Annotated in this window: 50 protein-coding genes (2 of these 50 only partly in view); 27 read left to right on the forward strand and 23 right to left on the reverse strand. The window is 67.5% G+C overall.

The window, feature by feature from the left end; translation table 11 throughout:
• A protein-coding gene (gene lpxB / locus ACO07Z_RS22460; RefSeq protein ID WP_421700719.1) for a lipid-A-disaccharide synthase crosses the window boundary here: on the forward strand, nt 1–110 show its 3' end. It extends 1069 nt beyond the left edge of the window; 110 of the gene's 1179 nt are visible here — the last part of the coding sequence; the start codon falls outside the window, past its left edge; it ends in the stop codon at nt 108–110.
• Between the two features lie 88 nt (nt 111–198).
• Here the strand turns inward: lpxB and gltA are convergent, their stop codons facing one another.
• Complete coding sequence (gene gltA, locus ACO07Z_RS22465) at nt 199–1506, reverse strand: citrate synthase (RefSeq protein WP_307018028.1); 1308 nt, start codon at nt 1504–1506, stop codon at nt 199–201.
• A 240-nt stretch (nt 1507–1746) separates the two neighbouring features.
• On the reverse strand, nt 1747–3183 hold the full coding sequence (gltX, locus tag ACO07Z_RS22470) for a glutamate--tRNA ligase (RefSeq protein WP_421700720.1): 1437 nt from the start codon (nt 3181–3183) through the stop codon (nt 1747–1749).
• A gap of 166 nt (nt 3184–3349) precedes the next feature.
• On the opposite strand from gltX, the gene ACO07Z_RS22475 reads away from it, so the two are divergent.
• Nucleotides 3350–5665, forward strand: coding sequence for a ComEC/Rec2 family competence protein (locus ACO07Z_RS22475; protein WP_421700721.1), 2316 nt, complete (start codon nt 3350–3352; stop codon nt 5663–5665).
• Here ACO07Z_RS22475 and lexA read toward each other — a convergent pair.
• The 10 genes from lexA to ACO07Z_RS22525 all read right to left on the reverse strand — a co-directional run bounded on the left by lexA (nt 5659) and on the right by ACO07Z_RS22525 (nt 15517).
• Nucleotides 5659–6354: a transcriptional repressor LexA gene (gene lexA / locus ACO07Z_RS22480; protein ID WP_244376422.1), complete on the reverse strand. Its 696-nt coding sequence runs from the start codon at nt 6352–6354 to the stop codon at nt 5659–5661. The two genes, ACO07Z_RS22475 and lexA, sit on opposite strands and share 7 nt — an antisense overlap.
• A gap of 148 nt (nt 6355–6502) precedes the next feature.
• On the reverse strand, nt 6503–7216 hold the full coding sequence (locus tag ACO07Z_RS22485) for a GntR family transcriptional regulator (protein WP_421700722.1): 714 nt from the start codon (nt 7214–7216) through the stop codon (nt 6503–6505).
• 83 nt (nt 7217–7299) lie between these two features.
• The gene (hpxZ, locus tag ACO07Z_RS22490) at nt 7300–7686 is read right to left on the reverse strand and encodes an oxalurate catabolism protein HpxZ (protein ID WP_421700723.1); all 387 of its coding nucleotides are present in this window, start codon (nt 7684–7686) and stop codon (nt 7300–7302) included.
• 56 nt (nt 7687–7742) lie between these two features.
• Nucleotides 7743–8963 (reverse strand): gephyrin-like molybdotransferase Glp, encoded by a 1221-nt coding sequence (gene glp / locus ACO07Z_RS22495; RefSeq protein ID WP_421700724.1) that lies wholly within the window; start codon nt 8961–8963, stop codon nt 7743–7745.
• A 10-nt stretch (nt 8964–8973) separates the two neighbouring features.
• Complete coding sequence (moaC, locus tag ACO07Z_RS22500; RefSeq protein WP_421700725.1) at nt 8974–9459, reverse strand: cyclic pyranopterin monophosphate synthase MoaC; 486 nt, start codon at nt 9457–9459, stop codon at nt 8974–8976.
• Nucleotides 9460–9462: 3 nt separating this feature from the next.
• Entirely contained in the window at nt 9463–10278 is an 816-nt protein-coding gene (gene trpC, locus ACO07Z_RS22505) for an indole-3-glycerol phosphate synthase TrpC (RefSeq protein ID WP_421700726.1), read from the reverse strand.
• 9 nt (nt 10279–10287) lie between these two features.
• Nucleotides 10288–11313, reverse strand: coding sequence for an anthranilate phosphoribosyltransferase (trpD, locus tag ACO07Z_RS22510; protein WP_421700866.1), 1026 nt, complete (start codon nt 11311–11313; stop codon nt 10288–10290).
• 32 nt (nt 11314–11345) lie between these two features.
• The gene (locus ACO07Z_RS22515) at nt 11346–11954 is read right to left on the reverse strand and encodes an anthranilate synthase component II (protein ID WP_421700727.1); all 609 of its coding nucleotides are present in this window, start codon (nt 11952–11954) and stop codon (nt 11346–11348) included.
• A gap of 140 nt (nt 11955–12094) precedes the next feature.
• On the reverse strand, nt 12095–13609 hold the full coding sequence (gene trpE / locus ACO07Z_RS22520) for an anthranilate synthase component I (RefSeq protein ID WP_421700728.1): 1515 nt from the start codon (nt 13607–13609) through the stop codon (nt 12095–12097).
• Nucleotides 13610–13624: 15 nt separating this feature from the next.
• Nucleotides 13625–15517: a SurA N-terminal domain-containing protein gene (locus tag ACO07Z_RS22525; protein ID WP_421700729.1), complete on the reverse strand. Its 1893-nt coding sequence runs from the start codon at nt 15515–15517 to the stop codon at nt 13625–13627.
• A gap of 187 nt (nt 15518–15704) precedes the next feature.
• On the opposite strand from ACO07Z_RS22525, the gene tpiA reads away from it, so the two are divergent.
• The 4 genes from tpiA (at nt 15705) to ACO07Z_RS22545 (ending at nt 19837) form a co-directional block, all read left to right on the forward strand.
• Complete coding sequence (gene tpiA / locus ACO07Z_RS22530; protein WP_421700730.1) at nt 15705–16454, forward strand: triose-phosphate isomerase; 750 nt, start codon at nt 15705–15707, stop codon at nt 16452–16454.
• A gap of 151 nt (nt 16455–16605) precedes the next feature.
• Complete coding sequence (gene secG, locus ACO07Z_RS22535; RefSeq protein WP_421700731.1) at nt 16606–16989, forward strand: preprotein translocase subunit SecG; 384 nt, start codon at nt 16606–16608, stop codon at nt 16987–16989.
• 116 nt (nt 16990–17105) lie between these two features.
• The gene (locus tag ACO07Z_RS22540; protein ID WP_244376433.1) at nt 17106–18734 is read left to right on the forward strand and encodes a CTP synthase; all 1629 of its coding nucleotides are present in this window, start codon (nt 17106–17108) and stop codon (nt 18732–18734) included.
• 230 nt (nt 18735–18964) lie between these two features.
• Nucleotides 18965–19837, forward strand: a complete 873-nt coding sequence (locus ACO07Z_RS22545) for a VOC family protein (RefSeq protein WP_421700732.1) — start codon at nt 18965–18967, stop codon at nt 19835–19837.
• A gap of 96 nt (nt 19838–19933) precedes the next feature.
• Here the strand turns inward: ACO07Z_RS22545 and ACO07Z_RS22550 are convergent, their stop codons facing one another.
• Nucleotides 19934–22453, reverse strand: a complete 2520-nt coding sequence (locus tag ACO07Z_RS22550; RefSeq protein ID WP_421700733.1) for a glycosyltransferase — start codon at nt 22451–22453, stop codon at nt 19934–19936.
• A 334-nt stretch (nt 22454–22787) separates the two neighbouring features.
• Complete coding sequence (locus ACO07Z_RS22555; RefSeq protein WP_421700734.1) at nt 22788–23264, reverse strand: hypothetical protein; 477 nt, start codon at nt 23262–23264, stop codon at nt 22788–22790.
• 260 nt (nt 23265–23524) lie between these two features.
• On the opposite strand from ACO07Z_RS22555, the gene ACO07Z_RS22560 reads away from it, so the two are divergent.
• Nucleotides 23525–25150: a beta-1,6-glucan synthase gene (locus ACO07Z_RS22560; RefSeq protein ID WP_421700735.1), complete on the forward strand. Its 1626-nt coding sequence runs from the start codon at nt 23525–23527 to the stop codon at nt 25148–25150.
• Here ACO07Z_RS22560 and ACO07Z_RS22565 read toward each other — a convergent pair.
• Both ACO07Z_RS22565 and ACO07Z_RS22570 read right to left on the reverse strand, forming a co-directional pair.
• Entirely contained in the window at nt 25110–25490 is a 381-nt protein-coding gene (locus tag ACO07Z_RS22565; protein ID WP_421700736.1) for a hypothetical protein, read from the reverse strand. The two genes, ACO07Z_RS22560 and ACO07Z_RS22565, sit on opposite strands and share 41 nt — an antisense overlap.
• A 66-nt stretch (nt 25491–25556) precedes the next feature.
• The gene (locus ACO07Z_RS22570; protein WP_421700737.1) at nt 25557–26519 is read right to left on the reverse strand and encodes a DMT family transporter; all 963 of its coding nucleotides are present in this window, start codon (nt 26517–26519) and stop codon (nt 25557–25559) included.
• A 159-nt stretch (nt 26520–26678) separates the two neighbouring features.
• Here ACO07Z_RS22570 and glmU point away from each other — a divergent pair, with 159 nt between their 5' ends.
• Nucleotides 26679–28028, forward strand: a complete 1350-nt coding sequence (gene glmU, locus ACO07Z_RS22575; RefSeq protein WP_421700738.1) for a bifunctional UDP-N-acetylglucosamine diphosphorylase/glucosamine-1-phosphate N-acetyltransferase GlmU — start codon at nt 26679–26681, stop codon at nt 28026–28028.
• Nucleotides 28029–28142: 114 nt separating this feature from the next.
• On the forward strand, nt 28143–29966 hold the full coding sequence (glmS, locus tag ACO07Z_RS22580) for a glutamine--fructose-6-phosphate transaminase (isomerizing) (RefSeq protein WP_421700739.1): 1824 nt from the start codon (nt 28143–28145) through the stop codon (nt 29964–29966).
• A gap of 60 nt (nt 29967–30026) precedes the next feature.
• Here the strand turns inward: glmS and queF are convergent, their stop codons facing one another.
• Complete coding sequence (gene queF / locus ACO07Z_RS22585) at nt 30027–30488, reverse strand: preQ(1) synthase (RefSeq protein ID WP_421700740.1); 462 nt, start codon at nt 30486–30488, stop codon at nt 30027–30029.
• A gap of 119 nt (nt 30489–30607) precedes the next feature.
• On the opposite strand from queF, the gene eno reads away from it, so the two are divergent.
• Nucleotides 30608–31891 (forward strand): phosphopyruvate hydratase, encoded by a 1284-nt coding sequence (eno, locus tag ACO07Z_RS22590; RefSeq protein WP_244376443.1) that lies wholly within the window; start codon nt 30608–30610, stop codon nt 31889–31891.
• A 92-nt stretch (nt 31892–31983) separates the two neighbouring features.
• Here eno and ACO07Z_RS22595 read toward each other — a convergent pair whose 3' ends face one another.
• Complete coding sequence (locus tag ACO07Z_RS22595; protein ID WP_421700741.1) at nt 31984–32193, reverse strand: hypothetical protein; 210 nt, start codon at nt 32191–32193, stop codon at nt 31984–31986.
• Between the two features lie 296 nt (nt 32194–32489).
• Here ACO07Z_RS22595 and ACO07Z_RS22600 point away from each other — a divergent pair, with 296 nt between their 5' ends.
• The 9 genes from ACO07Z_RS22600 to ACO07Z_RS22640 all read left to right on the forward strand — a co-directional run bounded on the left by ACO07Z_RS22600 (nt 32490) and on the right by ACO07Z_RS22640 (nt 40643).
• Entirely contained in the window at nt 32490–32822 is a 333-nt protein-coding gene (locus ACO07Z_RS22600; RefSeq protein WP_421700742.1) for an FtsB family cell division protein, read from the forward strand.
• 243 nt (nt 32823–33065) lie between these two features.
• On the forward strand, nt 33066–34139 hold the full coding sequence (pdhA, locus tag ACO07Z_RS22605; RefSeq protein ID WP_421700743.1) for a pyruvate dehydrogenase (acetyl-transferring) E1 component subunit alpha: 1074 nt from the start codon (nt 33066–33068) through the stop codon (nt 34137–34139).
• Nucleotides 34140–34149: 10 nt separating this feature from the next.
• Nucleotides 34150–34449, forward strand: coding sequence for a hypothetical protein (locus ACO07Z_RS22610; protein WP_307017976.1), 300 nt, complete (start codon nt 34150–34152; stop codon nt 34447–34449).
• A 40-nt stretch (nt 34450–34489) separates the two neighbouring features.
• A complete protein-coding gene (locus ACO07Z_RS22615) occupies nt 34490–35905 on the forward strand; it encodes a pyruvate dehydrogenase complex E1 component subunit beta (RefSeq protein WP_421700744.1) in 1416 nt (471 codons plus the stop codon).
• Between the two features lie 15 nt (nt 35906–35920).
• Nucleotides 35921–37312 carry a pyruvate dehydrogenase complex dihydrolipoamide acetyltransferase gene (locus ACO07Z_RS22620; RefSeq protein ID WP_421700745.1) on the forward strand — a complete coding sequence of 464 codons (1392 nt, stop codon included), beginning with the start codon at nt 35921–35923 and terminating at the stop codon, nt 37310–37312.
• A gap of 9 nt (nt 37313–37321) precedes the next feature.
• A complete protein-coding gene (lpdA, locus tag ACO07Z_RS22625; RefSeq protein WP_421700746.1) occupies nt 37322–38740 on the forward strand; it encodes a dihydrolipoyl dehydrogenase in 1419 nt (472 codons plus the stop codon).
• Nucleotides 38741–38827: 87 nt separating this feature from the next.
• Nucleotides 38828–39076: a GlsB/YeaQ/YmgE family stress response membrane protein gene (locus ACO07Z_RS22630; RefSeq protein ID WP_244376450.1), complete on the forward strand. Its 249-nt coding sequence runs from the start codon at nt 38828–38830 to the stop codon at nt 39074–39076.
• Between the two features lie 101 nt (nt 39077–39177).
• Nucleotides 39178–40173, forward strand: coding sequence for a lipoyl synthase (lipA, locus tag ACO07Z_RS22635; RefSeq protein WP_421700747.1), 996 nt, complete (start codon nt 39178–39180; stop codon nt 40171–40173).
• 2 nt (nt 40174–40175) lie between these two features.
• Nucleotides 40176–40643 (forward strand): type II toxin-antitoxin system RatA family toxin, encoded by a 468-nt coding sequence (locus ACO07Z_RS22640; RefSeq protein ID WP_421700748.1) that lies wholly within the window; start codon nt 40176–40178, stop codon nt 40641–40643.
• 38 nt (nt 40644–40681) lie between these two features.
• On the opposite strand, the gene ACO07Z_RS22645 is transcribed toward ACO07Z_RS22640, so the two are convergent.
• Nucleotides 40682–41758, reverse strand: coding sequence for a polysialyltransferase family glycosyltransferase (locus ACO07Z_RS22645; protein ID WP_421700749.1), 1077 nt, complete (start codon nt 41756–41758; stop codon nt 40682–40684).
• A 208-nt stretch (nt 41759–41966) separates the two neighbouring features.
• Nucleotides 41967–43307 (reverse strand): hypothetical protein, encoded by a 1341-nt coding sequence (locus tag ACO07Z_RS22650; protein ID WP_421700750.1) that lies wholly within the window; start codon nt 43305–43307, stop codon nt 41967–41969.
• 111 nt (nt 43308–43418) lie between these two features.
• Here ACO07Z_RS22650 and ACO07Z_RS22655 point away from each other — a divergent pair, with 111 nt between their 5' ends.
• A complete protein-coding gene (locus ACO07Z_RS22655) occupies nt 43419–44648 on the forward strand; it encodes a glycosyltransferase family 4 protein (protein ID WP_421700751.1) in 1230 nt (409 codons plus the stop codon).
• A gap of 22 nt (nt 44649–44670) precedes the next feature.
• Here ACO07Z_RS22655 and ACO07Z_RS22660 read toward each other — a convergent pair whose 3' ends face one another.
• The 3 genes from ACO07Z_RS22660 to ACO07Z_RS22670 all read right to left on the reverse strand — a co-directional run bounded on the left by ACO07Z_RS22660 (nt 44671) and on the right by ACO07Z_RS22670 (nt 47685).
• Entirely contained in the window at nt 44671–45909 is a 1239-nt protein-coding gene (locus ACO07Z_RS22660) for a glycosyltransferase (RefSeq protein ID WP_421700752.1), read from the reverse strand.
• A 76-nt stretch (nt 45910–45985) separates the two neighbouring features.
• Entirely contained in the window at nt 45986–46507 is a 522-nt protein-coding gene (locus ACO07Z_RS22665) for a CinA family protein (protein ID WP_421700753.1), read from the reverse strand.
• An 11-nt stretch (nt 46508–46518) separates the two neighbouring features.
• Nucleotides 46519–47685 carry a bifunctional 2-C-methyl-D-erythritol 4-phosphate cytidylyltransferase/2-C-methyl-D-erythritol 2,4-cyclodiphosphate synthase gene (locus ACO07Z_RS22670; protein WP_421700754.1) on the reverse strand — a complete coding sequence of 389 codons (1167 nt, stop codon included), beginning with the start codon at nt 47683–47685 and terminating at the stop codon, nt 46519–46521.
• 198 nt (nt 47686–47883) lie between these two features.
• Here ACO07Z_RS22670 and dusB point away from each other — a divergent pair, with 198 nt between their 5' ends.
• From dusB to ACO07Z_RS22705, 7 genes are all read left to right on the forward strand, one after another.
• Nucleotides 47884–48915 (forward strand): tRNA dihydrouridine synthase DusB, encoded by a 1032-nt coding sequence (gene dusB / locus ACO07Z_RS22675; RefSeq protein WP_421700755.1) that lies wholly within the window; start codon nt 47884–47886, stop codon nt 48913–48915.
• The gene (locus ACO07Z_RS22680) at nt 48912–50042 is read left to right on the forward strand and encodes a two-component system sensor histidine kinase NtrB (RefSeq protein WP_244376459.1); all 1131 of its coding nucleotides are present in this window, start codon (nt 48912–48914) and stop codon (nt 50040–50042) included. Before dusB ends, ACO07Z_RS22680 begins: the two co-directional genes overlap by 4 nt.
• An 8-nt stretch (nt 50043–50050) precedes the next feature.
• Nucleotides 50051–51496, forward strand: a complete 1446-nt coding sequence (gene ntrC, locus ACO07Z_RS22685) for a nitrogen regulation protein NR(I) (protein WP_244376460.1) — start codon at nt 50051–50053, stop codon at nt 51494–51496.
• 118 nt (nt 51497–51614) lie between these two features.
• On the forward strand, nt 51615–53882 hold the full coding sequence (locus ACO07Z_RS22690) for an ATP-binding protein (RefSeq protein WP_421700756.1): 2268 nt from the start codon (nt 51615–51617) through the stop codon (nt 53880–53882).
• A 14-nt stretch (nt 53883–53896) separates the two neighbouring features.
• Nucleotides 53897–55264, forward strand: a complete 1368-nt coding sequence (locus ACO07Z_RS22695; RefSeq protein WP_421700757.1) for a sigma-54-dependent transcriptional regulator — start codon at nt 53897–53899, stop codon at nt 55262–55264.
• Between the two features lie 166 nt (nt 55265–55430).
• Entirely contained in the window at nt 55431–56807 is a 1377-nt protein-coding gene (trkA, locus tag ACO07Z_RS22700) for a Trk system potassium transporter TrkA (protein ID WP_421700758.1), read from the forward strand.
• Between the two features lie 15 nt (nt 56808–56822).
• A protein-coding gene (locus tag ACO07Z_RS22705) for a TrkH family potassium uptake protein (protein WP_421700759.1) crosses the window boundary here: on the forward strand, nt 56823–57165 show its 5' end (the start). The gene runs 1106 nt beyond the window's last position; only the first 343 of its 1449 coding nucleotides appear in the window; its start codon is at nt 56823–56825; the stop codon falls past the right edge of the window.

Below are 57165 nucleotides of genomic sequence, written 5' to 3' on the forward strand. Positions count from 1 at the left end.
CCGCCTTTGCGCGGCTCGATGCGGTCTTGGGCGAGGGGGGCGAACCGCCGAGCCGGCGCGCGGCGCGGGCGGTGCTGGAGACGCTGGCGCAGCGACGTCGCGTGGCCTGATCAGGCATGAACTCGGCATTGAAAAACCCCGCCTTCCAGACCGGAAGGCGGGGTTTTCGTCGGTCGTCTCAGAGCCGAGGCGCTGCCGTCACTTGCGGCGGGCGATCGGCACGTAGTCGCGCTGCGTGGCGCCGGTGTAGAGCTGGCGCGGACGACCGATGCGCTGGCTCGGGTCCTCGATCATCTCCTTCCACTGGCCGATCCAGCCCACGGTGCGGGCGAGGGCGAACAGCACGGTGAACATGGACGTGGGGAAGCCGAGGGCGCGCAGGGTGATGCCCGAGTAGAAGTCGATATTCGGGTAGAGCTTGCGCTCGACGAAATACTCGTCCTGCAGCGCGATGCGCTCCAGTTCCACGGCGATGTCGAGCAGCGGGTCGTCCTTGATGCCGAGTTCGCCGAGCACCTCATGGCAGGTGCGCTGCATGATCTTGGCGCGCGGATCGTAGTTCTTGTACACGCGATGGCCGAAGCCCATCAGGCGGAACGGGTCGTTCTTGTCCTTGGCGCGGTTGATGAACTCGGGGATGCGGTCCACCGAGCCGATCTCGCCGAGCATCTTCAGCGCCGCCTCGTTGGCGCCGCCATGCGCCGGTCCCCAGAGGCAGGCAATGCCGGCGGCGATGCAGGCAAAGGGATTGGCACCCGACGAGCCGGCGAGGCGCACGGTCGAGGTCGAGGCGTTCTGCTCGTGGTCGGCGTGGAGGATGAAGATGCGGTCGATCGCGCGCGAAAGGATCGGATTGACCTTGTACTCCTCGCAGGGGACCGAAAAGCACATGCGCAGGAAGTTGGAGGCGTAGTCGAGGTCGTTCTTAGGGTACACGAAGGGCTGGCCAATCGAGTACTTGTAGGCCATGGCCGCCAGCGTCGGGATCTTCGCGATCATCCGGATCGAGGCGATCATGCGCTGCTGCGGATCGGAAATGTCGGTGCTGTCGTGGTAGAAGGCGGACAATGCGCCGACCGAGGCCACCAGCACAGACATGGGATGCGCGTCGCGACGGAAGCCGTGGAAGAACCGGCTCATCTGCTCATGCACCATGGTGTGGCGCGTGACGCGGTAATCGAAATCCGCCTTCTGGGCGGCGGTCGGCAGCTCCCCATAGAGCAGCAGGTAGCAGGTTTCGAGGAAGTCGCTTTCGGCCAGCTGTTCGATGGGGTAGCCGCGATAGAGCAGGATGCCCTCGTCGCCATCGATATAGGTGATCTGGCTTTCGCAGGAGGCGGTGGAGGTGAAGCCGGGATCGTAGGTGAATTTGCCGGTCTGCGCGTAGAGCTTGGCGATATCGATCACGTCAGGACCGATCGTCCCGTTCAGGATCGGCAGCTCCCAGCTTTCATCGCCAATGGTGAGCGTGGCGGATTTTGGCGCGTTGCTTTGGCTGGCGTCCATGCGGGTCTCCCTGAACCTAGGAACGAACGGATCTGAAACGGATCGCGTCTTGGCGAGGGGCCGCGCCTGCCGTTTGGCGCTGTGCGTAGGAGACGGAGGGTGTCTCGCTGCGGCCCATGGTCAAAGTCGTAGCGGTTTCGATCCGCCCTCGCAAGCGCAGCGAAAACGCTGCCGCAATGCGGCCGCCGGGCGGGCGCGAACCCTTGCGCCCGCGCTTCCGCCATGTGCTAGAACGGTTTCTTACGCCTGTGCGTCGGCGCCAGTCTGGTCGGCGATGCGGGCCAGCGACTCCTCCCGGCCGAGCACGGCGAGCACGTCGAAAATGCCGGGCGAGGTGGTCTTGCCGGTCACCGCCGCGCGCAGCGGCTGCGCCAGCATGCCGAGCTTGACGCCCTGCGCTTCCGCCACCGCCCGCACCGCCGCTTCCGTCTCCGCCGCATTCCACGTCCCCACCGCGGCGAGCTGAACGGACGCCGCCGCCAGCAGGCGGCGCGCCTCCTCGGTCAGCAGCGCCTGCGCCTTTTCTTCCAGCGGCAGCGGGCGGGCGCGCCAGATATAGGCGGCGCTTTCAATGAGTTCGATCAGCGTCTTGGCGCGCTCCTTCAGCCCCGGCATGGCGGCGAGCAACTGTGCGCGGCGCTCGGGCGTGAGCGCGGCGGCAATGGTGGCGCCCTCGGGAATATGCGGCAGCAGCGTGTCGATGGCCGCGATCAGCTCGGCATCGGGGGTGGAGCGGATATAGAGGCCATTGATGTTCTCCAGCTTGGCGAAGTCGAAACGCGCCGCCGAGCGGCCGACGCGGTCGAGATCGAACAGCTGTGCCATCTCCTCGGTGGAGAAGATCTCCTGGTCGCCATGGCTCCAGCCGAGGCGGACGAGATAGTTGCGCAGCGCGGCCGGCAGGTAGCCCATCGCGCGGTAGGCATCGACGCCGAGCGCGCCATGGCGCTTGGAGAGCTTGGCCCCGTCCGGCCCGTGGATCAGCGGGATGTGTGCCATCTTCGGCACCTCCCAGCCCAGCGCATGGTAGATCTGCGTCTGGCGCGCAGCATTGGTGAGGTGGTCGTCGCCGCGGATGATGTGGGTGACGTTCATATCGTGGTCGTCCACCACCACCGAGAGCATATAGGTCGGCGTACCATCGGAGCGCAGCAGCACCAGGTCGTCGAGGTCCTTGTTCGGAATCACCACCCGGCCCTGCACGAGATCGTCGATGACGGTCTCGCCCTCGGTCGGCGCCTTCAGGCGGAACACCGGCTTGCGATCGGCGGGCGCTTCGGCGGGGTCGCGGTCGCGCCAGCGGCCGTCATAGCGCGGCGGACGGCCTTCCCTCCGGGCGGTTTCGCGCATCTCCTCCAGTTCCGCCGCGCTGGCGTAGCAGGGATAGGCGCGGCCGGCGGCGATCATCTGCTCCACCGCCTCGCGGTGCCGCTCGGCGCGGGCGAACTGGTAGATCACCTCTCCCGCCCAATCGATGCCGAGCCATTTCAGCCCGTCGATAATGGCGTCGATCGCTTCCGGCGTGGAGCGCTGACGGTCCGTGTCTTCGATGCGCAGCAGCATGGTGCCGCCCTTGGCGCGGGCATAGAGCCAATTGAACAGCGCGGTGCGGGCGCCGCCAATATGCAGGAAGCCGGTGGGCGAGGGGGCGAAGCGGGTAACGACGGTCTCGGACATATTTCTTCCGTCTGCGCCGCAGGGCGGCGTCGAAGCATGGCGGGCGCGGAGCGTGCGTGTACCATAGGTCGGCGACACGGGAAAAGCGCGCAGGGGCCTTGGGGGGATGCAGCGGCCGCCGGAACGGGAACCGCGAGACGGGCCGCGCGCGCGAGCCCGGGCGGCGGTGCTCGGCGCGGCGGGTGCGCGCGGGCAGCCGGCGGCGGGCTGGCTTCCCGATCTCTCCCTCGCCGGGCTCTGGCAGGCGCTCGCCGCGGCGCTGGCGCGCGAACTCGACGACCGGCGCGGCTTTCTTTTCCTCCCCATCGGCTTTGCCGCCGGCGCGGCGCTGTATTTCGCCGCGCCGCATGAGCCACTCGCTTCCGCCGGCTGGGTGCCGGCCCTCGGCTTTCTCGGGCTTGCGGTGCTGGCACGCGCCCGACCCTTCGCCTTTCATCTCTTCGCCCTGCTCGCTGTGGTCGCCGCCGGCTTCGCGGTGGCGGCGTTGCAGGTGCAGCTCATGGCGCATCCGGTCCTTTCCACGACGGTCAACGCGGTGGAGGTCAGCGGCTATGTCGAAGCGGCGGAACTTCGCCCGCGCGGCAGCCGGATCACCCTCGCCGTCACCCGTCTGGAGCGCCCGCGCACCGATCCGCCGAGGCGGGTGCGGGTGACGCTAGCGGGGCGGGAGCCGCCGGCCGTGGGCAGCCATGTGACGCTGCGGGCGACGCTCGCCCCGCCGCCAGGCCCGTCCTATCCCGGCGGCTTCGATTTCGGCCGGGCGATCTGGCTCGATGGCATCGGCGCGACCGGCTACGTGCTCGGAAGGCCGCAGCTGACGCCGGCCCTCGGCCCGCCGCCGCCGCCGGGGCTGGCGCTCACCACCTGGCTCGACGGCACCCGCCGCGCCATCGCCGCCCGCATCCATGCGACGCTGCCGGGGGAGGAGGGGGGCGTGGCCGTCGCGCTGGTCACCGGGCTGCGCGACGCGGTGCCGGAGTCGATCGAGGAAAGCATGCGCATTTCCGGCCTGTCGCATGTGCTGTCGATCTCCGGCCTGCATATGGCGCTCGTGGCGAGCTCGGTGTTCTTCCTCGCCCGGGCGCTGCTGGCGCTGGTGCCGGAATTCGCGCTCTACCGGCCGATCAAGGCCTGGGCGGCGCTGCCGGCCATGGCCTCGGCGAGCTTCTACCTGCTGCTGTCCGGTGCCGAGGTGCCGACCCAGCGCGCCTATGTGATGACGCTGCTGGTGCTGGGCGGTATCGTGCTCGGGCGACCGGCACTGACCGTGCGGACATTGGCGCTGGCGGCATTGGCCCTGCTGGCGCTCTCGCCCCGGGCGGTGCTCGATCCCGGCGCGCAGATGTCGTTCGCCGCCACGCTAGGGCTGGTCGCCGCCTATGAGCGCTTCGGCTATCTCCTCACCACTGTTCCCGCGCGGACGGGCCGGTGGATGGGCGTGCCGGCACGCCATGTCGTGGGGCTGGTGCTGGCCTCGCTGGCGGCGGGGCTGGCGACGGCGCCTTATGCCGCCTATCGTTTTCAGCGACTGGCACCGCTCAGCCTGCTGGCCAATCTCGGTGCTGCGCCGGTCGTGTCGTTCATCGTCATGCCGGCGGGCCTCGCCGGGGCGGTTCTGATTCCGTTCGGCTGGGATGATCCGGCGTGGCGGCTGATGGGCTGGGGCCTTGCCCGCATGCGCGACATTTCCGACCTTGTCGCCGCGCTGCCCGGCGCGGATCGCGGTGTGCCGGCGATGCCGGTGGCGAGCCTGGTGCTGATCAGCCTCGGGCTGGCCGTGCTCTGCCTCGCCCGCACCCGTCTGGTGGTGCTGGCGCCGGCGCTGGCCGCCTCAGGTCTCGCCATCGCCGCGACGGCGCCGCGTCCCGACCTCTATGTCGATACGGAGGCGCGAACCGTCGCGGTGCGGGGGAGGGACGGCGCGCTCGCGGTGATGGGCGATCGTGACAGCGGCGTGGGCGGCCGCTTCGCGGTGGAGCAATGGCTGAGCGCGGATGGCGCGCGGTCACGCTTCGGCGCGAAGGGCCTCACGACCGCCGCCGCCTGCGATCCGCTCGGCTGTACCCTCGCTTTGCCGGATGGCCGATTGGTGGCCCTGTCGCGCGACCGGGAGTCGCTGGAGGATGATTGCCGCCTTGCGGCCGTGCTGGTGACGCCCTTCGCGCCGCCGCTGAACTGCGCGGCGACAGTGATCTACCGCGACCCGCGAACCTCTGTGGGCGGCGTCACGGGCACGCTGCGGCCGGATGGTGGCCTCACCCTCGCCTTTGCCCGCGCCGCACCGGGTACACGGCCCTGGGAGCCGAAAGCCACGTCGCCGCCAAAGCCGGCCCGCCAACCCGCTGCTGCCGCGGGCGCCTTGCGGCAAGGGTCTGCTTCCCGCTCACCCGCCGATCCCTCGATGGTCGGCGCCGACACCGCTGCTGCTGGTCCGCTCGCCGCAGACGACGACGGGCCACCGGCCGCCGACGCCGCTCAGTAACGCCGGAAAAGCCCCACCAGCTTGCCCTGGATGCGAACCCGGTCAGGGCCGAAAATCCGAGTCTCATAGGCGGGGTTGGCGGCTTCCAGCGCCACCGAGGCGCCCTTGCGGCGCAGGCGCTTGAGAGTCGCTTCCTCATCGTCGATCAGCGCGACGACGATCTCGCCGGTGCTGGCGGCGTCGCATTTGCGGATCAGCGCCAGGTCGCCGTCGAGAATGCCGGCCTCGATCATCGAATCACCGCGCACTTCCAGCGCGAAATGCTCCCCGCCCGACAGCATCTCCGGCGGCATGCTGATGGTGTGGTCGCGCGACTGGATGGCGGAGATCGGCGTGCCGGCGGCGATGCGGCCCATGACGGGGATCGGCACCACGCGCCGCTCCGAATCGTCGTCGGAGGGTGGGCGTACCTTGCCGAGATTTCCCTCGATCACATTGGGCGAGAAGGGGCGGGCGGGCTTGGGCGGCTGCGCGTCTTCCGGCAGGCGCACCACTTCCAGCGCCCGCGCCCGGTTTGGCAGGCGACGAATGAAGCCGCGCTCCTCCAGGGCCGTGATCAGCCGGTGGATGCCGGACTTCGACCGGAGGTCCAACGCCTCCTTCATCTCCTCGAAGGAGGGGGGCACGCCGTCCTTCTGGAGGCGTTCATTGATGAACAGAAGCAGCTCATGCTGTTTTCGGGTGAGCATCAAGACAACCCCGTCTGCCGGACGGCGCCGGAACGAAACAAATCACGAACAAAGACTAGCCGTTCTTATTGTGTTCCACAATGGGTAAAGAGAGGCTAAATACCTCCGGCACCGCCATTGGTGCGCATCGGCGCGTCTCCTCGCGTCGTCACAGTGTCTGGGCGTATTGCTCATAGGCATCGTGAACGATGGCGATATGGTCGCGCATGGCGCTCGCCGCGCCGTCGCGGTCGCCGCGCAGAACGGCGGTGGTCACCCGGTCGTGTTCGGCATGTGAGAGCGCGAGGCGGCCGAGCGCGCGGAACTGCGCGCGGCGGAACGGAGACAGGCGCCGGCGTGTGCCGAGCGTCAGTTCGATCAGATAATCGTTGTGGCTGCCGGCATAGACCGAGGTGTGGAACAGTTCATTGGCCTCGCGATAGGCGGCGAAATCGCCCAGCCGCATGAGTTCGCCCATTTCGGCGTGCAGCTGTTCCAGCTGGCGACGCTCGGGCGGCGCCATCTTGAGCGCGCACAGGCCGGCGCACAGCGCTTCCAACTCGGCCATTACCTCGAACATGTTCTGAAGCCGCGCGACGCTGGGGCGCGCCACCACGGCGCCGCGATGCGGGCGCGCCTCCACAAGGCCGGAGGCGACGAGTTCGCGCAGCGCCTCGCGCACCGGGGTGCGCGACACGCCGAAGCGGGCAGCGAGCGCGGTTTCATCGAGCGCCGAGCCGGGCGGCAGCGTGCCACGGGTGATCTCGTCGGCAAGCTGCATGCGCAGTTCCTCGGCGCGCGTCGTGCGCCCCGGCCGGCCCGGCGCCGGTCGGGAGGGGGAGGCGGGCCGATCGAGCGGCAGGCGGACAGGCAGCACCGACATGAGCGAACACACGACCGACAGGCTCGCCCGAATGCCGGGCGGCCATCGCATGTGTAGCCGCCGCGCCGGGCTTCACCAAGGGCTCAGAGAGGGTCGTCGATCACGCTGACATGGGCAGCCACCACTTTCCACCCCTCCGGCGTGCGCATCCAGGTCTGCATCTGCCGGCCGACCCGCCCCGGCGCGGTCTCCCGCCGGAACAGGGTAGAGGCCACCGCCATGTCGCGGCCATAGGTGGTGATCACCGTGCCGTCGAGCGTCCGTTCCAGCCCGGCCGGCGAGCGGGCGGCGCGGAAGGCGCGGATCGCCGCGATGCCGTAGAGATTCTCGCCGCCGCCATAGCGCAGGGTGCGGGCATTGTCCCAGAACAGCGCGTCGAGTTCGGCGACATCATTGGCCACGAGTGCCCGCTCATAGCGCTCGAAGACGGCGCGGACTTCGGCCATCACCTCGGGAAGATCGATGTCCATGCGCAGCCCCTATTTCGCCAGCCAAGCGTTGAGAACACAGGCGCGGCGGGGCGGCGTCAATCCTCCAGCCGCAGAATCTCGCACGGTTCTCCCGCCAGAGCCGCCGGCGCGTGTGGCCGGCGGACGAGCAGCACATCGGCGCGGGCGAGGTTGCGCAGCATGGAGCTGTCCTGCACCGGCAGGGGCCGCACCAGCGGCACGCCCTCGGCATGGCCGACGATCTCGGCCCGCTGGAAATCCATACGCTGCTCGTTCGCCTTCACGTCGCCAGCGAGGCGCGCGGGCTCCAGCGCGGGATGGGCCGGCACGGCCAGTCCCTGCAGCGCCTTGATCAGCGGCACGAGGAACAGCAGCGCGCAGACATGCGCTGAAACCGGGTTGCCCGGCAGCCCCAGAACCTGCGTGCTCGTCGCGCCGGAACGGCCGAACATCAGCGGCTTGCCCGGCCGCAGCGCGATCTTGTGCACAGTGAGGTCGACTCCCTGCGCGGTGAGCGCCGGAGCGATGAGGTCATGGTCGCCCACCGAGGCGCCGCCCGTCGTGACCAGCACGTCGAAGCCGCCATCGAGCGCCGCCCGCACGCCGTGCTGCGTCGCCGCCATCGTGTCGGGCAGAATGCCGAGATCGACCACCTCCGCTCCGGCGCCACGGGCCAGGGCCGCGACGGAGTAAATGTTGGAGACGATCACCTGATGCGCCCCCGCGCCTGCCCCCGGCCGCACCAGTTCGTCGCCAGTGGACAGCAGCGCGACACGCGGGCGGCGCACCACGGATACCGCGTCGACATCGCCGGCGGCGACAAGAGCGAGGTCACGGGCGCGCAGGCGATGGCCGGCGGGCAGCAGCGTCTCGCCCGCCGCGAAGTCGCCACCGGCGCGACGGATGTGGCGGCCGGGCGTCGCCGCTTCCGTGACCGTGACCACATCGCCCGCGCGGCGCGTGTCTTCCTGAATCACGATGGCATCGGCGCCCTCGGGCAGCACGGCGCCGGTGAAGATGCGCACCGTGGTGCCGGGTTGCACCGCGCCGGCAAAGGGGCGGCCGGCGGCGGATTCGCCGATGACGGCGAGCGTTGCCCCGGTGTGGGTGGCATCCTGTGCCCGCAGCGCGTAGCCATCCATGGCGGAAACATCGGCGCCCGGCGTGGTGCGGCGGGCGATCACCGACCCGGCCAGCACCCGGCCGGCGGCGGTCTCCAGCGGCACGGTCTCGGCGCCGAGCGGAGCGGCAGTGGAGAGAAGGAGGGACAGCGCCTCCTCGACCGGCATCAGCGCCATGCTTCTCTCCTCAGTCGGCCTGCCAGTGGCCTGATCTACCACCGCTTTTTTCGAGCAGGCGGACATTGTCGATGCGCATGAAGCGGTCGGCCGCCTTGGCCATGTCGTAGACCGTCAGGCAGGCGACGGTGACGGCGGTCAGCGCTTCCATCTCGACGCCAGTCTGGCCGCTGGTGCGGACAGTGGCGTGGACGATGAGGCCAGGGAGACCGGCATCCGGCTCGATCTCCACCGCGACCTTGGACAGCAGCAGCGCGTGGCAGAGCGGGATCAGCTCATGCGTGCGCTTGGCCGCCATGATGCCGGCGAGCCGCGCCGTGCCGATCACATCGCCCTTCTTGGCATTGCCGGAGAGGATGAGGTCGAGCGTCTCCGCCCGCATCGTCACCTGCCCCTCTGCCACCGCCACGCGGTCGGTCACCGCCTTGTCGGCGACATCGACCATGTGGGCGGCGCCGGCGGCGTCGAGATGGGTGAGGCGGGGCGCGTCGCTCATCGCTCAGCCGGCCGCGCGCGCGGGCAGGGCGGGAGCGAGCAGGGCACGCGTCGCCGCCGCCACATCCGCCTGCCGCATCAGGCTTTCGCCGACAAGGATGGTGGCGATGTTGACCCGCGCCAGCCGGGCGATGTCGTCGGGCGTGAAGATGCCGCTCTCGCCGACGATCACGCGGTCCGCCGGGATGCGCGGGGCGAGGCGCTCGGAGGTTTCCAGCGTCACGTCGAAGGTGCGCAGGTTGCGGTTGTTGATGCCGACCAGCTTCGCCGGCAGCTTCAAGGCGCGGTCGAGTTCGGCATCGTCATGCACCTCGACCAGCGCGTCCATGCCGAGGCCATGGGCGGTCTCGACCAGATCGAGCGCAAGCGCGTCATCGACCGATGCCATGATGACGAGGATGCAGTCCGCGCCCCAGCTGCGTGCCTCGAACACCTGATAGGTGTCGTAGAGGAAGTCCTTTCGCAGCGCCGGCAGCGCGCAGGCGGCGCGGGCGGCGACGAGGAATTCCGGCGCGCCCTGGAAAGATGGGCCGTCGGTCAGCACGGACAAACACGCCGCGCCGCCGGCCTCATAGGCCTTCGCCAGCGCGGGCGGGTCGAAATCGGCGCGGATCAGCCCCTTGGACGGGCTGGCCTTCTTGATCTCGGCGATCAGCGCGGTGGGGCCTTCGGCGATCTTGGCCTCGATCGCCCGCAGGAAGCCGCGCGCCGGCGGCTGCGCCTCGGCGCTCGCGCGCACCTGCACGAGCGGCCGCTCGCGCTTGGCGGTGGCGATCTCCTCGCGCTTATAGGCGCCGATCTTTTCCAGAATGTCGGCCATGGCGCCCTCCTACTCCGCCGCCGCCAGCGCCGAGGTGGCGATCAGCCGGTCGAGCGCCGCGGCGGCATGACCGCCATTAAGACTGGCGCGGGCCAGCTCCAGCCCGGCGCCGAGGTCGTCCGCCTTGCCGGCGACGACCAGCGCGGCGGCGGCATTGAGCAGCGAGACATCGGCATAGGCACTCGGCTCGCCTGCCAGCACGGCGCGCAGCGCCAGCGCATTGGCAGCGCCATCGCCACCCTTCAGCGCCTCCGGCGTCGCGCGGGCGAGGCCGAATTCTTCCGGCGTGATCTCGAAGCTGCGGATGGTGCCATCCTTCAGCTCGGCCACTTGGGTCGGGCCGGTCGTGGTGATCTCATCCAGCCCGTCGGAGCCGTGCACCACCCAGGCATGGGTCGACCCCAGCGTGCGCAGCACTTCGGCGAGCGGCTCGACCCAGGTGCGGGCGAACACGCCGACCATCTGCCGGGTGACGCCGGCGGGATTCGACAGCGGGCCGATGAGGTTGAAGATGGTGCGCGTGCCCATTTCCACCCGCGTCGGGCCGACATGCTTCATCGCGGGGTGATGGGCCGGAGCGAACATGAAGCCGATGCCGGCGTCGCGGATACAGGTGGCGATCTGCTGCGGGGTGAGGTCGATCTTCACGCCGAGCGCCATCAGCACGTCGGCCGCGCCGGATTTGGAGGACAGCGCGCGGTTGCCGTGCTTGGCCACCGGCACGCCGGCGCCGGCGACGATGAAGGAGGCGCAGGTGGAGATGTTGTAGGAGCCGGAAGCATCGCCCCCGGTGCCGACCACGTCCACCGCCTCCGCCGGCGCGTCCACCCGCAGCATCTTGGAGCGCATGGTGGTGACGGCGCCGGCGATCTCCTCGATCGCCTCGCCGCGCACCCGCAGCGCCATGAGGATGGCACCAATCTGGGAGGGTGTCGCCTCGCCGGACATCATCACGTCGAAGGCGGCGGCGGCTTCCGCGCGCGTCAGCGTGGTGCCGGTCGCCAGCTTGCCGATAATGGGCTTGAGATTGTCCATCTGGCTCTGCGTCCCCGCCTGTTGTGCCGCGCTCACGCCGCCCGCTCCCGGCCGGGGCCGGCATTCCAGGCGCGCGCGAGATCGAGGAAGTTCTTGAGAATGGTGCGGCCGTGCTCGGAGGCGATGCTTTCCGGGTGAAACTGCACCCCGTGAACGGGCAGCGTGGTGTGCGACAGGCCCATGATGAGGCCGTCATCGGTCTCGGCCGTGACCGCAAGCGTGTCAGGCAGCGTGTCGCGCTTCACAACAAGCGAGTGGTAGCGCGTCGCCTTCAACGGGCCGTTGATGCCATGGAACACGCCGTCATTGCGGTGGTGGATTTCCGACAGCTTGCCATGGATCGGCTGGGGCGCGCGCACCACATCGCCGCCGAACACTTGGCCGATGGCCTGGTGGCCGAGGCAGACGCCGAACACCGGCACGCCGTCCTTGGCCGCCCGCTCGATGAGCGCGCAGGAAATCCCGGCCTCGTTCGGGGTCGCCGGGCCGGGCGAGATGACGATCGCCTCCGGCTTCAGCGCCATCGCCTCGTCGACGGTGAGCGTGTCGTTGCGGTGCACCTCCACCTCGGCGCCGAGCCCGCCAATGTAGTGGACGAGGTTCCAGGTGAAGCTGTCGTAATTGTCGATGAGCAGGATCATCGTGCGTCCATCCGCCGGCCTGATGCCGGCTGTGAGAAGGTCTAGGGGCTGTTCCGGCGCGGGGTCAAGCCGCGCCGCCGGGCGATGGTGTCTATCGCCAGCCCCGCCATCGCTCGTGGCGCCGATCCCTGCTCATGGCCTTACTGCCCCCTGCCGGCCCGGGCGGCGAAGCGCACGGCTTCCTCGCCGGCGCGGAACAGTGCCTTGGCCTTGTTGACGCATTCCTGCAATTCGCTCTCCGGCACGGAATCATAGACGATGCCGGCGCCCGCCTGAACATACATCCGCCCGTCCTTCACCACGGCGGTGCGCAGCACGATGCAGGTGTCCATCTCGCCATCGGCGCCGAAATAGCCGATGGCGCCGGCATAAATGCCGCGCTTGTCGCGCTCCAACTCGTCGATGATTTCCATCGCCCGCACCTTCGGCGCGCCGGATACCGTGCCGGCGGGAAAGCCGGCGGCCAGCGCGTCCAGCGCATCGCGGCGCGGGTCGAGCGCGCCTTCGACATTGGAGACGATGTGCATGACCTGGCTGTAGCGCTCGATGAAGAAGCTGTCGGTGACTTCGACCGTCCCGATCTTCGCCACGCGGCCGACATCGTTGCGGCCGAGATCGAGCAGCATCAGATGTTCGGCCCGCTCCTTCGGGTCGGCGAGGAGCTCTTCCTCCAGCGCCTTGTCCTCATGCGGTGTGGCGCCGCGCCGGCGGGTGCCGGCGATCGGGCGGATGGTGACGGTGTCGTTCCGCAGACGCACCAGGATTTCCGGGCTGGAACAGACCAGCGAGAAGCCGCCGAAGTTGAAATAGACGAGGAACGGCGCCGGGTTGATCCGCCGCAGTGCCCTGTAGAGCGAGAACGGCGGCAGCGCGAAGGGGGCCTCGAAACGCTGGGAGAGCACCACCTGGAAGATGTCGCCGGCGCGGATATACTCCTTCGCCCGCTCGACCATGTCACGATAGGCCGCTGGCTCGGTGTTGGACTGCGGCTCCACCGCCTGGTGGAACGCGTCTTCCGAGGGCAGGTTGGGCAGCGCGCTGTCGAGCGCGGCGATCACCTTCTCCAGCCGCTCGCGCGCCGCCTCATAGGCGGCGGTGGCGGTCACGTCCTGCGTCGGGCGCACAGGGGTGACGACGGTAATTTCGTCGCGCACCGCATCGAACACCACCATGACGGTGGGGCGGATGAAGATCGAATCCGGCACGTCGATGACATCGGGCTTGGGCGCGGGAAGCCGCTCCATCTGCCGCACCATGTCGTAGCCGAGATAGCCGAACACGCCCGCCGCCATGGGCGGGGCGCCTTCGGGCAGATGAATGCGCGATTCCTCCACCAGCCGGCGCAGCGAGACCAGCGGCTTGTCCGGGCAGGGCTCGAAGGCATCGGCGTCGCTGGCGGCGCGGCGGTTGATCTCCGCCTTGTCGCCATGGCAGCGCCAGATCACATCCGGCTCGATACCGATCATCGAATAGCGCCCGCGCGTGGCGCCGCCCTCGACCGATTCGAGCAGGAAGCTGTTCGGCCGCTCGCCGGCGATCTTGAGGAAGGCCGAGACCGGGGTTTCGAGATCGGCGATGAGCGTGGTGGTGACCACCTGCGCCTCGCCGCGCTGATAGGCGGCGGCAAAGTCCGCCGCTTCGGGAGTGAGGCTCATGACCCGCGTTCCGCCTCAGTTCACCGCGTCGGTGCCGACGATCTGGTCGAGCGCGGCACGGTTGATGCGGGCGCCGAGCCGGCTCTGCAGCTCGACGAGGTACTCCGTCATCAGGTCGTTTTCCATGCTCGTGCGCAGGTCGGACAGCAGCTTCTCGTCGGTGGCGGCGGTGGCCGCCGGCACGACGGCGCGCAGCACCTGGAACAGCAGCCGGCTGTCGCCGCCCTCGGCGAGCGCGCTGCCGACGCCACCCTCGGGCGTCTCGAACACGGCGGCCATGATGTCCTGCGGCACGCCGTCTGCGGTGCGGCCACGGCGCAGGCCGTTGGCGGCGCGCAGTTCGAGCCCGGCCTCGGTCACGGCCTGGTCGAAGGGCGTGCCGGCGGCGATCTTCGCCTTGATCTCCTCGACCTTCTTGTCCAGCGCCTGTGCGGCCTGGTCCTGCTTCCAGCGCTCCAGAACCTGCGCGCGCGCCTCCTCGAAGCTGCGATCGCGCGGCGGGGTGATCTCATCGACCTGGTACCAGACATAGCCGCCATTCTGCGGCAGCTGGACCGGCTCGTTCTCCTCGCCGACCGCGGTGGCGAAGGCGCCGCGCAGCACGTCCGAGCGCGCGGGGAAGGAAGCAATCGCGCTGCCGTCCGGGGCCTGGCCCTGAACGCTGGTGTCGAAATTCTGCACGGTGAGCCCGAACTTGCCGGCGACCTCGGCGAGCTGCGCGCCGCCGGCACGCTCGTCCTCGATCTTGTCATAGGTCGCGAGCATGGCCCGGCGGGCGGCATTGACCTGCAGCGCCGCCTTGATCGCCGGCGCCACTTCCTCCAGCGGCTGCACGCTGCCGGGGGTGATGGCGCCGATATGGACGATGACGGGGCCGAAGCGGCCGGCGACCACGTCGCTGGTGCCGTTGGCGGGCAGGGAGAAGGCGGCGTCGGCCACCTGCCGGTCGATGATGTCAGCGCGCGAGACCTCGCCGAGGTCGACATCCTTGGCGCTCAGCTTGCGCTCGGCAACGATGTCGGCAAAGGCCGTCCCGGCCTTGATGCGGTCGGCGGCGGCCTTGGCTTCGTCCTCATTGGGGAAGACGAGCTGCTGCACGACGCGCTTTTCCGGCGAGCCATAGGTGGAGAGATTGGCGTCGTAGGCGGCCTTGACCTCGGCGTCGGAAACGGTCTCGCTGGCCGCCAGCGCTTCGGGGGTGAGCACCAGCACGCCGATCTTGCGGTATTCCGGCGCGCGGAAGGCGACCTTGCGTTCGTCGAAGAACTTCCGCAGTTCTTCGTCCGACGGGTCGGCCGGGGCGGCGAGCGAGGCCGGCGTCAGCATCGCGTAATTGACGGAGCGCTCCTCGCCCTCATAGCGGGCAAGCGCGCCCTTCAGCACGGCCGGCACTTCGATGCCGCCGCCCAGCGACTGGATCAGCTGCTGGCGCAGCGCCAGCGCCCGCTCGGCGGCGACGAAGCGCGCCTCGGTGAAGCCGTTGGAGCGCAGGAGCTGGTTGAAATAGGCGGGATCGAAACTGCCGCTCGGGCCATGGAAGGCCGGGTTCGACTGCACCCGCCGCGCGATCTCCTCATCCGACAGGGCGAGGCCGAGCGCCTTCGCCTGGTCGTTGAGGGCCGCTTCGGCCAGCTGCTCGTTCAGCAGCTGGTCTGGAATGCCAAAGGCCCGCGCCTGATCGGGCGTGATGCCGCGCTTGAGCTGCTGGCTGATCTGCTGCAGCCGCTCCTGATAGAGCTGCCGGAATTCCGGCACCGTGATCTCGGTGTCGCCGATGGTCGCCAGCGTCTGGCTGCCGAAGCCGCGGAACACGTCGGCGATGCCCCAGACCGCGAAGCTGAGGATGAGGAGACCCATCAGGATCTTGGCGACAATTCCGGAAGCGCTCTTACGCAGGGTCTCAAGCATATGATTCTCGTCTGGCGTCGTGCGGGCGACGGCCCGGGGCGCGAAAGGCGCGCATAATAGGGAGGCGTCCCCGTCGCCGCAACGGCACTTCTGCGCGCTTCCCGCGACGAAAGCCGCTGCACAGGCAGCCTTGCTCTGTTAAGAGGCGAAGGCGCGGAGCTTTCACAGTGCAGGAGCTTGGAACGGTATGAAGATGCGTCGTCCGCTGGTCGCCGGCAATTGGAAGATGAACGGCCTCAAGGGCTCGCTCGGCGAGTTCGCCGCCATCGTCGATGGCTATGACGCCGCGCTCGCGGCCAAGGCCGATCTGCTGGTCTGCCCGCCGGCGACGCTGCTCTCCGCGTTCGCGGCTGCTGCCGGCGCTGTCGGCGTCGGCGGACAGGACTGCCACGCCAAGCCCTTCGGTGCCCATACCGGGGACATCGCCGCCGAGATGCTGGCCGATGCCGGGGCGCGCGCCGTCATCGTCGGTCACTCCGAGCGGCGTCAGGACCATCGCGAGAGCAATGGCCAGGTGCGGGCCAAGGCCGAGGCGGCGCGCCGCGCCGGCCTCATCGCCATCGTCTGCGTCGGCGAGACGCGCGAGGAGCGTGAGGCCGGGCAGGCGCTCGATGTGGTACGTGGCCAGCTGGAGGGCTCGATCCCCGACGGTGCCACCGCCGCCGGTCTGGTCGTGGCCTATGAGCCGGTCTGGGCGATCGGGACCGGCCTCACCCCCACCAATGACGACATCGCCGAGATGCACGCCGCGCTGCGCGGGGCGCTCACCGCGCGGTTCGGCGCCGAGGGGGAGGGGTTCCGCCTGCTCTATGGCGGCTCCGTGAAGCCGGAGAACGCGCGCGAGATTCTCGCCGTGCCGGATGTGGACGGCGCTCTGGTCGGCGGCGCGAGCCTCAAGGCGGAGTCTTTTCTCGCCATTGCCCGCGCCTATCTGTAAGGCGGCGTCTTCCGGCCGCCCGCCAACAATCCCTGTGGTCGGGCGGCTGGAAACGCCGGGCGCAATCGTGTAGGAACGCGCCCAACACGTGCGGCGGGCGAGTTCAGGATTGGGCTCGCGTGCCGCTGCATGAGCATTTTGAAGGCGTCAGATGCAAACCGTACTCATCGTCATCCATCTCATGGTCGTGCTGGCCCTGATCGGCGTGGTGCTGATTCAGCGTTCCGAAGGGGGCGGGCTCGGCATTGGCGGCGGGGGAGGCGGTGGCGGCGGCTTCTTCAGCGCCCGTGGGACGGCGAATGTGCTGACCCGCGCGACGGCGATTCTGGCGGGGCTGTTCTTCGTCACCAGCCTGTCGCTCACCATTCTCGCCGGCTGGGGGCGCGGTCCGACGACGATTTTCAACGCCCCGGCCGCCGTTCCCGGTGCGCCCTCGGCTCCCGCTCCCGGTGGCTCCGTGCTGGACCAGCTCAACGCCGCCCAGCCCGCGCCGCCGGCCGCTCCCGCCGCGCCGCAGGCTCCGCAGTCGCAGTGATAACGGTGCCGCGTCGACACGCGTCGGCGCGGCCCTCGGTTTAGCCACAGGCGGGCGCCCGTTCGGCAAGGCGGGCCCTCGTCGAATCGCGTTTTTGCCGGTAGAAACCAAAACCCATGGCGCGCTACATCTTCATCACCGGCGGCGTCGTGTCCTCGCTTGGCAAGGGCCTCGCCTCCGCCGCACTCGGTGCATTGTTGCAGGCCCGTGGGTACAAGACCCGGCTGCGCAAGCTCGACCCTTATCTCAACGTCGATCCGGGCACGATGAGCCCGTATCAGCACGGCGAAGTCTTCGTCACCGACGACGGCGCCGAGACCGATCTCGATCTCGGCCATTACGAGCGCTTCACCGGCCGTCCCGCGACCAAGCAGGACAACATCACCACCGGGCGCATCTATCAGGACATCCTCACCAAGGAGCGGCGCGGCGACTATCTCGGCGCCACCATCCAGGTGATTCCGCACGTCACCAACGCCATCAAGGACTTCGTGCTTTCGGGCAATGAGGGCTACGATTTCGTGCTGGTGGAGATCGGCGGCACGGTCGGCGATATCGAGGCGATGCCGTTCCTGGAGGCGATCCGCCAGATCGGCAACGAGCTACCGCGCCGGCACTGCATTTATATCCACCTCACTTTGCTGCCCTTCATCCCGTCCGCCGGTGAACTGAAGACCAAGCCGACGCAGCATTCGGTGAAGGAGCTGCGCTCCATCGGCATCGCGCCGGACATCCTGCTCTGCCGCACCGACCGCGAGATCCCGCGCGAGGAGCGCCGCAAGCTTGGCCTGTTCTGCAATGTCCGTGAGAGCGCGGTGATCGAGGCGCGCGATGCCGACAGCATCTATGCCGTGCCCTCGGCCTATCACGAGGCCGGGCTCGATACGGAAGTGCTGGCGGCCTTCGGCATCGAGCCGGCGCCCGAACCGGACCTCACGCGCTGGAAGAAGGTGGAAGCCGGCATCCGTAACCCGGAAGGCTCGGTCACCATCGCCATTGTCGGCAAGTACACGGGGATGAAGGACGCTTATAAGTCCCTCATCGAGGCGCTGACCCATGGCGGGCTCGCCAACAATATGCGGGTCAATCTCGACTGGATCGAGAGCGAGATTTTCGAGCGCGAGGACCCCGCGCCCTTCCTTGAGCACGTTCACGGCATTCTCGTGCCCGGCGGCTTCGGCCAGCGCGGCGCCGAGGGCAAGATTCGCGCGGCCCAGTTCGCGCGCGAGCGGCGCGTGCCCTATCTCGGCATCTGCTTCGGCATGCAGATGGCGGTGATCGAGGCGACGCGGAACCTGGTTGGGGTGGAGAAGGCCAATTCGACCGAATTCGGCCCCACCGAGGAGCCGGTGGTCGGCCTGCTCACCGAATGGCTGCGCGGCAATGAGCTGGAGAAGCGCGGCATTGGCAGCGATCTCGGCGGCACCATGCGGCTCGGCGCCTATCCCGCCGCGCTGGCCGAAGGCAGCCGGGTGGCGGAGATTTATGGCGACACCTCGATCTTCGAGCGCCATCGCCACCGCTACGAGGTCAACATGGCCTATCGCGAGCGGCTGGAGGCCTGCGGCATGCTGTTCTCCGGCCTCTCGCCGGATGGGCTGCTGCCGGAGATCATCGAGTATCCCGATCACCCCTGGTTCGTCGGCGTGCAGTTCCATCCCGAACTGAAGTCGCGCCCCTTCGAGCCGCACCCGCTCTTCGCCTCCTTCATCGGCGCGGCGGCGGTGCAGAGCCGGCTGTTCTGAGCGCCGGCGGACGTATCGTCGCCCGCATTCGGCGCGCCCTGCCAAGGGGGCGCACCGGCCCGGACAGGCGCGCGGCAGGACGCTGATCCCTGGCCGCGCCCGTCCACCTTGCCCATGCTCGCCCCTCGCCGATAGTCGAGGCTGGTTCACCAGCCGTCGGCGTGCTCTGATGGTGCCTGGGATTCTCGCCCGGCGCCGCATGTGCCGGGCAAGCAGGGGAGAAGGTGCTGGTGGAGCGCGGTCTTGATCACGTCGTCCATGTCGTCCGCGACCTCGAGGCGGCGGGCGAACTCTACGACATGCTCGGCTTCACGGTCGGCACGCGCAACCGCCATCCCTGGGGCACCGACAACCGCATCGTGCAGCTACCGGGTTTCTTCGTCGAGCTGCTTGAGATCGCCGACGCCGAGAAGATCCCGCCGCAGGACGTGACGCGCTTCTCCTTCGGCGCCTTCAACCGCGATTTCCTCGCCGAGGTCGGCCCCGGCCTGTCCATGCTGGTGCTGGAAGGGCGCGACGCCGCCATCGACAAGCTGGAGTTCGACACGGCCGGGATCGGCGGCATCGACCTGTTCAGCTTCGAGCGTGAGGGCAAGCGGCTCGACGGCGTGGGCGTCAAGGTCGCCTTCAACCTCGCCTATGCGCGCGATCCGGCTTCGCCGCATGCCGGCTTCTTCACCTGCCAGCAGCTCTTCCCGGAAAATTTCTGGTCGGTGGATCTGCAACGCCACATGAATGGCGCGCAGAGCGTGGTGGGGGTGGTGATGACCGCCGCCGACCCGGCGGCCCATACCGGCTTTCTCGCGGATTTCGCCGGCATGGATGCGCGGCGCGCCGTCGAGGGCTGGTACATTCTCAAGACCCCGCGCGGCGATATCGACGTGATGAGCGACGCGCTGTTCACCCAGCGCTTCGGGGTGCCGGCGCCGTCCGGCCCGGGGCTGCGCCTCGCTGCCGTGCGCTTCGGGGTCGCGGATATGGACCGCCTGCGCCGGCGGGTGTCGTCCTCGCGCATGTCGGTGGAGGATATTGAAGGCGTGGTCGTGGTCGGCCCGAAGGCGGCGTTGGGGGCGACGCTGGTGTTCGAGGCGGCAGAAGCCTGAACCGAACCGTTCCTGAGACGAAAAGCAAAAGCCCCGGAATCGCTTCCGGGGCTTTCTTTATTCACAAGGAGAGCGGAGCGGAGCCCTCCCGCGGTATCAGCCGATCTCCTCCGGCAGCGCCTGCGGCTGGGCCGCGCGGCCCGGCAGGAGCGCCATCGCGCGGCCGCGCAGGGCGCGCCAGGTGGCGAAGGAATTGAGCGTCGAACCTTCCAGCCAGCCAATGCCGGCGGCCGCCAGGAAGGGAAGGCTCTGGATCGCCAGCGCCAGGGCGAACAGGTCGACTTCCACCACGGCGTGCCAGTTGGTCAGGCGCAGGCCGATGGCGGCGAGCATCAGCCCGGCGCCGATGATCGCTTCCGGCAGCGCCGGGAAGGCGCGGGCGGCGTCGGCCAGCCAGGAACCCTTGGCGGTACGGGCGAAGGCGAGGTCCTTGTAGCGGAAGCTGTCATAGACCGCCTTGGCCACGGTGAACTGCACCGCCATCGCCGCAAACGCCGCGCCGATCATGCGCACCGGCGTCGTGGCGACGCGCAGGCGGTAGAGGGCGATGAAGTGCAGCAGATAGATGCCGAAGCAGAACACGATCGGGATGGTGAGAATGCGCTGCGGCACCGCGATGCCGAGGCCGAGCACGAAGGGCACCCAGAGCAGCGACAGGATCGCCACCAGCGCACCGACGCTTTCCGAGCCGAGCCAGCTCATCCAGCCGATGCTGAACTCGCGCCGCTGCGCCGGGGTCAGACGCGTGCCGGCATTGGGCAGCATGCGGCGCCAGTGCTTCTTGATGATCTGCATGCCGCCATAGGCCCAGCGGTGGCGCTGCTTCTTGAACGAGGCGAAGTCGTCCGGCAGCAGGCCCCAGCCATAGCGCTCATTGGTGTAATGGCTCTTCCAGCCGCGCTCGACGATGGCGAGGCCGAGATCGGTGTCCTCGCAGATCGTGTCGCTCGACCAGTCGCCGGCCTCGACCATGGCGGCCCGGCGCATCAGGCACATGGTGCCATGCACGACGATGGCGTCATGCTCGTTGCGCTGGACCATGCCGATGTCGAAGAAGCCGGCATATTCGGTGTTCATCGCCTCGTGCAGCAGGCTGCGGTCGGCGTCGCGATGGTCCTGCGGCGCCTGCACGATGCCGACGGTAGGGTCCTCGAAGGTCGGCACGAGGTTCATCAGCCAGTTCGGATCGACGACATAGTCGGCGTCGATGATGCCGATGATCTCGGCGTCCGGCGCGGTCTGCAGCATGGCCTCGCGCAGCGCGCCGGCCTTGAAGCCTGCCACCTTGGGCAGGTTGATGAACTTGAAGCGCTCACCGAGCTCGCGGCAATGGGCCTCGATCGGCTCCCAGAAGGCCGGGTCGGGCGTGTTGTTGATGATGACCAGGCATTCGAAGTTCGGCCAGTTCAGCCGGGCGACGCTGTCGAGCGTCTGCTTCAGCATCTCCGGCGGCTCCTTATAGGCCGGGATGTGGATCGATACCTTGGGCGTGCGCGAGGGCGCGGAGGCGTTCTCCTTGCGCAGCAGCCGGCGCGGGGTGCGGCCGAAGGCGATGGTGGAGAGTTCCTCCACCCGGTAGAGCATGACGATGACGAGCGGCACCAGCAGCACGAGGCTGACGACCATGGTCACCATGTTGCCGCCGACGACATAATGCGTCAGCCAGTGGTCGGTGACGGTCGCCACCCAGGCGCCGGCAAGGTTCGCCGCGCCGACCATCACCAGCGCCTGCGGCAGGGTAAGGCGGGCGAAGCGGAACACCGGCAGCGAGAAGGCGATGCCGAGCAACAGCGCGATGGCGGCGGTGGCGTTGTAGGTCGAGGGGGTGATCGGGCCGGCCATCGGGAACTTGGCGACGCGGTTGGCGTCGAGAATGCCCCAGTATTGGCCGACGCTGCCCTCGAAGCTCTTCCACGGGGCGTCGAACGCCTCGATGAGGTTGTATTCGATGCCGAGCGCATCGGCGCGGGCCGCGAAGGTGCGGATGATCTGCGCCTGTTCGACCTCGCCGGGGATGGCGCTGTCGCGGTTATAGCCCTGGCTCGGCCAGCCGAACTCGGCGATGACGATGCGCTTGCCGGGATAGGTGGCGCGCAGGCGGTCATAGATGGCGATGGTGTGGTCGACCACCTGCTCCGGCGTCACGCCTTCCCAATAGGGCAGCATGTGAGCGGCGATGTAGTCGACGGCGGACACCAGCTCGGGATGGTCGAGCCACACGTCCCAGGTCTCGCCGGTGGTTACCGGCACATTGGTCTCACGCTTCACCCGGCGGATCGTCTCGATCAGCTGCTCGGGCGTGCGCTCGGCGCGCAGGATCGACTCGTTGCCGACCACGATGCCGACCACGTTGGAATTCTTCTTCGCGACCTCGATGGCGTTGGTGATTTCGCGCTCGTTGCGCGCCTCGTCCTCGTCCAGCCAGGCGCCGACCGTGGTCTTCAGCCCCTTCTCGGCGGCGATCTTCGCCACCAGGTCGAGATTGCCGGTCGAGGCATAGGTACGCACGCCGCGCGTATAGGGCGCCACCGCCTCCACATCGGCGCGGATCTGCGCCTCTGTGGTCGGCTCACCCTTGTCCGGGTTGGCGTCGCGGCCATACGGCGCGAACGACATGCTTTGGAAGCGATCGGGTGCGGCGGGAGCGGAAACCTCCTGACGCAGAGCCAGCCAGACAAAGGCATGGACGCACGTCACAACCGCAACAGCTGCGGCAGCGACACGAATGGCGGGGCGCATGAGACAAACCCACGATAAAGGGGAGGCTGACAGGTTGATTATAATACAGTTTCAACGCACGTGCAGCACGATCTTTGCCGCGGCGCGCCAAAGCGCGTCACGCCTGCCGACAATGCCGCTCTGCAGCGAAGAATGCGTCAGTGGGAGAATGGTTCCCCACTATGGCGGCCACATGACGCGCCGATGACGCGCCGGGGGCCGCGACGCGGATTCATTGCGCAGGTGCAGCAGGCGCCGGCGTCGGGGTAGCAGGCTGCGCGTCGGGGTTGACCCAGCAGGCATGAACGCGCTCGGACAGGCGCTCCTGCGCCTTGCTGTCGATATTGCCCTGGCGGACGAGGCAGCGGAACGCGATCTTCAGATGCTCGGTCGGGCAGCCAAAGCGCTCATAGAGTTCGAGATGCCGGCGGGCGGTGTCGATGTCGTCGCGCCACAGCAGCATGGCGATGCGGCGTCCGGACCACACGCATTCCGGCAGGCCAGCATTGCCCGGTAGCTTGGCCGCCTCGGCATATTCCTCTACCGAGCGGCGCTGCGCCTCTTCCTTCGCCTGTTCCTCCGGCGACTTCTGTTCGGCGGCCTTCTGCTCCGGGGGAGCGCTTTGCGCCCACGCGCCGCCGGCCGCTGCAGACATCAGGATCAGGCCACCGAACAGGGCGGCGGCGAAGGGACGTACGGAGCACACCATGGGAGAAACGTCACACGCAAAAGAGGAAACACCGGACCGGCGAGGACAGTAGGAGAAGCAATCGAATTTGTCAGCATGACGGCGGGTGCCGAGCGCCGCAGGCGACGCAAAATTTCATAGCTTTGCACACGCCTCTTGCCGTGGCCGCAAAGCCCCGTTACCCGGCAGGGTGGACGAGCCGTAACACCCGTGCCCACGCCCTTTGACGAAGCCCCTCGCGACCGAGCCCGCTCGGCGCGTCCCTGGCGGAGATGTCTCGCATGCGACTGCCCCTTGCCCTCGCCGCCCTCGTCTGCGCGGCGATTGTCGCTGTCTGGGCGTGGCTCGGGCAGCCGGTGCCGGCACCTTTCGCCCCGATGGCGGCGAGCGAGAAGCTGCCCTGCGTCTCCTATGCCCCGTTCCGGCCCGGGCAGAGCCCGTTCACCGAGGATGTGGCGTTCTCCCCGGAGCAGATCGACGATGATCTTGCCCGCCTGTCCAAGATCACCCACTGCGTGCGGACCTATTCCTCGATCCAGGCCGGCCTTGCCGCCGTGCCGGAGCTCGCACGCAAGCATGGCCTCACCGTGCTCCAGGGTATCTGGATCGCCGCCGATCCCGTGCGCAACCGCGCCGAGATCGAAGGCGGCATCAAGGCGGCGAAGGAGAACCCGGATGTCGTCAAGGCCGTCATCGTCGGCAATGAGGTTCTCCTGCGCGGCGAGCAATCGGCCAACGACATTGCCGGTTTCCTGAAAGAGGTGAAGGCGAAGATTCCGCCGGAAGTCCCCGTCACCTATGCCGATGTCTGGGAGTTCTGGGAGCGCAACCGCTCGCTCGCAGATTCGGTGGACTTCGTCACCGTCCACATCTTGCCGTTCTGGGAAGACATGCCGGTGCCGGCCGAGGACTCTGTCGCCCATCTCGGCGAAATCCGCGAGCATGTCGGCGAAATCTTCGCCGGCAAGGATATTCTCATCGGCGAGACCGGCTGGCCGAGCGAGGGCCGCATGCGCGAAGGGGCGCTGCCCTCACCGTCCAACCAGGCCAATGTGATTCAGGAATTGCTGGCGCTCGCCAAGGCCAAGAACTACCGGCTCAACGTCATCGAGGCTTTCGACCAGCCGTGGAAGCGGGTGCTTGAGGGCACGGTCGGCGGGCATTGGGGCTTCCTCGACGCCTATACGCGCGAATTCAAGTTCACCTGGGGTGAGCCGGTCTCCGACCATCCCTATTGGATGGCGCAGGCGGCGCTCGGCGTGGGCTTCGCCGGCGTCCTGTTCGCGCTCGCCGGCTGGGCCGGGCGGCGCGCGGGCGGACGGCCGCTTGGCGTGCGGGAATGGTCGGCGGTGGCCGGCATCGCCTTCTTCGCCGGGCTGATGATCGGCCGGCTTCTGGCATCGGTGCCCGGCGAGAGCCTCGGCGTCGGCGGCTGGATCCGCGGCGCGGCGCTGGTCGGGCTGGCGCTGCTGGTGCCGATGGCCTGCGCGGTCGCGGTCGGGCGGCGCACCCGCCTCATCACCCTGACGCTGGCGCTCAACAGCGAGGCGACGCCCGGCGCGCCCTTCTTCGATCGCTGCCTGGCGCTGGTGCTCGCGGCCTCGATCGTGCTCGCCGCGCAGATCGGCTTCGGGCTGGTGTTCGATCCGCGCTACAAGGATTTCCAGTTCGCCGGGCTGACGCCGATCATCACCGCCTTCGCCTTCTACGCCGTGGTCGCCGGGCCCGGACGCGTCACCGAGGGGCGGCAGGCGGAGGCGATTGCCGCCGGGCTGTTCCTCGCCGCCGGCCTCTATGTGCCGCTGAACGAGACGCTGGCGAACTGGCAGGCGCTGTGGACCGGCAGCCTGTTCGTCGTGCTGGCCCTTACCCTCTGGCGCCTCGCCACGGCCGGGCGAAGGATATGAGCAGCAACCCGCCGGCGAGGCCGGCGAGGTTGTTGTTGTAGACCACCAGCCCGGCGCAGGTCGCCATCAGCGCCAGGGTGAACATCACAAGCGAGGGGCGGATCAGCTGGAGGGTGGCGCCGATCAGCGCGGCGATGCCGAAGGCCGACTGGCTGAACAGAGCGATCACCGTCCCCCGCGTCTCGCAGGTGAGGGTTTCCAGCGTCCGGCAGGCAAGACCGACCGAGGACTGTTCCAGCAGCGCATAGCGGACATAGATCGCCCAGCCGAGGGCGAAGGCGCCGAGCGCGATGATGACATTGGCGGCGCGGGCGCCGGGCAGGAAGCTGCGATGGGCCACGGTGTCGGTCCTTCTGCGGCGGGCGTTCGTCGGCAGGGCGCTGCATCGCATGCCGCAGCCGGGCGATCAATCCGCCGGGCGCGGTGCGGGTTCCCGCCGCCGGGTGGCGAGAATCACCCCGCCCAGAATCAGCACGAAACCCACGGCGTGGTAGAGGTGCAGTTCCTCCCCCAGCAGCAGCACCGCCAGCAGCACGCCATAGACCGGCATGAGATAGAGCACATTCGCCGTTATCGGCGCGCCGGCCACCTTGATTGCATACTGGAACAATCCGAAAGCCAGCACAGACGGGAAGATGGCGAGAAAGGCGATCGATCCCCACGCTTCCAGCGTCCACGGCGTCGCCGCCCCGCTCGCCGCTTCCCACAGCGCCAGTGGCGCCAGCAGCAGCGTGCCGGCAATGGCATTGGCGGCGAAGGCGGTCTGTCCGCCGAGCTGGCTCAGCGGTCCCTGGCGCAGCATCAGCGAATAGATCGCCCAGGCGACCGCCGCCACGAAGATGCCGAGATCGCCGCTGTTGAACTGCAGGCCGAGCAGCCGGCCCAGCTCGCCATGCACCGCGATCAACGCGATGCCGGCGAAGCCCGCCAGAGAGCCGATCAGCTGGATCGCCGGCAGTCTCTGGCGCTTCAGCAGCGCATCCAGCACCACGATCATCAGCGTGGCGGTGGTGTAGATCAGCGTCGCATTGGCGGCAGTGGTGTGCCGGAGCGCGACATAGACATTGCCGCCGCACAGCACCATGCCGAAAAAGCCCAGCAGCAGCACGCGCCACCATTCCCGCCGCAGCAGTTCGCGATGGCGCAGCAGCGCGCCCGCCGTCATCGGCAGGAGTATCGCCACCGCCAGCAGCCAGCGCCAGAACGCCAGCGACCAGGGTGGCACCAGCTCCGCCACGGCGCGGCCGACGATGAGATTGGTGGAAAAGAACAGCGGCATCGCCAGCAGCGCCGCGATCGCCCACGGGTCGTGCGCGAGGCCGGGCGCGGCGGGCGGGGAATCGCGGCGTGTGTTGGGGCGAGAGTCCATGGCGCGTGGTGATACACGCTTCCCCACCCGCCGTCGCGGGTTCGGCGGGCGCCGAGAACGCCGGGCGGTCTTTTCGCGCCGTTCCCATCGGGCTAGATAGCGCCTTCCCGCGAAAGCCCTGCCCGGGCCGCGTCCCGCGTGCCGCTCTGGAGACCGCCGATGCGCCAGCTTCTCGTCATCGTCCTCGCCGCCGGGGAGGGCACGCGCATGCGTTCGGCGCTGCCGAAGGTTCTGCACGCGGTCGCCGGACGGCCGATGGTGGCGCATGTGCTGGACGCGGCGCTCGCCGCCGGCGCGGCGCGGCTCGCCGTGGTGATCGGTCCCGACCACGACAAGGTGGCGACGGAGGTGCGCCGCGTGGCGCCGGAGGCCGAAATCTTCGTGCAAACCGAGCGGCGCGGCACGGCCCATGCCGTGCTGGCGGCGCGGGCGGCGTTGGAGCGCGGTTTCGACGATGTGGTCGTCATGTATGGCGACACGCCGCTGGTGCAGCCGGAAACCCTCGCCGCACTGCGGGCGCCGCTGGCGCAGGGCGCCGGTGTTGCCGTGCTTGGCTTCCGCCCCGCGGACCCCACCGGCTATGGCCGCCTCGTCACCGAAGGCGGCGAACTTCTCGCCATTCGCGAAGAGAAGGAGGCGAGCGAGGCCGAGCGCGCGATTCGCCTGTGCAATGCCGGGCTGATGGCGCTCGATGGAAGGGTGGCGCTCGACCTTCTCGACCGTGTCGACGACGCCAATGCCAAGCGCGAATTCTACCTTACCGACGTGGTTGCCATCGCCCGCGCGCAGGGCCGCGCCGCCGCCGTGTGCGAGGTGGCGGCCGAGGAAGTGGCCGGCGTCAACAGCCGCGCCCAGCTCGCCGAGGCGGAAGCCATTTTGCAGCGGCGTCTGCGGGCGCGGGCGCTGGAAGCGGGGGTGACACTGGTGGCGCCTGAAACCGTGTTCCTCTCGGCCGATACGACCTTCGGCCGCGATGTGATCGTGGAACCGAACGTGGTGTTCGGCCCCGGCGTGCGGGTGGAGGAGGGCGCCACGATCCGCGCCTTCAGCCATGTTGAGGGCGCGCATGTCGGCGCCGGCGCCATTGTCGGCCCCTTCGCCCGGCTGCGTCCCGGCGCGGCACTGGGGCAGGGGGTGCATGTCGGCAATTTCGTGGAAATCAAGGCCTCCGACCTCGCGGCCGGCGCGAAGGTGAATCACCTGTCCTATGTCGGGGATTCCAGTGTCGGAGCGAACACCAATATCGGCGCGGGCACCATCACCTGCAATTATGACGGCTTCCGCAAGCACCGCACCACCATCGGCGCGAACGCCTTTGTCGGCACCAACAGCCTGCTGGTGGCGCCGGTGAGCGTCGGCGACGGCGCCTATATCGGCACCGGCTCGGTCATCACCGATGACGTGCCGGCGGACGCGTTGGCCATTGGCCGGGCGCGGCAGGTCAACAAGCCGGGACTGGCGGCGCGGCTGCGGGCGCGGCTCTCCGCCGGGCTCGCGCCGAAGAAATGACACGAAGCCGGCGATACGAAGCGACACCGGAATTGATTTCAACGCTTCGGTGACGGCCGGTTAAACCCGCCATCGTAGCCTCGCGGATCGTCGCTTCACGAAAGGGCCCGGCTCATGTGTGGAATCATCGGCATTGTCGGCACCGAGCCGGTTGCGGATCGCCTGATCGACTCGCTGAAGCGGCTGGAATATCGCGGTTATGATTCCGCCGGCATCGCCGCGCTGCAGGGCGGGCACATTTCCCGCCGCCGCGCCGAAGGCAAGCTGCGCAATCTGGAAGAGGTGCTGCGCCAGACGCCGCTGGAGTCGCGTATCGGCATCGGCCACACACGCTGGGCCACCCATGGCCGGCCCAGCGTCGCCAATGCCCACCCCCATGCCACCACGGAAGTCGCGGTGGTGCATAACGGCATCATCGAGAATTTCCGCGAGCTGCGCGACGAACTCCTCGCCTGCGGCGCCAATTTCGAAAGCGAGACCGACACCGAGGTCGTCGCCCATCTGGTGACGCGGGAACTGCGTGCCGGCCTCAGCCCCACCGACGCCGTGGCGGCGGCGCTGCCGCGCCTTCAGGGGGCCTTCGCGCTCGCCTTTCTGTTCGACGGCGATGAAGACCTGCTGATCGGCGCCCGCAAGGGCAGCCCGCTCGCCATCGGCTATGGCAAGGGCGAGATGTATCTCGGCTCCGACGCCATCGCGCTCGCGCCCTTCACCGACACCATCGCCTATCTCGAAGATGGCGACTGGGCGGTTCTGCGCGCCAAGGGGATCGAGATCCGCGATTGCGCGAACCATCGGGTGGAGCGCGCGGTGCAGAAGACCACCGCCACCGCCTTCCTCATCGAGAAGGGGGCCTTCCGCCATTTCATGGCCAAGGAGATGCACGAACAGCCCGAGGTCGTCGCGCACACGCTGGCGCATTACCTCGACATGGCCAACGAGACGGTGCAGCTGCCCGAGCTGCCTTTCGACTTCGCCAAGCTGGAGCGCGTCTCCATCGCCGCCTGCGGCACCGCCTATTATGCCGGGCTGATCGCCAAATACTGGTTCGAGCGCTATGCGCGCCTGCCGGTGGAGATCGATGTCGCCTCGGAGTTCCGCTACCGCGAGGCGCCGCTGCCAGCCAATGGGCTTGCCATCGTCATTTCGCAGTCCGGCGAGACCGCCGACACCCTCGCCTCGCTGCGCTATGCCGGGCAGGAAAAGCAGCATCTGCTCGCGGTGGTGAACGTGCCGACCTCCACCATCGCCCGCGAAGCGCATGCGGTGCTGCCGACGCTGGCCGGGCCGGAGATCGGCGTTGCCTCCACCAAGGCCTTCACCTGCCAGCTGGCGACGCTGGCGGCGCTGGCCGTCGCGGCCGGGCGCGCGCGTGGCGTGCTCTCGGAGGGGGAGGAGCGGGGGCTGGTGCATGCACTGGTGGAAGTGCCGCGCCTGATGAATCGCGCGCTCGATCTCGGCCCCGACATCGAGCACCTCGCCCGCAGCTTCGCTAAGACCAAGGACGTGCTCTATCTCGGCCGCGGCACATCCTTCCCGCTGGCGATGGAAGGGGCGCTGAAGCTCAAGGAAATCTCCTATATCCATGCCGAGGGCTATGCCGCCGGCGAGCTCAAGCACGGGCCGATCGCGCTGATCGACGAGAACATGCCCGTGGTGGTGATCGCCCCGCACGACGCCGTGTTCGAAAAGACCATGTCGAACATGCAGGAAGTGGCGGCGCGCGGCGGGCGTATCATCCTCATCACCGATGAGGCCGGCGCGAAACATGCGGCGCTGGAGACCGAGGCGACGCTGGTGCTGCCGGACATGAACCCGTTCATCACCCCGCTTGTCTACGCCCTTCCGGTGCAACTGCTCGCCTACCATACGGCGGTGGCGATGGGCACGGATGTCGACCAGCCGCGCAATCTGGCGAAGTCCGTCACGGTGGAGTAGGGGCCTCGCGCCGTCATCCCGGATCGGCCTGCGGCCGTCCGGGATGACGGTGTGCGGCTCTCATCCCCGCCCGCGATAGGGCGCGACGCCCTGGTCCGGCAGCCACACGCCCTCAAGCGGCGCGCCGCTCTGCCAGAACACGTCGATTGGGATGCCGCCGCGCGGGTACCAATAGCCGCCGATGCGCAGCCAGCGCGGGCTGAGCAAGGCGTGCAGTCGCAGACCGATGGCGACGGTGCAGTCCTCATGGAAGGCGCCATGGTTGCGGAAGCTGCCGAGATAGAGCTTCAGCGATTTCGATTCGACCAGCCAGCCGTCCGGCACATAGTCGATCACCAGCTGGGCGAAATCCGGCTGTCCCGTTACCGGGCACAGAGACGTGAATTCCGGTGCGGTGAAGCGGGCGACGTAGTTCGTGCCGGGGTGCGGGTTCGGCACCTTCTCCAGCACCGCCTCGTCCGGGCTGGCGGGCAGGGCTGTGGGGCGGCCGAGCTGGGTTGTGCCGTCGGCGATGTCGGTCATGGCGGGGCTCCATGCGGGGAGGGGGCGGGCGATATGTCGCTGGCACCTCTTTCGCATGTCACATGGCCGGAGTAGAAGCGCCTCGACCATCCTGACCGAGTTGAGCATTGGGGAAACGTATGACCGCCATCGTCGATATCGTTGGGCGTGAAATCCTGGACAGCCGCGGCAATCCCACCGTCGAGGTGGATGTGATGCTGGAAGACGGCTCGCAGGGCCGCGCCGCCGTCCCCTCGGGCGCCTCCACCGGCGCGCATGAGGCCGTCGAGCTGCGCGACGGCGACAAGGCGCGCTATCTCGGCAAGGGCGTTCTCAAGGCTGTCGAAGCGGTCAATGGCGAGATCTTCGACGCCATTGGCGGCATGGACGCCGAGGACCAGCCGGCCATCGACCAGATTCTGATCGAGCTGGACGGCACGCCGAACAAGTCGCGCCTCGGCGCCAACGCCATTCTGGGCGTCTCGCTGGCGCTGGCCAAGGCCGCAGCGGCCGCCCGCGACCTGCCGCTCTACCGCTATGTCGGCGGCGTGAACGCCCGCACCCTGCCGGTGCCGATGATGAACATCATCAATGGCGGCGCCCATGCCGACAACCCGATCGACTTCCAGGAATTCATGATCCTGCCGGTCGGCGCCCCGACCTTCGCGGAAGGCCTGCGCACCGGCGCGGAAATCTTCCACACGCTGAAGAAGGCGCTCAAGGACGCCGGCCACAACACCAATGTGGGCGACGAGGGCGGCTTTGCCCCCAACCTGCCCTCCGCCGACGCCGCGCTCGCCTTCGTCGTCAAGGCGATCGAGACCGCTGGCTACAAGCCGGGCGAGGATGTGTTCATCGGCCTCGACTGCGCCTCGACCGAGTTCTTCAAGAACGGCAAGTACGATTATGAAGGCGAGGGCGCGGTGCGCGATATCGAAGCGCAGGTGAAGTACCTCGCCGATCTCGTCGGCCGCTACCCGATCTGCACCATCGAGGACGGCATGGCCGAGGACGATTGGGCGGGCTGGAAGCTGCTCACCGACACCATCGGTTCCAAGTGCCAGCTGGTGGGCGACGACCTGTTCGTCACCAACGTCACCCGCCTGTCGGCGGGCATCACGCAGGGCGTCGCCAACTCGATCCTGGTGAAGGTCAACCAGATCGGCTCGCTCACCGAGACGCTGAACGCGGTGGAGATGGCGCACAAGGCTGGCTACACCGCCGTCATGTCGCACCGCTCGGGCGAGACGGAGGATTCGACCATCGCCGATCTCGCGGTCGCCACCAATTGCGGGCAGATCAAGACCGGCTCGCTGGCCCGCTCGGACCGCACCGCCAAGTACAACCAGCTGCTGCGCATCGAGCAGGAACTGGGCCCGCAGGCGATCTATGCCGGCCGTTCGGCGATCAAGTCGCTGGCCTGACAGCAGAAACGTCCGCTCTAGAATGCGAAAAGCCCCCGTCCTGGACGGGGGCTTTTTTGTCGGGGCGGGGTTGGCAAGGGCGCGGGGCGTGGTCAGCGCTTCAGCCGCTCATATTCCGCCCGTAGGCGCGGCAGGTCGGGCACTTGCGGCGCGTCCGGCTCCAACAGGCCGCCGCTGATCTCCAGCGCGGCAATGGGCCAGAGGCGCTCCACCAGCGCCGGAATCTCGTCAGACGGTACGGCCGCCATCTGCGCGTCCATGGCGCAGAGGGCGCGGGCGCGTTCTTCGACATTACGGGTCATTTATCGGCCTCCGTGCGTCCGGCCGGGGCCGGATCCACCGGGGAAGTTGCTCCGGTTCAGGCTCGGCGTCGATCCACACCGGCTTGGCAAGTGAGACCGTAGCATCGCCGTGGGACCGCCACCGTCCACAACCGCACATAGGGCGGTAGCGACACGCCTTTAGCGGTGTCACGTTCCCGGCATCCCGCGCTGCGAGGCACGAAAGGTGCGGGCGCCGACGCTGCTGCGCTGCGAAAAGAGCGGCTTTGGTCATTAGCGTTAACCGCGCCTCAACCGCGCCTGACTAGACTCGCCTCATGATCATTCGCACCCGCTGGCGCTCCTTCTTCCAGACCGTCATCCTCCATCTCGGAGCGGCGGCGCTCGTCGGCTATTTCGCCTTCCAGGGCTATAATGGGCAATACGGGCTTCTGGCCCGCCGCAGCTTCGAGCAGCAGCACGCGGAGTTGACGCAGGAGCGTGACAAGCTGCGGGCGCAGCGCCAGGCGCTGCAGGCCAAGGTGGCGCTGATGTCGCCCGATCTGGTGGACGCCGACATGCTGGACGAGCAGGCGCGCGTGCTGCTGAACCTCGTGCATCCCAAGGATCTCGTGCTGCTGCGCGTCCCGGCGGGTCCGCAGGCGAACTAAACTAAAATTCATCGGTGACGACGATGTCTGGTATGCCAGGCTCGTTCCGATAGGAAACGACGCTATTCCAGGCGCTTAACTTGATTTGAGCTAAATGTTCATTTGAACTGAAATTCAGTTCAATAGCGGAAACCGTTGCGCGCACAACATGTTGTGCGTCGCAGCATTGCGTTGAGCGCGTAGCGCGTGGGGCGAAGGTGCGTTATTAACGTGCCGACTTTGTCCCCGAGCTGAGGATGCGCCATGGCAGTCGCCGCCAACAAATCGGCCGTTGGAAGAGCCCCCACCGCGAAAGCGCCGGCCCGGGCCACAGCCCGGAGTTCCGCACGGCGGACGGACGGCACGGCGGCGGTTGTCGAGTTCACCCGGGACCAGGAACTCGAAGCCTATCGCCGGATGCTGGAAATCCGCCGCTTCGAGGAAAAGGCCGGCCAGCTCTACGGCATGGGCCTCATTGGTGGCTTCTGCCATCTCTATATCGGCCAGGAAGCCGTCGTCGTCGGCATGCAGGCGGCCCTCAAGGAGGGCGATCAGGTCATCACCGGCTATCGCGACCATGGCCACATGCTGGCCTGCGGCATGGACCCCAAGGGCGTCATGGCCGAGCTCACCGGCCGCCGTGGCGGCTATTCCAAGGGCAAGGGCGGCTCGATGCACATGTTCAGCATCGAGAAGGGCTTCTTCGGCGGCCACGGCATCGTCGGCGCCCAGGTCTCGCTCGGTACCGGCCTCGCCTTCGCCAATCACTACCGCGACAATGGCAATGTGACCCTGGCCTATTTCGGCGACGGCGCCGCCAATCAGGGCCAGGTCTATGAGAGCTTCAATATGGCGGAGCTCTGGAAGCTGCCGGTCGTCTACATCATCGAGAACAACAAATACGCCATGGGCACCGCGGTGAACCGCGCTTCCGCCCAGACGGATTTCTCCAAGCGCGGTTCCTCCTTTAACATTCCCGGCGAGCAGGTCGACGGCATGGATGTGCGGGCGGTGCAGGCGGCCGGCGAGCGCGCGGTCGAATTCGCCCGCTCCGGCAAGGGGCCCTACATCCTCGAAATGCTCACCTACCGCTATCGCGGCCACTCCATGTCCGACCCGGCCAAGTACCGGTCGAAGGAGGAGGTGCAGAAGATGCGCACCGAGCACGATCCGATCGAGCAGGTGCGCAACCGCCTGCTGGAAAAGAAGTGGGCCACCGAGGAAGAGCTGAAGGCGATCGACGCCGAGCTGCGCGACCAGATGAACGCGGCGGCTGATTTCGCCAGCACCGACCCGGAGCCGGACCCGTCCGAGCTCTACACCGACATCCTGCGCTGAGCGCGGCGCGATGCTGGCCAGCGTCTTCTGGGTCACTCTCGTCGCCGGCGTCTCGGCGGCGGTCGTGCTGTGGGTTCTCGCGGCGCGCGTTGCTCTCGGCATCGTTCGCGTCGCCGGCTCCTCCGTCCCGCGTGTTCTGGCGGCCGTGTTCTGGCCGTTCGGCGCGCGGTATCTGGCGGGCGCCACCTCGGCCGAAGCGACCGTGCTGAACAAGATGCTGGTCGCCTTCTTCGCCGCCCTTCTCGTCGCCATCGCCTCGATGGCCGTCTACAGCAATCTCACTCTGGTGCTTCCGGTACCGAAGCCGTGACGCGCGAGTTTTGACGCACGTTTCTCTGGGGAACGCCGCCATGCCGACCGAAGTTCTCATGCCTGCCCTCTCGCCGACCATGGAGAAGGGCAACCTCTCCAAGTGGCTCAAGAAAGAGGGCGATCAGGTCAAGTCCGGCGACGTCATCGCCGAGATCGAGACCGACAAGGCCACGATGGAAGTCGAGGCCATTGACGAGGGCACCCTCGGCAAGATCCTGGTGCCCGAGGGCACGCAGGATGTCGCGGTGAACACCCCGATCGCCGTCATTCTCGCCGATGGCGAGGACGCCGCCGCCATCGGCACGCCGAGCCCGCAGGCCGCCGAATCGGCGCCGCCGGTCGCCGCCGCTCCGGTCGAGCCCTCGCCGGTCGCTGCGTCCGCGCCGGCGACGCCCGCCGTGGTCAATTCCGCCGTCGCCGCCCCGCCCCAGCCGGAAGCGGTGCCGGAGCCGGACGTGCCGGAAGGCACGGAACTGGTCAGCCAGACCATGCGCGAGGCGCTGCGCGACGCCATGGCCGAGGAAATGCGCCGCGATAGCGACGTGTTCGTCATGGGCGAGGAAGTCGCGGAATATCAGGGTGCCTACAAGATCACCCAGGGCCTGCTGCAGGAATTCGGCGCCCGCCGCGTCATCGACACGCCGATCACCGAGCACGGCTTCGCCGGCGTCGGCGTCGGTGCGGCGATGGCCGGGCTGAAGCCGATCGTCGAGTTCATGACGTTCAATTTCGCCATGCAGGCGATCGACCAGATCATCAACTCCGCCGCCAAGACCCACTACATGTCCGGCGGCCAGATCGGCTGCTCCATCGTGTTCCGCGGCCCCAACGGTGCGGCGGCCCGCGTCGCGGCCCAGCACAGCCAGGACTACACCGCCTGGTACAGCCACATTCCCGGCCTCAAGGTGATTGCGCCCTATACGGCGGCGGACGCCAAGGGCCTGCTCAAGGCGGCGATCCGCGATCCCAACCCGATCATCTTCCTTGAGAACGAGATCCTCTACGGCCACTCCTCGCCGGTGCCGAAGCTGGATGACTTCATCGTTCCCATCGGCAAGGCGAAGATCGCCCGTCCCGGCAAGGACGTGACGCTGGTGTCCTGGTCCATCGGCATGAACTACGCGCTCAAGGCGGCGGAAGAGCTCTCCAAGCTCGGCATCGAGGCCGAGGTGATCGACCTGCGCACCATCCGCCCGATGGACGTGCCTGCCATCGTCGCCTCGGTGCAGAAGACCGGGCGCTGCGTGACGGTGGAAGAGGGCTGGCCGCAGGCCGGCGTCGGCGCCGAGATCGTCGCCCAGCTGATGGAGAAGGCGTTCGACTATCTCGACGCGCCGGTGCTGCGCGTGACCGGCAGGGACGTTCCCATGCCTTACGCCGCCAATCTGGAGAAGCTGGCCTTGCCGTCGGTGCAGGACGTCATCGACGCCGCCCGCGCCGTCACCTATCGCTGAGGTCGGAGAAGCGCCATGTCGATCGAAATCCTGATGCCGGCCCTCTCTCCCACCATGGAGAAGGGCAACCTCGCGAAATGGCTGAAGAAAGAGGGCGATAAGGTCGCCCCCGGCGATGTCATCGCCGAAATCGAGACCGACAAGGCCACGATGGAGGTCGAGGCCATCGACGAGGGCACGCTGGCGAAGATCGTGGTGCCGGAAGGCACCGCCGATGTGCCGGTGAACCAGATCATCGCCGTTCTCGCCACCGAGGGCGAGGATGTGAAGGCGGTGGCCGCCGGCGGCGGCGCGGCCCCGGCCAAGGCGCCGGCGGAAGCGCCCAAGGCCGAGGCTCCCAAGGCTGAAGCGCCCAAGACTGAGGCGCCAAAGGCGGCAGCCGCGCCGGCCCCCGCTCCCCCGGCCGCTCCTGCGGCACCGGCTGCGGCTCCCGCCGCGTCTGGCGAGCGTGTGTTTGCCTCGCCGCTGGCGCGTCGCCTTGCCAAGGAGAAGGGTGTCGACCTCGCTTCGGTGAAGGGTTCCGGTCCGCATGGCCGCGTCGTTGCCGCCGATGTCGAGGCCGCTCCCGCCGGCGGCGCCGCCAAGGCGCCCGCGACGGCGGCAGCCGCTCCGGCCGCGGCCACGCCCGCCCCGGCCGCGGCGCCGGCGCCGGTGTCGAACAGCGCGCTACTGGAGCAGGTGAAGACCTTCTACGAGGCCGGCACCTATGAGGAAGTGCCGCTCGACGCCATGCGTCGTGTCATCGCCCAGCGCATGACCGAGGCGCGGCAGACGGTGCCGACCTTCTACCTCACCGTCGATTGCGACGTGGACGCGCTGTTGAAGCTGCGTGAGGAACTGAACAAGGCGGCACCGGAGAAGGACGGCAAGCCGGCCTACAAGCTCTCGGTCAATGACTTCGTCATCAAGGCCTATGCGCTCGCCTTCCAGCAGGTGCCGGATGCCAACATGGTGTGGGGCGGCGACCGCTACCTCAAGCTCAAGCATTCTGACATCGGCGTCGCGGTGGCGATCGACGGCGGCAAGGGCCTGCTGACCCCGATCATCCGCAAGGCCGAGACCAAGACGCTGTCGGCGATCTCCAACGAGACCCGCGACTTCGCCGCCCGCGCCCGCAACAAGAAGCTGATGCCGCACGAATATCAGGGCGGCTCCTCGGCGATCTCGAACCTGGGCATGTTCGGCATCAAGGACTTCACCGCCATCATCAACCCGCCGCACGCCACCATCCTCGCGGTGGGCGCCAGCGAGCAGCGGGCGGTGGTGAAGAAGGGTGAGCTGGCAGTGGCGACGGTCATGACCGTCACCATTTCCTGCGACCACCGGGTGATGGACGGCGCCATGGGCGCGCAGCTGATCGGCGCCTTCAAGGCGATCATCGAAAAGCCCATGTCGATGCTGGTCTGAGGAACGATCATGGCGAATAGTTACGACGTTCTCTTCATCGGCTCCGGCCCCGGCGGCTATGTCGGCGCCATCCGCGCGGCGCAGCTCGGCCTCAAGGTCGGCGTCATCGAGCGCACCCATATTGGCGGCATCTGCCCGAACTGGGGCTGCATCCCCGCCAAGGCGCTGCTGCGCTCGGCGGAGATTTTCCACTATATCGAGCACGCCAAGGATTACGGCCTCGTCGCCGAGAAGTTCGGCGTCGACATTTCAGGCGTCGTCAAGCGCTCGCGCGGCATCGCGGCGCAGATGAGCAATGGCGTCGGCTTCCTGCTCAAGAAGAACAAGGTCGACGTGATCTGGGGGCAGGCGAGCCTCACCGCGCCGGGCAAGGTGACGGTGGCGCCCGTGGCCGAGCCGGCGCCGAAGGGCGCGCTGGCGGCTGGCGAATACACCGCCAAGAACATCGTCATCGCCACCGGCGCCCGCCCGCGCGCGCTGCCGGGCATCGAGCCGGATAAGAAGCTGATCTGGACCTATTTCGAGGCGCTGGCGCCGGCGAGCGTGCCGAAATCGCTGCTGATCATGGGCTCGGGCGCCATCGGCGTCGAATTCGCTACCTTCTACAAGACGATGGGTTCGGACGTGACCATCGTCGAGTTGCTGCCGCAGATCCTGCCCGTCGAGGATGCCGAGATCGCCGAGCACGCGCGCAAGCGCTTCGAGAAGCAGGGCATCAAAATCCTCACCGGCGCCAAGGTCTCCAAGGTGGTGAAGGGCGCCGACAGCGTCACCGCCACCATCGAGACCGCCGACGGCAAGGTCGAGACCCTCACCGCCGAGCGGCTGATCTCCGCCGTCGGGGTGGTCGGCAATATCGAAAATCTCGGCCTTGAGACGCTCGGCGTGAAGACTGACCGCGGCTGCGTGGTGGTCGACGGCCTGTGCCGCACCAATGTGCCGGGTGTCTGGGCGATCGGCGATGTCGCCGGCCCGCCCATGCTGGCGCACAAGGCCGAGCATGAGGGCGTGATCGCCGCCGAGGCCATTGCCGGCAAGCATGCCCATGCCATGGACAAGCTGATGATTCCCGGCTGCACCTATTGCATGCCGCAGATCGCCTCCGTCGGTCTCACCGAGAAGAAGGCGAAGGAAGCCGGCTTCGAGATCAAGGTCGGCCGCTTCCCCTTCATCGGCAATGGCAAGGCGGTGGCGCTGGGCGAGCCGGACGGGCTGGTGAAGACCATTTTCGACGCCAAGACTGGCCGCCTGCTGGGCGCGCATCTCGTCGGCGCCGAGGTCACCGAGCTCATTCAGGGCTTCGTGCTGGCGATGAATCTGGAAACCACCGAGGAAGAGCTGATCAACGCGGTCTTCCCGCACCCGACAGTTTCTGAAACGATGCATGAAAGCGTGCTCAGCGCCTATGGGCGGGCGATCCACGTCTGAGGGTGAGGGGCGGCCGCGTGCCGCCCTTGTTCTCGGCCGCGCGGAACGCCACATGCACGCGCAACATGGGCCTGATGGGGACGTGACATGACGGGCGTGGGGTTCTTTGCGACGATCATCATCGGCATTCTCGCCGGCTGGATCGCCGAGCGGACGATGGGGCGCAGCCACGGGCTGCTGACCAATCTCATCGTCGGCATCATCGGGTCTTTTCTCGGCGCGGTGCTGTTCTCGGCGCTGAACATCAATGTCGCGGCGGGGTGGATCGGGAGCTTGATCGTCTCGACCGTCGGCGCCATCGTGCTGCTGTTCCTGCTCGGCCTGTTCCGCCGCTGACGCAGGGGCGTCGTGCAGCGGCGCCGGTCGACGCCGCTGCGGCCCTGAACTAGCAAGGACCCTGAAGGCCGCTTTGGCCTTGCGGTCCGGGAAAGTCGTCAATGGTCGTCGTTCTCAACACTCTGAACCGCGCGCTGGAGAAGCCCCGCCACCCTGAGAAGGCGAAGCGGGCGGAAACGCCGGTGCTGAAGAAGCCGGACTGGATCCGCGTTCGCGCCCCCGGCACGCCCGGCTGGCAGGAGACGGCGGACATCGTCCGCGCCAACGGCCTCGTCACCGTGTGCGAAGAGGCGAGCTGCCCCAATATTGGCGAGTGCTGGCAGAAGAAGCACGCCACCTTCATGATCATGGGCGACACCTGCACCCGCGCCTGTGCCTTCTGCAATGTCCGCACCGGCATGCCCGGCCCGCTTGACCGCGACGAGCCGCAGAAGGTGGCGGACGCGGTGGCCCGGCTGGGGCTGGAACATGTCGTCGTCACCTCGGTGGACCGCGACGATCTCGCCGATGGCGGCGCCGAGCATTTCGCCCGCACCATCCGCGCCATCCGCGCCACTAGTCCGAAAACCACCATCGAAATTCTCACCCCCGATTTCCTGCGCAAGGAGGGGGCTCTGGAAGTCGTGGTCGAGGCGCGGCCGGACGTGTTCAACCACAATCTCGAATGCGTGCCCTCGCTCTATCTCAAGGTGCGGCCGGGCGCGCGCTATTTCCATTCGCTGCGCCTGCTGCAGCGGGTGAAGGAGCTCGATCCCTCCATCTTCACCAAATCCGGCATCATGGTGGGGCTGGGCGAGGTGCGGCACGAGGTGCTGCAGCTGATGGACGATCTGCGCTCCGCCGATATCGACTTCATGACCATCGGCCAGTATCTGCAGCCGACCCGCAAGCACCACCCGGTCATGGCCTTCGTGACGCCGGAGGAGTTCAAGTCCTACGAGACGGTGGCCTATGCCAAGGGCTTCCTCATGGTGTCGTCGAGCCCGCTGACGCGCTCCTCCCACCATGCAGGCGAGGATTTCGCCCGGCTGCGCGCGGCGCGGGCCGGCAAGGCGGCCGTGGGCGCGGGAGTGGCGTCGGCGACGGTTCCCGCCTGACCATGCCGTCCTTCACCAATAAGCGGCGCGTGCGCCACTCCGCCACCGACATGTTCGACCTGGTGGCGGACGTGGAGCGCTACCCGGAATTCGTGCCCCTGTGCGAGAGCCTGCATGTGCGCCGCCGGGTAGCCAGCGGGGAGGGGGTGGACATCCTCGTCGCCGACATGACCGTGGCCTACAAGATGTTCCGCGAGAGCTTCGCCAGCCGGGTCACGCTCGACCGGCCGCGCCTGTCCATTGTGGTGGAATATCTCGACGGCCCGTTCAGCCGGCTCGAAAACCGCTGGACCTTCCGGCCGGAGAGCGAGGCGGTCAGCGAGGTCGAGTTCTTCATTTCCTATGAATTCCGCTCGCGCACGCTCGGCCTGTTGATGGGCGCGATGTTCGACGCCGCCTTCCGCCGCTTCGCCGAAGCCTTCGAGCACCGCGCCGACCAGGTGTATGGCCGGCGCGAGGTGGTGGGGTAGGGGACAGATTTCAGCCTTGGTCCAACGCGAATCGGTTGCTATGGCGTGTATTCGATGATGCCGTAAGGTTTGAGCAGCCCATGCACATCACTCCATAGATCGGCAAGGCGTTGATTTGGAACCGCCTTCAAATATGAAGGTATCAAGGTATAGGATCGTGATCCAAATAGAGTAGCTGCGTAAGCTAGTGCTGACGTCCCGAATCCATAAAGATCTGTATTCTCAAAGTGACCACAGAATATCTCAATAGGAATCTGATCGTATGGCGATGGCAGTGTGTCTACTCCGCTGGATGCGAGGATTGACGTAGTAAGATCGTTGTCATCTCGCGGGTGTGGTTTATAATATACGTTATCGTAATGTTCTCTAATTTTACATAGATTAGAAATGACATAATTTTTGTATGCTTGCGACGTAGTCAAATTATCTTTAACTATACATTGTGACATAAACACGCATGTGCGCAGACGGTTCGGTTTTGGTGAATGCAGATGCGATTTGAGGTATGGAAGAATATCAAAAACCCGACCCTCATATTTCTTTAGGCTGTCAGGGAATGCGATGTGCGCTTCGTCGAAAATTGTCATTGGCAAGAAATTTGGCTTGTACCGTTTAATAGATGTAAATGCGTGTAAATAATACTTTGAGTAATTTTTAAAACGTAAAATTTTATTGTTGTCGCTCAATGTATTATTAAAAAATGCGTATGGCAGATAAAATGCGATTCCGTCCTCGTAAATACACATAATTTTCGAATTTTCTCTCAATAATAAAAATATATCAATATCAATGCTGTTAAATCTGTTGGAAATAAAAATCCTATTTGTGTGCATTTTATTAATTTCGATGGAATTATAATCAATAATAGGAATTGTAGGCATATCAAGTATAATATCAATTTTATTGTAGGTATCTTTAAAGCGCCCGGCTGAACCGTTTTCGATGAAAATGGAGGTCCCGTCCAGGGCATTGCTTATTACTTTTGCGAATAGGTATTGTTGAGGTGATCCAACAACAAAAATATTGTTGAATCGTCCTCTGGTTGCAGTGTCTGAATGGGTATTCATTTTGTCGCCATCTATGAAAACTCTAAATGCGGTGGTTTTGATCGTCACTCATGTAAATTGAACGCTCAGTATGCTGCAATGTGGGCCGATCGTCGATCTGTCGCGTTGATTCTGCAAATCCTTGATCGTTCTTTGCTGCCAATTCCAGCCTCCGGCCCAGTTCTCCACCTACTGAAGCCCATGCGCAGCTTTCTGGGGCAAGGCGCGGTGAGCGGTTCGTCATATCCGGCTTAGTTCGGCAGAATGCGCAACCCTTCTAAGACCAGCGCGCTGAGCCCAGCGGCGTGTGATCTGGCGCCGACGGCGGCGTGTCGGCGGCGGGCGTTTCCAGCTCTCGCCAGCCTGCGTCATCCGCGGCGAGGTAGCTCTTGGGACGTTCCCTATCCATGAATCCCCGGGGGCCAAGCGTATGGTCATCCCTGATTTCGCGTAGCACAAGGCCGCTCTCGTAGAGGATTCGCGCCACGTCGCCCAAAGAGATGTTGCTTGCCTCCAGCCGGGAGGGGGCGAGGTCGAGCATGAGATAGGGCCGCGGCCGCGCCGAGAGGGCGACGCCGAGGCGCTTCAGGCCTTCAACGCCAAGCGGTTCGAGGTCGAACCTGAGCAGGCTGACCGGCCGCTCGTCGAGCGCGGACAGGATCGTTTCCAGCGGGCATCCGCTGCCCAGGGTGAGGAACTGGCCCTGGCGGCCGATGGCGGCGGCGGCTAGGCGCGTGAAGGCGCCATTGCGCGTTCCGGCGTCGAGTACGACATCACCTGATGCGAGCAGGTGCCGGATCAGCCGCGCCAAAGGGGTCTGCCGTTCCCTTTGCAAGGCGCTCCACCATGGCATTGAGAGCGTCCCGGCCGGAGCGGGTCCCGGCGCAGCGCTGGCCATTCCGAGGATGTTGAGCCGGCTTTTCACTGGCTGCCACAGGCGGCGACAGGCACTCACTGCCCATTCGCCAAGAGGTAGGCGTAAGCGCGTCGCGGCGGGGGCGGGGAGCGGCATGCAGCCATCCATCGCTCCACCCTGGGCCCGCATCGGTCCGGTATAGTGAATGATGAAATCGCCGGAGATCGCGGGCGGCACGATCTTGTTCCACCGGTCATCAAGGAGGAACGTCTTGAGGCGGAACGGCTCTTCCTTGAGAAAATGGATGAAGTGACCGTTCTCGCCGTGAGCGGTGACCCGGTCTTCTGCCGGTAGCTGCTTGTGCCGGTTCGCGAGGCATCGATCCAGGAAGGCGGCGGCCGTGGAATGGGCGCCGCCGCGGAACACGACCACCCCCGAATTCGGCCGGCCAGACCACCCATTGGCGATGAAGATGTCGTAGCCCGGCTCCCGCTCGAGCAGATCGGTGAAGCGCGGGGCATGGGCGCGGATGCAGACATCGCAATCAAGCAGAAAAACGTCGTGGCCCTGCGTCAGGAGCGCCTGGCACGCCGTCACTTTCGCCCAGTGCGGAGGCAGCGCGGGATAGGCATTCGTCGTCATCAGCTGATGGTCGCAGCCGTGGCGGGCGGCGTAGTGCTGCTGGCTTTCGACGCAGTGCAGCCAGAGATACTGAAAGCCGTCAGTGGCAATGGTGACCAGTGTGGGCCGAGGCGTTGACACGAAGCTTCCCCCGATGGGCCGGCGAGGTCCTGATCACACAACCCCGTCGGCCTGTGATCGGCGCCCGCCGTGCCGGTGACGTATCACCGCTGAACCGATATGTTTTCAAGCATGAAGATTGCCATGTTCTCGGCCGTTCCCCCTGTTCCGGCGCATGAGGGAAACCGCAGCCGCATTCTCGCGCTGTCCCGTGCCGTGCGGGAGCAGGGGCATGACCTTTCCTTCGTCTGGTTGCGTGCGGGCGAAGACAGCTCGGACGATCGCGCCGCCATGATCGCCGAGTTCGGCGAGGACCGGCTCCACGAGGTGTGGCCGGAGGGGGAAGTGGCCGGTTTGCTGTTCTTGCTGCGCTGGCTGCCCCGGCGCCTCGCGCGCAAGGCGTGCCGGATGCTGGGAATGCCGAAAGGCACCTATGCCCGGCTCGACGAGCGGGCCCGCTACGGGTGGCGGCGGCGCATCCAGGCGGTGATGGAGGCCGTGCAGCCCGATGTCGTGCTGATCGAATATGTCCACTATTCGTTTGTCGCGCTCGAACCTCGCCCCGACCGGACGAGCTACATCATCGACACGCACGACAGCTATTCGGAGCAGGAGACGGCCCTGCGTTCCGGAAAGGCACGGGCGCGGGAGTGGATGTTCTTGCGCCCCGGCGATGAGGTTGCGGGTTTTCGCCGGGCCGATGTCATCCTCGCCATCCAGCAACAGGAGGCGGACCTCTTCCGCCGGCAGTTGGGGTCTCATCCGCGAAACCCGCAGGTCGCGGTGGTCAGCCACTTCGTCGACCTTTCGGCCCCGCCCGTGGGGGAGCACGAGGGCCGGCGCGCGCTCTTTCTGGGGTCGCGCAACGCCTCCAATGTGCGCTCGTGCCGCATGTTGATCGACCAGGTCCTGCCTCTGGTGCTGCGGACCATGCCCGATTTCCGGCTCGTGCTGGCGGGCAAGGTCTGCGAGGCGGTGGAGGATCACCCGGCTGTCCTCAAGCTGGGTCGCGTGGAGGAGGTGCGGGAGGCGTTCGAAATGGCCCCCTTGCTCATCAACGCGATGGTCATGGGAACCGGCATCAACATCAAGCTGCTTGACGCCATGGCGGCCGGCGTTCCCGTGGTGAGCACGGAAACCGGCGCCCGGGGGGTGCCTGAAAGGTTCCGCTCGGGCATCAAGGTCTGCCCCGACGGCGACCCTGAAGGGCTCGCGCAGATGCTGCTGGGCCTGTTGAGCGACGGCGTGCAGCGTCGCCGGCTGGGACACAGCTGCCGTGCCGACGCCGAGCGGTGGAACGAGGAGCAGCACGCCCAGCTTCGGGCCGTTCTCGCGGCCCTTCCCGCCGGGGGCGGCAGGTGATCGCCTCCTCGCGTCGCAGCCGTCAATTCCGCCGGCGTCGGGGCGTCTCATCGGCGAGCAGTTCTTCCAGCCCCACGCGCTGGCGCTGGTTCCAGTCCGCCGCCGCAAGCCGCGCCTGCGCGCCGGCGTGCGCGCAGCGCTCCGGGTCCAGCGTCAGCGCGGTGAGCGCTTCGGCATAGGCGGCCCAGTCGCCGTCCGGCAGGATGTGCAGCCCGTCGCCGGCCAGTGCGCCGAGCCCGCGCGCGCCGGTTTCGGTGGCCACCACCGGCGCGCCGGCGGCCAGCGATTCCAGCGCCTTTACCGAAATGCCGGAGCCGCTCAGCACCGGGTTGAGCGAGACGGGAGCGCGTGCAAACACGTCGCCCAGCCGCTCGAAATGGCCGATCTTGTCCATCTGCGGATGGTCCGGCACCTCGCCGCAAATGCCGCCGGCGAGGATCAGGCGGAAAGCCGGGTCGCGGCGCAGCACCTCCGGCAGGCCCCATTGCAGAAACAGGCCCAGGGCGTGAGTGTTGGCGCTGTTGGACGAGGCGATGAAGGCCGCCCGGTGCGGCGGGCCGCGGTCGGTGCGCGGCTCGATGGCGGGCAAAAAATGGCTCACCACCCGCACGAGAGGCGGGGAGGGCTGGCCTTGCAGCAGCCGGGTGAAGGCCTGCGCCTCGTCGTCCTGGATGGCGAGCACGCCGTCGGCGCGCATCAGTCCCCGCCGTTCCGCCTCGGGACGCAGCGATATCCAATAGGCGCCGCCAAGCCCGTTGGCGGCATAGCCGACATGTCGGTTGGAGAACTGGTCATGCGTGTCGATCAGCGTCCGCACGGGCGCTGGCAGGTCGACCAGAACCGCGGAATGAAACACATACTCGACCAGACAGACATCGCAGCCGCGCGCGACGACGATCGCCTGCGCGGCCCTGACCGATTCCGGCGAAATATGCGAATCGAGCGGGCGCCAGTGGCGGCAGGGCGTGTCGATTCCCAGGGCTTTCGACAGGCGCGACACCGCCCGTACCGGAAACACCTTCAGCCATTTGGCGAGGCGCGCCGGCGTGGAAAGACGGGTGAGGTCATAGTAGTTGCCGCGGCCGACCAGCGCCTCGTGGCGGGCGGCGCTTTCGGGGGCGTCGAAAGGGCCGCTGGGGATCTGGATGAAGATCACCTCATGGCCGAGGCCCTGCAGCGCCTGAATCAGGCCGAGCACACGCGCCCGGTTGCCGGCCGTCGTGGGATAGACCGGAATATGCGAGACAATCGCCAGCCGCATCGCCGCCATTAGCTTGTTAACACAATGACAGCTTGCCCCTATCGCCTTTGATTACAAGGCCCAATTGGAGCTTCCCTCAGTCCTGCGTGCCGGCGAGCTCCGCCAGCATAGCGAGGGCCGTGAGGGTGGCGAGGCGCCGCACGCCGGCCCGGTCCTGCCCGGCAAAGACCTCGCGACGGGCGATCACCTTGCCCTCACGGGTGCCGGCGGCGAAATGCACGAGGCCGACCGGCTTCGCCTCCGAGCCGCCGCCGGGACCGGCAATGCCGGTGACGGAGACGCCAAGCGAGGTCCCGGCGATCCGCAGCAGGCCGTCGACCATTTCGCGCGCGGTCTCTTCGCTCACCGCACCATGGGCCTCCAGCGTCGCGGCGGAGACGCCGAGCATCTCCCGCTTGGCCGCGTTGGAATAGGTGACGACGCCGCGGTCCACCACGTCGGACGAGCCGGCAATCGCGGTGAGGGCGGCGGCGACGAGGCCGCCGGTGCAGGATTCGGCGGTGGCGACGGTGAGCCCGCGCGCCCGGCACAGGTCCAGCACACGCGTCGCCTCACCTGCGAGGACGTCCTGCGCCGCGTCTGTCTCGGGGCCGTGCATCCGCGCTCCTCTCAGTCGATCCAGGGCAGGCGCACCGTCGCGGCAGCGAGGGAGGCGATACCCTCGCGACGCCCGGTGAAGCCCAGCCGCTCGCTGGTCGTCGCCTTCACGCTGACGCGCGCCACGGGAATGTCAACGATGGCGGCGATGCGCGCGCGCATCGCCTCGCGGTGCGGCCCGATCTTCGGCGCTTCGCAGATCACGGTGGCGTCGAGATGGGCGATGCGCCCGCCGGCGGCGCGCACCAGCGAGGCGGCATGGGCGAGAAACTGGTCGGAGGCCGCGCCCTTCCATTGCGGATCGGAGGGCGGGAAATGATGGCCGATATCCCCGCTGCCGATGGTGCCGAGCAGCGCATCGGTGAGCGCGTGCAGCACCACATCGGCATCGGAATGGCCGGCAAGAGCGAAATCGTGCGGAATCCGCACGCCACCCAGCATCACATGGTCGCCGGGTCCGAAGGCATGCACGTCGAAGCCGGTCGCGGTGCGGACATCGGCGAGTTCGGCCAGCAAATGGCGTTCGGCGGTCACGAAATCCTCCCGCGTGGTGAGCTTGAAATTGGCGGGATCGCCGGGGAAGGCGGCGACGCGGTGGCCGGCGGCCTCGGCCACGGCGGCGTCGTCGGTCAGGTCGTCCGCCCCCGCCTGCGCGCGATGCGCGGCGCGGATGAGGTCGTAGCGGAACGCCTGCGGGGTCTGGACCCCGCGCACGGCACTCCGATCCGGGCCGGTCGCAAGGAAGCCGTCCTCGCCGAGCGCTTTCAGCGTGTCGACCACCGGCAGGGCCGGCACGCCAGCGCCCTCGGAGGCGGCGGTGGCGATCGCCTGCGCCACCAGCCGGGGCGAGACGAAAGGACGCGCCGCATCATGGATCAGCACGAGGTCGGGCGGGTCCTGCGCCAGCGCGTCGAGCCCTGCGCGCACCGAGGCCTGCCGCGTCGCCCCGCCCGCCACCGGCGGCAGCACGCCGTCGAGGCCGGCGAGGGCGCTGGCGCACAAGGCGGCATGTTCGGGCGAAATCACCGGCAGGACATGGCGGATGCCGGGCTGGCCGAGAAAAGCCATCAGCGTGTGACGCAGCACCTGTATACCGCCGAGCGGTCGGTACTGCTTGGGCCGCCCCTCGCCCGCCCGCAGGCCGTTGCCTGCCGCCACCACGATCACGTCCGTCCGCATCGCCTCGGTTTCCGCCCCTTTGCTGACTGCCGCCGCAGCAGCCCAGACTTGCCCTGCCGGCTCGTTTAGCGCAAAAGCGGCGTCTGATTGCAAAAGATTTGGCTTACGCCCTTCGCATGGGTTGATGACGCGCTCAGCATGGCTATTATCTAGGCACCGCTGGTCGGGCTTATTTAATGTGCATCGAGTGATCGCCGCTTGACCCCTTATTCTTCTCCCGTCGGCAATCTTCACATCGGCCGCGTCGCGCTGCCGGGGGCAGTGGTGCTCGCGCCCATGGCCGGCATTACCGATGCCCCGATGCGGCGCATGGCCTTGCGCTATGGCGCCTCGCTCGCCGTTTCCGAAATGGTCGCTGCCGGCGCCTTCGAGACCGGGCATGAGGAGACGGTGCTGCGGTCGGAAGGGGCGGGAGTGGCGGTCCACGCCGTCCAGCTCGCCGGCAATGAGCCCGAATCACTGGGGCGCGCCGCCCGCCTCGCCGAAGCCGCCGGCGCCGCCCTCATCGACATCAATATGGGCTGCCCGGCCAAGCGCGTCACGACGGGGCTCGCCGGCTCGGCGTTGCTGCGCGACCTCGATCTCGCGACCCGGCTTATCGCCGCCGTGGTCGAGGCGGTGGACGTGCCGGTAACGCTGAAGACCCGCCTCGGCTGGGACGACGCGGCGACGGTCGCTCCGGAACTCGCCCGCCGTGCGGAAGCGCTCGGCGTCACGATGATCACCATTCACGGGCGCACGCGCTGCCAGTTCTACACCGGCCGCGCCGACTGGGCGGCGATCCGCGCGGTCAAGGAGGCGGTCGCCATTCCCGTGCTGGCGAATGGCGACCTCGTGGCGGCGGAGGACGCGCCGGCCATGCTCGCGGCCTCCGGTGCCGATGGGGTGATGATCGGCCGTGGCGCGCAGGGCCGCCCGTGGTTTCCCGGCCAGGTCGCCGCCTATCTGCGCAGCGGCCTTGTCCCGGAGGACCCGCCGCTCGCTGAACAGCGCGATGTGCTGATCGAGCTGTATGAGGGCTGGCTGTCGCATTACGGGCGCGACCTCGGCATGCGCTGCGCCCGCAAGCACATCGGCTGGTCGCTTGCCGCGGCGGTCGCCAGCGCCGGCCGTCCGCCGGAAATGGCGGCCGGCTGGCGCCAGCGCCTTCTCACCCTCGAGGATCCGGCGCGTGTCGTCACCGGACTCCACGATGCCTATGACGACATTGGATGGAGAGAAGCTGCATGAGTTCGGTTTCCTCGCAACGGCCTGGCCCGCGCGCGGGCAGCGCGACCGCGGAAGCCGTCGTGAATGCGCTTCCGCATCCGGTGATCACGGTGGCGGAAGACAACCGGCTGGTGGACGCCAATGTGGCGGCCGAGGCCTTTTTCGAGGCGTCTCTGGCCGTGCTGGTGCGGCACAGGCTGCAGGAATTCGTGCCCTTTGGCAGCCCGATCCTGTCGCTGGTGGAACAGGTGCGCACGCGCGGGGCGGCGGTGAACGAGTATCGGGTCGATCTCGGCACCCCGCGCAATGGCGGCGAGCGCATTGTCGACATTCATGTCGCGCCCTTGTCCGAGGTGGCGGGCCATGTCGTCATCATGCTGCAGGAGCGCACCATCGCCGACAAGATGGATCGGCAGCTCACCCATCGCGGCGCCGCCCGCTCGGTGACGGCGCTGGCCTCGATGCTGGCGCATGAGATCAAGAACCCGCTCTCGGGCATTCGCGGCGCGGCGCAGCTGCTCGAACTCTCGGCCAGCGACGACGACCGCTCGCTGACCCGGCTGATCACCGACGAGGCCGACCGGATCGTCAAGCTGGTCGACCGCATGGAGGTGTTCTCCGACGAGCGGCCGATCGAGCGCGAGCCGGTCAACATCCACGCGGTCCTGGAGCATGTGCGGACGCTGGCGACCACCGGCTTTGCCCGCCATATCCGCTTTGTCGAGGAATACGACCCCTCGCTGCCCCCGGTACTGGCCAATCGCGACCAGCTGATTCAGGTGTTCCTCAATCTGGTGAAGAACGCCGCCGAAGCCATTGGCGATTCGCCCGATGGCGAGATCCAGCTCACCACCGCCTTCCGCCCCGGCGTGCGACTGATGATGCCGGGCGCGCCAGCGCGGGTGAGCCTGCCGCTGGAATTCTGTGTGCGCGACAACGGTCCCGGCGTGCCGGAGGACCTGATGCCGCATCTGTTCGATCCCTTCGTCACCACCAAGCCGACCGGCACCGGGCTCGGCCTCGCTCTGGTGGCGAAGATCGTCGGCGACCATGGCGGCATCATCGAATGCGACAGCCAGCCCCGCCGCACCACCTTCCGTGTCCTCATGCCCATGTACCGCGCCAGCCGCGGTGACGAGAAGAGTTGAGAACCGCCATGCCGACGGGAAGTATCCTGGTTGCCGATGACGACGCTGCCATCCGCACCGTGCTCAATCAGGCGCTGTCGCGGGCGGGCTATGAGGTGCGCTCCTGCGGTAACGCGGCGACGCTGTGGCGCTGGGTCAGCCAGGGCGACGGCGACCTCGTTATCACCGATGTGGTGATGCCGGACGAGAACGCCTTCGACCTGCTGCCCCGCATCAAGAAGGTGCGGCCCGATCTGCCGGTCATCGTCATGAGCGCGCAGAACACGTTCATGACTGCGATCCGCGCCTCGGAGAAGGGCGCCTATGAATATCTGCCCAAGCCCTTCGACCTGAAGGAGCTGATCTCCATCGTCGGCCGCGCCTTGTCCGAGCCGAAGAAGCCGGAGAACGCGCTCAAGGGTCTGGGCGAGGACGCCGACAACATCCCGCTCGTGGGCCGCTCGCCGGCGATGCAGGACATTTACCGCGTGCTGGCGCGGCTGATGCAGACCGATCTCACCGTGATGATCGCGGGCGAGAGCGGCACCGGCAAGGAGCTGGTCGCCCGCGCGCTGCATGATTACGGCAAGCGCCGCAACGGGCCGTTCGTCGCCATCAACATGGCGGCGATCCCGCGCGACCTCATCGAATCCGAGCTGTTCGGCCATGAGAAGGGGGCGTTCACCGGCGCCAATGCGCGCTCGGCCGGCCGCTTCGAGCAGGCGGAAGGCGGCACGCTGTTCCTCGATGAGATCGGCGACATGCCGATGGAGGCGCAGACAAGGCTGCTGCGCGTGCTGCAGCAGGGCGAATACACCACGGTCGGCGGGCGCACCGCGATCAAGACCGATGTGCGCATCGTCGCCGCCACGAACAAGGATCTGCGCATCCTCATCCAGCAGGGCCTGTTCCGCGAGGATTTGTTCTTCCGCCTCAATGTCGTGCCGCTGCGCCTGCCGCCGCTGCGCGAACGCGCCGAGGACGTGCCGGACCTTGCCCGCCACTTCTTCCTGCAGGCCGAGCGCGAGGGACTGCCGCGCAAGCAGATCGACGCCGCCGCGCTCGACCGACTCAAGCGCTACCGCTGGCCGGGCAATGTGCGTGAGTTGGAGAACCTGATCCGCCGCCTCGCCGCGCTCTATCCGCAGGAAGTCATCACCGGCTCGATCATCGAGGCGGAACTCTCCACCCCGGTGGCGCCGCCGACACCAGAGGAGAATGGCCAGGACGAGACGCTCTCCGCCTCGGTGGAGCGGCACCTCAACGCCTATTTCGGCGGCTTCGGCGAGAATCTGCCTCCGCCTGGCCTCTATCACCGCATTCTCAAGGATGTGGAATACCCGCTGCTCTCCGCGGCACTGGCGGCGACGCGGGGCAACCAGATCAAGGCGGCGGAACTGCTGGGGCTGAACCGCAACACACTGCGCAAGAAGATCCGGGATCTGGACATCCAGATAATCCGCACCAGTCGGTGAGCGCCTGACGCCCTCGCGAATAAAGGCGGGGGCGGCTCATCATTGTCACATTTTTGCACCAGTGTCGTATCACTGCATCAGTCGGGCGGGCTGATTCCCGCCGCCAACAGGGTGATGGATGAGCGACACCTCGACCGGCTCGACGGACCGGCACGAAGCACTCGACCTGGGCGGGATGGGATTCCGTTTCTCGCTCTGGGGGCTGGCGCCGCTGGCGGTGCTGCTGGCGCTCATCATCGCGCTGGCCAGCTTCATCATCCTTATCGGCATCACCCCGCTGGTGCCCTCGCAGGACGTGATCATCGTCGTCCTGTGCCTTAACGGCGTCATGTCGCTGGTGCTGCTCAGCATCATCGGCCGCGAGGTGTGGCGCATCGTCAAGGCGCGCCAGCGCGGGCGGGCGGCGGCGCGGCTGCATGTGCGCGTGGTCGGGCTGTTCGGCGTGGTGGCGGTGGTGCCGGCGCTGCTCGTCGCCATCCTCGCCAGCATCACGCTCGACAAGGGGCTCGACCGCTGGTTCTCGGTGCGCACCCGCGCCATCGTCGACAATGCGGTGTCGGTCGCCCAGACCTATGTGCGCGAACACGCCTATTCGATCCGCGGCGACGTGCTCGGCATGGCGCGCGATCTCCAGCGCATCCGCCCGCTGTGGGACCAGGACCGCAGCCGTTTCCGTCAGGCACTGACCGCGCAGGCGGTGGTGCGCGGCCTGCCCGCCGCCATGATCATCGACAAGGACCTGCAGGTCATCGACCGCGCCACCATCCGTGTCGGCCGCGAATTCGTCGTGCCGGCCAATCTGGCGCTGAAGGACGCGACCGAAGAGCAGCCGCTGATTTATCTGCCGGGCGATGCCGATTATGTCGGCGCGGTGATTCCGCTGAAGGATTTCGGCGACCTGTATCTCTATGTCGCCCGCGCCGTCGATCCGAAGGTGATCGACTATCTCAAGGAAACGCAGGCGGCCGTCGTCGACTATCGCAACCTCGAACAGCAGCGCGTCGGCGTGCAGGTGGCGTTCGCGGTGCTGTATGCGGTGATTTCGCTGACCGTGCTGCTCTGCGCGGTCTGGCTCGGCATCAATTTCGCCAACCGCCTGGTGGCGCCGATCCGCCGCCTGATCGGTGCCGCCGATCTCGTCGCCGCCGGCAATCTCTACGTCGAGGTGCCGGTGCGCCGCACCGAGGGCGATTTGTCGAGCCTTGCCGAGACCTTCAACAAGATGACGCAGGAGCTGCGCACCCAGCGCGACGACATCGTGCAGGCCCGCGACCAGATCGACACCCGCCGCCGCTTCACCGAGGCGGTGCTCTCCGGCGTCGGCGCCGGCGTCATCGGCCTCGATCCGCAGGGCCGCATTTCCATCATCAACCGCCCGGCGGAAAAACTGCTCGGCGTGGCGGAGGCGGATGTGCTGGGCACCGAGCTTGGCGCCGTCGTGCCGGAGGTGGCACCGCTGCTCGCACAGGCGATGGAGCCGGGCGAGCGCAGCGTGCAGGCCAATACGACGCTCACCCGCAATGGCCGCGACCGCGTGATCGCGGTGCGCGTGACCACCGAGCAATCGCGCGAGGCCGAACATGGCTGGGTGGTCACGCTCGACGACATCACCGAGCTGGTGGTGGCGCAGCGCAGCTCCGCCTGGGCCGATGTCGCCCGCCGCATCGCCCATGAGATCAAGAACCCGCTGACCCCGATCCAGCTCTCCGCCGAGCGGCTGCGCCGGCGCTACGGCAAGGTGATCGGCGAGGACCGCGACGTGTTCGACCAGTGCACGGAAACCATCATCCGGCAGGTCGGCGACATCGGCCGCATGGTGGACGAGTTCTCCTCCTTCGCCCGCATGCCCAAGCCCGTCGCCGAGGCGCAGGACATTGGCGAGACGGCGCGGCAGGTGGTGTTCCTGATGCGGGTCGGAAATCCCGACATCGTCATCGACCTCGAACTGCCGGAGCAGCCGGTGGTGGCCCGCTTCGACCGTCGCCTCGTCTCGCAGGCGCTGACCAACATCATCAAAAACGCCACCGAGGCGCTGGCGGCGGTGCCGGCGGAGGAGCGCACCGAGCCGGCACGCATCCAGGTGAAGGTGCGTGCCACCGAGCGCATGGTGGACATCGACGTAATCGACAACGGCAAGGGCCTGCCGACCGAGAACCGGGCGCGGCTGCTGGAACCCTATGTGACGACGCGCGAGAAGGGCACCGGCCTCGGCCTCGCGATCGTCGGAAAGATCATGGAAGAGCATGGCGGCGGCATCGAGCTCGACGATGCGCCGGAAGGGCGGGGCGCCTGGATTCGCCTGCACTTCGCGCGCGACGGCGGCCCCACCGCCGCCAATGACGGAAAAGGCAACGGCGGGGCCCCCACTCCCCGTGTGGTCGGCTGAAGGAGAACTGACGAATGGCGACGGACATCCTGATCGTCGATGACGAAGCCGATATTCGCGGTCTGGTCGCGGGCATTCTGGAGGATGAGGGCTATGGCGCCCGCACCGCCAAGGACAGCGACGAGGCGCTGGCCGCCATCGAGGCGCGCCGTCCGCATCTGGTCTTCCTCGACATCTGGCTGGAACGCTCGAAGCTCGATGGGCTGCAGCTGCTGGAGCGCATCAAGAAGAACCACCCGGACGTGCCGGTCGTGATGATTTCCGGCCACGGCACCATCGAGACGGCGGTGGCGGCGATCAAGCAGGGCGCCTACGACTTCATCGAGAAGCCGTTCAATTCCGACCGCCTGATCCTCGTCGCCGACCGGGCGCTGGAGACGCTGCGGCTCAAGCGCGAGGTGCGCGACCTGAAGCAGCGCACGGCGGTGACGCAGGCGCTGGTCGGCAAGTCCTCGGTGATGAACCAGCTGCGCCAGGGCATCGAGCGCGTGGCGCCGACCAATAGCCGCATCATGATCGTCGGCCCCTCCGGCTCCGGCAAGGAACTGACCGCCCGCATGATCCACGCCGCCTCGCAGCGGGCGAACGGGCCGTTCGTGGTGATCAACGCCGCCGCCATCACCCCGGAGCGGATGGAAGTCGAGCTGTTCGGCGTCGAGCTGGGCGAAGGGCAGGGCCGTCAGGTCGGCGCGCTGGAAGAGGCGCATGGCGGCACGCTGTTCATCGACGAAATCGCCGACATGCCGCGCGAGACCCAGAACCGCATCCTGCGCGTGCTGGTGGACCAGAACTTCCTGCGCGTCGGCGGCACCACCCGCGTCTCGGTGGATGTGCGCATCATCTCCTCCACCGCGCGTAATCTGGAGAAGGAGATCGCCGAAGGGCGCTTCCGCGAGGATCTCTACCATCGGCTCGGCGTGGTGCCGGTGCGTGTGCCGCCGCTGGCGGAGCGGCGCGAGGACGTGCCGGAGCTGGTCGAGTTCTTCCTCGACCAGATTTCGCAGTCCACCGGCCTGCCGCGCCGGCGCGTCGCCGACGACGCGCTCGCCGTGCTGCAGTCGCATGACTGGCCGGGTAATGTCCGCCAGCTGCGCAACAATATCGAGCGCCTGCTCATCCTCGCTTCCGGCGAGGCGGATGCGCCGGTCACCGCCGACATGCTGCCGCCGGATGTCGGCGCGCTGGTGCCGAGCCTGCCGAGCGGAACCGGCGGCGAGCATCTGATGGGCCTGCCGCTGCGCGACGCGCGCGAAGTGTTCGAGCGCGAATATCTGGTGGCGCAGATCAGCCGCTTCGGCGGCAATATCTCCCGCACGGCGGAGTTCGTCGGCATGGAGCGCTCCGCGCTGCACCGCAAGCTGAAGGCGCTGGGCATCGGCTGAGCGCCTTCCCCACCCGGCGCGCGGCTCCGGTAAAGGAAGATGTGCGGGCCGGACGCTGCGGCGTCTGCCGCGCCGTGCGAACCTGCTATAGAGAGACTCGCCAGGAAATGCCGGAGGCCCGTTCGCGGAAACCCTCAGGCGCCGGCGGGCAGGAGCGGGGGACGTCATGAAGGTCGTGATTTGCGGCGCGGGGCAGGTGGGGTTCGGCATTGCCGAGCGTCTGGCCGCAGAGCAGAACGACGTCTCCATCATCGACACCTCGCCCCGCCTTATCCAGGCGGTCACCGACACGCTCGACGTGCGCGGCTTCGTCGGCCACGGCTCCCATCCCGACGTGCTGGCCCGGGCGGGGCTGGAGGCGGCGGACATGCTGATCGCCGTCACCCTGCATGACGAGGTCAACATGATCGCGTGCCAGGTCGGCCACGCGCTGTTCGACGTGCCGACCAAGATCGCCCGCGTGCGCGCGCAGAGCTATCTCCAGGGCCATTGGCGCGACCTGTTCTCGCGCGACCATCTGCCGATCGATGTGGTCATCTCGCCCGAGCTGGAAGTGGGCGAGATGGTGCTGCGCCGCCTGTCGCTGCCGGGCGCCGTCGATACGGTGAGCTTCAACGACAGCAATGTCGTCGTGGTGGGCGTGCGCTGCCAGGAGGATTGCCCGGTTCTCGACACGCCGCTGCGCCAGCTCACCGATCTATTCCCGGACCTGCGGGCGGTGGTGGTGGCGGTCAACCGCAACGGCAAGACCTTCGTGCCGCGCTCCATCGATTCGCTGCTGGCCGGCGATCTCGCCTATTTCGTCGCCCATACCGACCAGGTGAGCCGCACCCTGTCGATCTTCGGCCATGACGAACCGCCGGCGCAGCGCATCGTCATCGGCGGCGGCGGCAATATCGGCCTTTATGTCGCGCGCGAGCTGGAGCAGCGCAACCCGAAGGCGCGGGTGAAGATCATCGAGGACAAGATCAGCCGCGCGGAGGAAATCGCGCAGGAGCTGAACCGAACGGTGGTGCTGCGCGGCAGCGCGCTGGACCGCACCATTCTGGAGGAGGCGGCGGTCCGCGATGCCGACACCATGATCGCGGTGACCAATGACGACCGGGTCAACATTCTCTCTTGCCTGCTGTCGCGCGAGCTCGGCGCCAAGCGCATGCTCTCCCTGCTGAACGATCCGGCCTATCCCGCCTTCGCGCGCGGGCTCGGCATCGACGCCTATGTGAACCCGCGTCAGATCACCGTCTCCAAGGTGCTGCAATATGTTCGCAAGGGCCGTATCCGCGGCGTGCATTCGCTGCTGAACGGCGCCGGCGAGGTGATCGAGGCCGAGGCGCTGGAAACCTCGCCGCTGGTCGGCAAGCCGCTGCGCCAGCTCGACCTGTTCGACGGCATGCGCATCGGCGCGGTCATCCGCGCCGGGCGGGTGATGCTGCCGCGCGGCGACACGGTGATCCAGGCGCGTGACCGGGTGGTGATGTTCGCCCTTGCCGACAAGGTGAAGCGGGTCGAGCAGCTGTTTCGGGTCAGCCTTGAGTTCTTCTGAGAGAGGCCCCGGCTCATGATTGCGGTCGCCCGCTACAGCGCCCAGACAGCCGGCGTCATGGCCGGCTTCCTGCTGCTGGCCGCACTGGTGTCGCTGTTCCGGCGCGAACCTGGCGCCGACGTCTTCCTGATGACAGCGCTGCTCACCGTCTTCGGCGCGGGGGCGGTGCATCTCGCCGTGCGCAACCGGGCAGGGCGGCTGGACCGGCTCGCCGCCTATGGCTTGCTGCTGGTGCTGTGGCTGGTCGTGCCGATCATCGCCGCCGTGCCCATTGCCGCGACCACGACGCTCGGGCCGGTGCATGCCTGGTTCGAGGCGGTGGCGGCCTTCACCACCACCGGGCCGATCCAGATCCACG

Source organism: Ancylobacter sp. (assembly GCF_965229075.1).
GTDB lineage: Bacteria > Pseudomonadota > Alphaproteobacteria > Rhizobiales > Xanthobacteraceae > Ancylobacter.

Bases quoted from the DNA above. Each gene is read 5' to 3' on its own strand.
- tpiA (WP_421700730.1), top strand. From the start codon at position 15,705: ATGAAGATGCGTCGTCCGCTGGTCGCCGGCAATTGGAAGATGAACGGC.
- trpD (WP_421700866.1), bottom strand. From the start codon at position 11,313: ATGGACAATCTCAAGCCCATTATCGGCAAGCTGGCGACCGGCACCACG.
- ACO07Z_RS22555 (WP_421700734.1), bottom strand. From the start codon at position 23,264: ATGGTGTGCTCCGTACGTCCCTTCGCCGCCGCCCTGTTCGGTGGCCTG.
- ACO07Z_RS22690 (WP_421700756.1), top strand. From the start codon at position 51,615: ATGAGCGACACCTCGACCGGCTCGACGGACCGGCACGAAGCACTCGAC.
- ACO07Z_RS22640 (WP_421700748.1), top strand. From the start codon at position 40,176: ATGCCGTCCTTCACCAATAAGCGGCGCGTGCGCCACTCCGCCACCGAC.
- ACO07Z_RS22540 (WP_244376433.1), top strand. From the start codon at position 17,106: ATGGCGCGCTACATCTTCATCACCGGCGGCGTCGTGTCCTCGCTTGGC.
- ACO07Z_RS22670 (WP_421700754.1), bottom strand. From the start codon at position 47,685: ATGCGGACGGACGTGATCGTGGTGGCGGCAGGCAACGGCCTGCGGGCG.
- glmS (WP_421700739.1), top strand. From the start codon at position 28,143: ATGTGTGGAATCATCGGCATTGTCGGCACCGAGCCGGTTGCGGATCGC.
- ACO07Z_RS22550 (WP_421700733.1), bottom strand. From the start codon at position 22,453: ATGTCGTTCGCGCCGTATGGCCGCGACGCCAACCCGGACAAGGGTGAG.
- gltX (WP_421700720.1), bottom strand. From the start codon at position 3,183: ATGTCCGAGACCGTCGTTACCCGCTTCGCCCCCTCGCCCACCGGCTTC.
- ACO07Z_RS22665 (WP_421700753.1), bottom strand. From the start codon at position 46,507: ATGCACGGCCCCGAGACAGACGCGGCGCAGGACGTCCTCGCAGGTGAG.
- lpdA (WP_421700746.1), top strand. From the start codon at position 37,322: ATGGCGAATAGTTACGACGTTCTCTTCATCGGCTCCGGCCCCGGCGGC.
- ACO07Z_RS22660 (WP_421700752.1), bottom strand. From the start codon at position 45,909: ATGCGGCTGGCGATTGTCTCGCATATTCCGGTCTATCCCACGACGGCC.
- secG (WP_421700731.1), top strand. From the start codon at position 16,606: ATGCAAACCGTACTCATCGTCATCCATCTCATGGTCGTGCTGGCCCTG.
- hpxZ (WP_421700723.1), bottom strand. From the start codon at position 7,686: ATGGACATCGATCTTCCCGAGGTGATGGCCGAAGTCCGCGCCGTCTTC.
- ACO07Z_RS22655 (WP_421700751.1), top strand. From the start codon at position 43,419: ATGAAGATTGCCATGTTCTCGGCCGTTCCCCCTGTTCCGGCGCATGAG.
- lipA (WP_421700747.1), top strand. From the start codon at position 39,178: ATGGTCGTCGTTCTCAACACTCTGAACCGCGCGCTGGAGAAGCCCCGC.
- ACO07Z_RS22680 (WP_244376459.1), top strand. From the start codon at position 48,912: ATGAGTTCGGTTTCCTCGCAACGGCCTGGCCCGCGCGCGGGCAGCGCG.
- eno (WP_244376443.1), top strand. From the start codon at position 30,608: ATGACCGCCATCGTCGATATCGTTGGGCGTGAAATCCTGGACAGCCGC.
- lexA (WP_244376422.1), bottom strand. From the start codon at position 6,354: ATGCTCACCCGAAAACAGCATGAGCTGCTTCTGTTCATCAATGAACGC.
- ACO07Z_RS22615 (WP_421700744.1), top strand. From the start codon at position 34,490: ATGCCGACCGAAGTTCTCATGCCTGCCCTCTCGCCGACCATGGAGAAG.
- pdhA (WP_421700743.1), top strand. From the start codon at position 33,066: ATGGCAGTCGCCGCCAACAAATCGGCCGTTGGAAGAGCCCCCACCGCG.
- glmU (WP_421700738.1), top strand. From the start codon at position 26,679: ATGCGCCAGCTTCTCGTCATCGTCCTCGCCGCCGGGGAGGGCACGCGC.
- ACO07Z_RS22610 (WP_307017976.1), top strand. From the start codon at position 34,150: ATGCTGGCCAGCGTCTTCTGGGTCACTCTCGTCGCCGGCGTCTCGGCG.
- ACO07Z_RS22525 (WP_421700729.1), bottom strand. From the start codon at position 15,517: ATGCTTGAGACCCTGCGTAAGAGCGCTTCCGGAATTGTCGCCAAGATC.
- queF (WP_421700740.1), bottom strand. From the start codon at position 30,488: ATGACCGACATCGCCGACGGCACAACCCAGCTCGGCCGCCCCACAGCC.
- ACO07Z_RS22695 (WP_421700757.1), top strand. From the start codon at position 53,897: ATGGCGACGGACATCCTGATCGTCGATGACGAAGCCGATATTCGCGGT.
- trpC (WP_421700726.1), bottom strand. From the start codon at position 10,278: ATGGCCGACATTCTGGAAAAGATCGGCGCCTATAAGCGCGAGGAGATC.
- trkA (WP_421700758.1), top strand. From the start codon at position 55,431: ATGAAGGTCGTGATTTGCGGCGCGGGGCAGGTGGGGTTCGGCATTGCC.
- ntrC (WP_244376460.1), top strand. From the start codon at position 50,051: ATGCCGACGGGAAGTATCCTGGTTGCCGATGACGACGCTGCCATCCGC.
- ACO07Z_RS22595 (WP_421700741.1), bottom strand. From the start codon at position 32,193: ATGACCCGTAATGTCGAAGAACGCGCCCGCGCCCTCTGCGCCATGGAC.
- glp (WP_421700724.1), bottom strand. From the start codon at position 8,963: ATGGCGCTGATGCCGGTCGAGGAGGCGCTGTCCCTCCTTCTCTCCACT.
- trpE (WP_421700728.1), bottom strand. From the start codon at position 13,609: ATGAGCCTCACTCCCGAAGCGGCGGACTTTGCCGCCGCCTATCAGCGC.
- ACO07Z_RS22600 (WP_421700742.1), top strand. From the start codon at position 32,490: ATGATCATTCGCACCCGCTGGCGCTCCTTCTTCCAGACCGTCATCCTC.
- ACO07Z_RS22570 (WP_421700737.1), bottom strand. From the start codon at position 26,519: ATGGACTCTCGCCCCAACACACGCCGCGATTCCCCGCCCGCCGCGCCC.
- ACO07Z_RS22485 (WP_421700722.1), bottom strand. From the start codon at position 7,216: ATGTCGGTGCTGCCTGTCCGCCTGCCGCTCGATCGGCCCGCCTCCCCC.
- ACO07Z_RS22630 (WP_244376450.1), top strand. From the start codon at position 38,828: ATGACGGGCGTGGGGTTCTTTGCGACGATCATCATCGGCATTCTCGCC.
- moaC (WP_421700725.1), bottom strand. From the start codon at position 9,459: ATGAGCGACGCGCCCCGCCTCACCCATCTCGACGCCGCCGGCGCCGCC.
- gltA (WP_307018028.1), bottom strand. From the start codon at position 1,506: ATGGACGCCAGCCAAAGCAACGCGCCAAAATCCGCCACGCTCACCATT.
- ACO07Z_RS22560 (WP_421700735.1), top strand. From the start codon at position 23,525: ATGCGACTGCCCCTTGCCCTCGCCGCCCTCGTCTGCGCGGCGATTGTC.
- ACO07Z_RS22620 (WP_421700745.1), top strand. From the start codon at position 35,921: ATGTCGATCGAAATCCTGATGCCGGCCCTCTCTCCCACCATGGAGAAG.
- ACO07Z_RS22515 (WP_421700727.1), bottom strand. From the start codon at position 11,954: ATGATCCTGCTCATCGACAATTACGACAGCTTCACCTGGAACCTCGTC.